The following is a 43985-nucleotide window of genomic DNA, read 5'->3' as shown; positions in this document are numbered from 1 at the left end:
CCCGCTGCGCGCGCGCTGCCAGCGCTGGCTGAACGGCCCCCGGCAAGCCGCCGATCGGCAAGCGGCCGATCGCCTGCTGGCGACCGCCCTGGCCGAGGCAGCGGCACTGGCCGACGCCCGCACCGCGCCCGGCACAGCTTGGCGGCCGGCTCCGGATGTCGGGCCGGCACCCGGCACGGACGGGGAAAGGCGATGGCTAACCGGCCTGGCGCCGGCCGGCCTGCTGGAAGGTGTGTGGCTGTCCCGCATCGCCTTGCCGGCCACCAGTCATCGCCCGCTGACGAATCGGCTGTTGCAGCTGTTCACGGAACTGGTCGGGCTGCAATCGCCCGCGGACGCCCCGCCCCTGCGCTATCGGGCCAGGCTGGTCATGGCGGGCATCACCCTGCCAGAGCTGCGCAGCCCGCTGTTCTTCGCCGACCCGGCGCTGCCCGAAGCCGGCGTGGCCCTGGCCGCGCTGCACCTGGCGCTGAGCCAATACCCGATGACGCGGGCGGCCGAAATCGCCGGCTATACCCTCGCCCACCTGGCGCGCGAACCCGCCAGCTGGGACGACCCGGCCGACAGCCGGTTGCGGCAGCGGCATCTGGCCGGCCTGCGGGCCGAGGTCGCCGCGGCGGACCTGGACCCGGCCCGGGTCGCCGCCGGCGCGGCGCTCTATGTCGCAGCGTTTTCCCGGCTGTATCAGGCACTGGCCGAGCCACGGGAAACGCCCGCGGCCGCTCCGTCCAGCCGCATGGCCGCCATCGTCACCGCCAAGCTGCCGCACGCCATCGGCTATCACGGCCGGGTCCGGCTGGCCGGCCGCAACTTGGACGACTGGCTGCGGTCCTGTCCGCAGGAGACGCCAGCGCTGCTCGCGGCCCTGCGCGAGTCGCCGCCGGGCCGTGGCACCTGTCCGGCCGGCAGCCGGCTGCTGCGGGCGACGGCGTTCGGCGGTCCCATGTTCGGCGTCTTCGATGCCGGGGAACAGGACGCCATCCGCGCCTGGCTGGCCGCGCCTACCTCAGGCGGTGAACCGCAACCCGCAGGGCCGGCATCCGTCGTCGACCCGGTCCTGCCCGCCGGCGAACCCGGGCCGGCGGCGCTCGCGTCACAGCCGCGCAAGGTCAGGGATATCGTCCGCCATCTGCTGCGCTGCGAGTCGGCCACCGAGGCGCAACCGGTGGCCGACGCCTGCGTGGCGCGCTGGCTGGGGTGGGCACGCCGGCTGGCCTATTTGCACCGCAAGGGCTGGCCGACAAGCTATGCAACCGGTGTTCTGGGCGATTTCATCGCGGCGCGGCACCGCGCCGAAGTCGGCCGCTATCGGCCGCTGGCCAGGGCGCCGGCGGTAGACCGCGCGTTCTGCCGCTGGACCCTGCTGCAACTGGCCCCGGCGATCCTAGTGGACGGCGCCTGGCTCGCGGGCAGCGCCGGGGCGGCCGAAACGCTCACTGCCAGCGACCGCCACCTGTTGCAGATACTGGTCGACGAACTGGGCGAGGGCCGGCCCGACTGGCATCACCCGAACGTCTACCGGCGGCTGCTGGAAAGCCAAGGGATCGCGCTGCCGGAACTGGCGGACCCCGCCTTCGTCGACCAGCCCGGCTGCATGAACGCGGCCTTCGACATCCCCGCCTGCCTGCTGGCGATGGGACTGGCCGGCGAACGGTTTCGGGCGGAGCGGCTGGGTCTCAACCTTGCCATCGAGCTGAGCGGTCTCGGCGCGGGCTACCTGCGGGCCGTGGATATCCTCCGCCGGCATGGCATGGACCCGACCATCGTCCGGCTGCACCTGTCCATCGACAATCCCGCCTCGGGACACACCGCGCGGGCGCGGCAGGCCATCGAGCTTTATCTGGAGGACCTGCGCCAGCACGAGGGCGACGCTGCGGTCGCGTCGGCCTGGGCGCGGATCGGCTGCGGCTACCGGATGTTCGCTGTCGCCAGTCTGCGCCTGTCGGCCGGCATCCTGCTGCGCTATGCCCTGCACCGGCTGGGCTGGCGGGTCGCCGAGCCGGGCGGCCGGGCACCCGGCGAGCCGGCTCAGGCCTCCAGTCCGGCGGTAGCGTCCGGGCGCTGGCGCCGGTAGATGGCCTCGTTGCGATGCCATTGCGAGCGCCCGTACCCATAGCCGACGAAGGTCCAGGTCAGCAGCGCGAGCAGCACGCGCAACAGCCAGTTGCCCTCCAGGCTGAAGGGCGTGCCGAAATGCGCGTACTGGAACACCGCCAGGGAAAACCAGAACATGAAGCCGCCCCAGCGCAGCACCCCATGCGACCAGATGAAGTGCCGCGTGCCGCCGCGCCGCAGGCGCGCCCAGCGGTCCAGCTGCTCGTCCGACCATGGGCCGCTCGCCGACGGCCTGCGCGCTCCCGAATGCATCGCCTGTCCTCCGTGTGTCCAGCGGGAAAGCTTACCGCGGTGCCGGCCGTGCCCGATCCGGGTGCGCCGGAACGAGGCCGCGCCGAATTCTACGCGCCGGGGGCGCGGGTGGCCTCGCCCCGGCCGATGCCGAAGTAGTCGAACCCCAGGCTTTTCAGGCGGGCGGGATCGTAGAGGTTGCGGCCGTCGAAGATGGCCGGGTGCGAGAGCGTCGACCTGATCATGTCGAAATCCGGACTGCGGAAGACATTCCACTCGGTCACGATGACCAGCGCGTCGGCCCCCTCCAGGGTGGCCTCGGGACTGTCGCACAGCACCAGGTCGGCACGCTCGCCGTACAGGCGCCGCGCCTCGTCCCGGGCGACGGGATCGAAGGCCCGCACACGGGCGCCGGCGGCCCACAGCCGTTCCATGAGGACGCGGCTGGACGCCTCGCGCATGTCGTCGGTATTGGGCTTGAAGGCCAGGCCCCAGAGGGCGAAGGTGCGGCCCTGCAGCCGGCCCTGGAAATAGGCCGCCAGCTTTTCGAACAGCCGCAGCTTCTGCCGCTCGTTGACGCCTTCCACCGCTTGCAGCAGCTGCGCCGAATAGTCCACCTCGCGGGCGGTGCGTTCCAGCGCCTTGACATCCTTGGGGAAACAGGAGCCGCCATAGCCGCAGCCCGGATAGATGAAGTGATAGCCGATGCGCGGGTCGGAGCCGATGCCGACGCGCACCTTCTCGATGTCCGCGCCGAGTCGCTCGGCCAGGTTGGCCAGCTCGTTCATGAAGCTGATCTTGGTCGCCAGCATGGCGTTGGCGGCGTACTTGGTCAGCTCGGCGGAGCGGATGTCCATGCATACCAGGCGGTCGTGGTTGCGGTTGAACGGCGCGTACAGCGCCCGCAGCAGTTCGGTGGTGCGCGGGTTGTCGGTGCCGACGACGATGCGGTCCGGCTTCATGAAATCCTCGATGGCGGCGCCTTCCTTGAGGAATTCGGGGTTGGAGACGACATCGAATTCGATCGCCGCCTGCCGCTCCGAGAGGACCGCGCGGATGGTGTCCCGCACCTTGTCGGCGGTACCGACCGGCACCGTCGACTTGTTGACCACGATGCGGTAATCGTGCAGGCGCTCGCCGATGGCGCGGGCGACGGCGGTGACATACTGGAGATCGGCCGAGCCATCCTCGTCGGGCGGCGTGCCGACGGCAATGAACTGGAACAGGCCGTGGGCCACGCCCAGGTCGACATCGGTGGTGAAACGCAGCCGCTGGGCCGCCCGGTTGCGGGCGATGATCGCGTCGAGTCCCGGCTCGTGGATGGGCACCTCGCCCTGGTTGAGCCGGTCGATCTTGCCTTGGTCGATGTCGACGCAGACGACCTCGTTGCCGACTTCGGCCAGGCAGGCGCCGGTGACCAGTCCGACATAGCCGGACCCGAAGATGGTGACTTTCATGACAGGTTTTCCCGAAGCAGTGATGGAAGGTCGCGGGGCTCAGCCATCCAGGCCGCGTTGCAGGTCGGCGCGGATATCGTCGATGTGTTCCAGCCCCACGGCGATGCGGATCAGGCCCTCGCGGATGCCGGCGGCCTCGCGCTCGTCCGCGGTCAGGCGCCCGTGCGTGGTGGTGGCCGGATGGGTGATGGTGGTCTTGACGTCGCCGAGATTGGCCGTGATGGACAGCAGCCGGGTGGCGTCGATGACTCGCCAGGCGGCCTCGCGCCCGCCGCGGACCTCGAAGCTGACAATCCCGCCGCCCGCCGTCTGCTGGCGCATGGCCAGCGCATGCTGGGGGTGGGACGGCAGGCCGGGATAGTTGACCCGCTCGACCACGGCCTGCCGCTCCAGCCAGGTGGCGAGAGCGAGGGCATTGTCGCTGTGGGCACGCATGCGCAGCCCCAGGGTTTCCAGCCCCTTGAGGAATACCCAGGCGTTGAAGGGGCTCATGGTCGGCCCGCCGGTGCGCAGGAAGGGATAGACATGCCTGTCGAGCAGTTCGCGCTCGCCGACGATGGCGCCGCCCACGCAACGGCCCTGCCCGTCCAGGTACTTGGTGGCGGAGTGGATGATGATGTCGGCGCCCAGCGCCAGCGGCTTCTGCAGGGCCGGCGTGCAGAAGCAGTTGTCGACCGCCAGCAGCGCGCCATGCCGGTGGGCCAGGTCCGCCAGCCGGGGGATGTCGGCGATCTCGGTCAGCGGGTTGGATGGCGTCTCGACGAACAGCAGCCGGGTCGCCGGGCGGATCGCGGCCGCCCAGGCGGCCGCGTCGGTCAGGTCGACAAAGGTCGTTTCCACGCCGAACTTGGCCAGGTAGTTCTGGAACAGCAGCACGGTATTGCCGAACACCCCGCGCGAGCACAGCACGTGATCGCCGGCCTTGAGCAGCCCGAACGCCAGGCTGGCGATGGCCGCCATGCCGGAGGCGACGGCGATGCAGCGCTCCCCACCCTCCAGCGCCGCCAGGCGCTCCTCGAAGGTGCGGACGGTGGGATTGGTGAAGCGCGAGTAGATGTTGCCGGGTACCTGGCCGGAGAAGCGGGCGGCCGCCTCGGCGGCGCTGCCGAAGACATAGCTGGAGGTCGTAAAGATCGGCTCGGCATGCTCGCCCTCGGGCGTGCGGTGCTGGCCGGCGCGAATGGCCTGTGTGTCCGGATGAAACCCGCTCCAGTCGATTTCGTCCATGATCCTGGTCTCCCTAGCCGACGTTGTAGAGGCCGATGGTCGAGGCCGAACCCTGCCGGTTGGCCTTGGCCTGGTCGTTGCGGTGATGGCTCAGCCGATCGAGGTAGGCCTGATTGACGTCGCCGGTAACGTACTCGCCGTTGAAGCAGGAGGTATCGAAGCGCCGTATCGCGGGATTGCCGCGCTGCACCGCGTCGATCAGATCCGGCAGGTCCTGGTAGATCAGCCAGTCGCAGCCCAGGGCATGCTCGATCTCGGCCTCGGTGCGGTCATGGGCGATCAGCTCCTCGGCGGCCGGCATGTCGATGCCGTAGACGTTGGGGTAGCGCACCGGCGGCGCGGCCGAGGCGAGATAGACCTTGTTGGCGCCGGCATCGCGGGCCATCTGGATGATCTGCTCGGACGTGGTGCCGCGCACGATGGAATCGTCCACCAGCAGCACGTTGCGGTCCTTGAATTCCATGCTGATGGCGTTGAGCTTCTGGCGCACCGACTTCTTGCGCAGCTGCTGGCCCGGCATGATGAAGGTCCGGCCGATGTAGCGGTTCTTGATGAAGCCCTCGCGGTACTTCACCTTCAGCTTGTTGGCCAGTTGCAGCGCCGCCGTGCGGCTGGTGTCGGGGATGGGGATGACCACGTCGATGTCGTGGTCGGGGCGCAGGCGGCGGATCTTGTCGGCCAGCTTGTCGCCCATGCGGCGCCGCGCCTTGTAGACCGAGATGTTGTCGATGATGGTATCGGGCCGGGCGAAATAGACGTACTCGAAGATGCAGGGCGACAGGCTGGTCTGCCGCGCGCACTGGCGGGCATGCAGGGTGCCGTCGCGCTCGATGAAGATGGCTTCGCCGGGCTCCAGGTCGCGCACGGTGGCGAAGCCCAGCACATCTAGGGCGACGCTTTCGGAAGCGAACATGTAGTCGGTCCCGCGATCGGTCTTGCGCTCGCCGTAGATCAGCGGGCGGATGCCGTGCGGGTCGCGGAAGGCCAGCACCCCGAATCCGGTGATCATGGCCACGACGGAATAGGCGCCGCGGCAGCGCGCGTGCACCCCGGCCACCGCGTGGAAGACATCCTCCGGGCCGATGCGCAGCTTGCCCAGCTCGTGCAGCTCGTGGGCAAACACGTTCAGCAGGACCTCGGAATCCGAATCGGTGTTGAGATGGCGCTGGTCCTGGACGAACAGCTCCTTCTTCAGGGTTTCGGCGTTGGTGAGATTGCCGTTGTGGGCCAGCGTGATGCCATAGGGCGAATTCACGTAGAACGGCTGCGCCTCGGCCGAGGTGGTGCAGCCGGCGGTCGGATAGCGCACATGGGCGATCCCCATGGTGCCACGCAGGTTGAGCATGTGACGGGTATGGAAAACATCGCGAACCAGCCCGCTGTCCTTGCGCAGGTGGAACCGGTCACCCTCGCAGGTGACGATCCCGGCCGCGTCCTGGCCGCGGTGCTGCAACACCGTGAGCGCTTCATAAAGTTCCTGGTTGACGTCCTCATGGGACACGATTCCGGCAATACCGCACATAGTCGTCTGTCTACTTGGTCGGGAAAACGAACTTGCTGTCGAGGCGCGAGACCAGTCCCGGCGGGAGCTGGGTATCCAGCCACAGCGCCAGCGACTGGAACAGGGGCATCAGCTGCGACTGGCGCCACCAGTTCTCGCAGGGCAAGGGAGAGGAGCGCGCCAGGAACACCAACACCGTGATCACCAGGGCGCCGCGCGCGAGACCGAACAAGAGCCCCGCCAGGCGATCGATGCCGGACAGGCCGGTGCTTTCCAGCATGCGCGTCAGCAGGAATCCCACCATGCCCGCCAGCAGCAGGGTAAGGATGAACAGGATGCCGAAAGCCGCCGCCGTTCTGGCCGTGGGCGAGGGCATGGCGGTGGTCAGCGTATCCGCCACCATACCGTTGAAACTGACGCCGACCCAGATGGCCAGCCCCCAGGAGGCCAGCGACAGCACCTCGCGCACCAGCCCGCGCACCATGCCCACCAGCCCGGAGAGACCGATGACGACAACGATGAAGACATCCAGCCAGTTGAACGGCATCACGCGCAGCCGCACCCGGCATCGGGGCAGGAACGGCGCTCACCCATCAGCGACTCTGCAGAATGACGCCCTGGACGCCGTCGTCGGTGGACAACTGCTTCTGGATCTGCTCGGCGCGGGCCCGATCCAGCCGGGGACCGACGGTTACCCGGTAGACCTTGCCGTTGGCGCCGTCGGCCGGATGGATATTCACCGGCAGATTGCGCTTGCGCAGCTTTTCCGCGAGCTTGCGGGCATTGGACTCGTCGGCGAACGTGCCGGCCTGCACCGTGTACTGGGCGGCCGCGGCAGGCGGCTTGGCGGCCGGGGGCTGGGCCGGCGCGCTGGCGGCCGCAGCCGGCTTCCTGGCAGTTTTCTGGCTGGCATCGGCAGCCGGCGGGGCGGTCGGTTTCCTGTCCGCGGCCGCGGCAGGCTTGCCGGTCTTGTCCGCGGTGGCAGGCTTGGCGGAAGTGGCCTTGCTGGGGACGGCAGCAGGCGGTTTTGCCGGCCTCGGCGCGGGGCTTGCCTCGGCCCTGGTCGCCGGCTGCCGGGGCAATGGGCTCCTGGCGGCGGGTGCCGGGGCGGCCCGGCTGGTCACGGGCGCGGCAGACCTCGGGGCGGCGGGCGGAACAGCGGCGGGCGGCGCAGCGATGCCGGCCTCGGCCTCCTCGTCGCCAGGCACAGCCAAGGCGTCCGCCTCGGCATCGGCGGCGGGCGGCGGGACGTCGGCGGGCTCGATTCTGGCCGGCTTCGGCGGCGCCTCCTCCAGCGGGACGATCTCATACTTGCGCTTGCGCGATGCCGGGGAAGATGTCGCGGTGGCCGCCGGCGCGCCGGCGTCGGCGGCCGGGGCGGTGGCGGCGGGACGATCGTCGCGGGGCAGTTCCAGCGGTCGCTCCTCCAGGGCCCTAGGCAGCGCGGCCGGGTCGGTGGGTGTCTTGTCCTCGAAGAAGTAGGGCACCACCAGCACCAGCAGCCCCATGATCAGGGCCGCGCCGATCAGGCGGCGCTTCAATTGTTCGTCCATAGGCATCAACCCCCTTGACCGGCAACCTGTGCCAGATAGTCAGAAACCAGAAAAAACGAACCGAAGACGAGCAACAGATCTCCCGGCACCGCCCGGGCCCTGGCCGTCAGACAGGCGACGGCGGCATCGGCAAAGCCGCTCTCGACCCGGTCGATGCCGGCATTATGGAGGATTTCCGTCAACTCTTCAGGCGTCGCGGCCCGCGACAGGCTCAGGGGAGCCAGATACCAGTGATCGATGAGCGGCTGTATCGGCGCCAGTATGCCGGGGATATCCTTGTCGCGCATGACCGAGAAGACGGCATGCACGCGCCGCCCCGGGAAGTGCCGGCGCAGATGCCCCGCCAGCACCCGCACCGACTGCGGATTGTGGGCGACATCCAGCAGGACCGGTATCTCGCCCGGGAAATACTGGAACCGGCCCGCCAGCCGGACCTCGCGCAGCCCCCGCTCGAGCGCGTCCCGCGACACCGGGAGCGCCGCATGGGCCTGGGCCAGGCACTGGAGCACCGCCGCCGCATTCAGGTACTGATGCTCGCCGGGTATGGCCGGCGGCGGCAAACCCTCGTGCCGGCCGCCATGGCCCCACCAGGACCAGCGGTCGCCCTCCAGCGCAAAGCCGAAATCGACACCCTGCCGGGCAAGCCTGGCGCCCTTCTCCTCGGCCACGGCCAGCACCGAGGCCGGCGCGTCGGGATCGCCGAGCACGGCGGGCCGCTGGCGGCGGAAGATGCCGGCCTTCTCGCGACCGATCGCCTCGCGGGTATCGCCCAGCCATTCCTGATGATCGATGTCGATGCTGGCGATCAGGGCAATCTGGGCGTCGACGATGTTGACCGCGTCGAGCCGTCCCCCCAGCCCCACTTCCAGAATCTGGATATCCAGCCCGGCCGAGCTGAAAATCTCCAGGGCCGCCAGGGTGCCGAACTCGAAGAAACTCAGGGAGGTGTCGCCCCGCGCTGCCTCGATCCGCTCGAAGGCCCGCATGATGCGGGCGTCGTCGACCGGCGCGCCATCGATGCAGATGCGCTCGTTGTAGCGCAGGATGTGCGGCGAGGTGTAGGTGCCCACCCGGTAGCCGGCGGCGCGCAGGATGCTGTCCAGCATCGCGACGCAGGAGCCCTTGCCGTTGGTGCCGCCGACGCTGATGGTGTACGGCAGGGATGGCGGCAGCCCCATGCCGGCCAGAACCCGGGAAACACGCCCCAGTCCGAGGTCAATGGCCTTGGGGTGCAGGCTCTCCTGCCAGGCCAGCCACTCGGCCAGCGTGCCGAAACGCATGGATCGCAGTCTGCGCCAGGGGGCTTTCAGAGGCTTTCGCCGGACCCCAGCATGAGATGCGGATCCGGTTCCGGGCTCCGGCGGGCATCGGGCAGCAGCATGTCGATCAGGCCGGCGATGCGCTCGCGCAGCTCCCGGCGATCCACGATCATGTCCAGCGCGCCGTGCTCCAGCAGGAATTCGCTGCGCTGGAAGCCTTCCGGCAGTTTTTCCCGCACCGTCTGCTCGATGACGCGGGGACCGGCGAAACCGATCAGCGCGCCGGGCTCGCCGATGTTGATGTCGCCCAGCATCGCCAGGCTGGCCGATACCCCGCCCATGGTCGGGTCGGTCATGACCGAGATGAAGGGAATGCCGGCCTTGGCCATCATCGCCAGGGCGGCACTGGTCTTGGCCATCTGGAACAGCGACAGCAGGGATTCCTGCATGCGGGCGCCGCCGCTGGCGGAGAACGCCACCAGGGGGGCGCGCTGGGCGATGCAGTGGTTGACGCCGCGCACGAAGCGCTCGCCGACCACGGAGCCCATGGACCCGCCCATGAACTCGAAGTTGAAGGCGGCAGCCACGAGCGGGCGGCCCAGCAGCTGGCCCGCCACGACGATGAGGGCATCCTTCTCGCCCGTGGCCTTCTGCGCCTGGCTCAGGCGATCCTTGTATTTCTTGCTGTCCTTGAACTTCAGCGCATCCACGGAAACCAGCGACTCCGCCAGTTCGATGCGGTTGCCCGGGTCAAGGAAGGCATGCAGGCGCTTGCGGGCGCTCAGGCGCATGTGGTGGCCGCACTTGGCGCAGACGGCAAGATTGCGCTCGACCTCCGAGCGATAGAGGATGGCGTTGCAGTGCGGACACTTGCTCCACAGCCCTTCGGGCACGGCGCCCTTGCTGGAGGCCTCGGTGCGGATCTTGGACGGGACTAGCTTGTGGAACCAGCTCAAGGTTTTCTCTCCGCGCTCAGACGCCCGCGGAGGCCGCGTCCAGGGCCTCGCGCATGGACCGTATCAATTCGACGATATCCGACAAAGCTCGCCCGGCATCCTCGCCCGCCGCCTCGATCCTGCCGACCAGGGCGCTGCCGACCACCACCGCATCGGCGAAACGGCCGATGGCGGCCGCCGTCCCGGCGTTCTTGACACCGAAGCCGACGCCCAGGGGCAGGTCCGTCAGGCCGCGAATCTGGGCCAGCTTGCGCTCGACATCGGCCAGATCCAGGTGCGCGGCCCCGGTCACGCCCTTGAGGGCGACGTAGTAGAGATAGCCGCGCCCCAGCTGCCCCATCTTGCGTATGCGCTGCTCGGTGCTGTTGGGCGCCAGGAGGAAGATCGGATCGATGCCCGCCCGCTCCAGCAGGACCAGCAGCTCGGACGACTCCTCGGGCGGCATGTCGACGGTGAGCACGCCGTCGACGCCGACCGCGCTGGCCTGCTCGGCGAACGCCGCATAGCCCATGGCCTCGACCGGGTTCAGGTAGCCCATCAGGACGACCGGCGTATCCTGGTCGCGCTGGCGGAACTCGCCGACGAGGGCCAGGGTCTTGCGCAGGCTCATGTGGTGCGCGAGGGCGCGCTCGCTGGCGCGCTGGATCACCGGGCCGTCGGCCATCGGATCGGAGAACGGCACGCCGATCTCGAGCACGTCGGCGCCGGCCTCGACCAGCGCGTGCAGGGCGGGAACGGTGAACGCCGGGGTCGGATCACCCGCGGTGATGAATGGAATCAGGGCCGTGCGGCGAGCCTGGCCGAGGGCCTGGAACTTGGCAGTCAATCGACTCACAGCGCGATGCCCTCCCGAGCGGCAATGGTGTTGATGTCCTTGTCCCCGCGACCGGACAGGTTGACCAGAATCTGCTGATCCTGGCTGAGGGTCGGCGCCAGCTTCATCGCGTAGGCCACGGCATGGCTGGACTCCAGCGCGGGAATGATGCCCTCCATGCGCGTCAGGGTATGGAAACCTTCCATCGCCTCGGTGTCGGTGATGCTGACGTAGGTGGCCCGGCCGCTGTCCTTCAGCCAGGCATGCTCGGGACCGACGCCGGGGTAGTCGAGACCGGCCGAGATCGAGTGGGTCTCGATGATCTCGCCGTCCTCATCCTCCATCAGGTAGGTGCGGTTGCCGTGCAGCACGCCCGGCCGGCCGGCGCTGAGAGGTGCGGAATGGCGGCCGGTCTCGATGCCGTCGCCGGCCGCCTCGACCCCGTACATGCGCACGCCGGCGTCACCGATGAAGGGATGGAACAGCCCGATGGCGTTGGAGCCGCCACCCACGCAGGCCACCAGCGCGTCCGGCAGGCGGCCGGTCTGCTGCAGCATCTGCTCCCGCGACTCGCGGCCGATGATGGCCTGGAAATCGCGCACCATGGCCGGATACGGATGCGGACCGGCCACCGTACCGATGATGTAGAAGGTGTTGTCGACATTGGTCACCCAGTCGCGCATGGCCTCGTTGAGAGCGTCCTTGAGCGTCCGGGAACCGGAGGACACGGGCACCACCTGCGCGCCGAGCAGCCGCATGCGGAGGACGTTGGGCGCCTGCCGCGCGACATCCACCTCCCCCATGTAGACGATGCACTCCAGGCCCAGCCGCGCCGCCACCGTCGCCGTGGCCACGCCATGCTGGCCGGCGCCCGTCTCGGCGATGATGCGGGTCTTGCCCATGCGCTTGGCCAGCAGGGCCTGGCCGATGGTGTTGTTGACCTTGTGGGCGCCGGTATGGTTGAGATCCTCCCGCTTGAGGAAAATCTGCCCGCCGCCGAGATGACGGCTAAGCCGCTCGGCGTGATAGACCGGCGAGGGCCGGCCGACATAGTGCTGGAGGTCGCGGTCCAGCTCGGCCAGGAATTCCGGGTCCTGCAGGTAGCGCTGGTAGGCCAGGCGCAGCTCCTCGATGGGCTCCATCAGGGTCTCGGCCACGAAGACGCCGCCATAGGGGCCGAAATGGCCACGCTCGTCCGGCAGGTTGTAGGGTTCAGTCGCTGAGTCGCTCATAGTCAAATCGCTGCACATGCTTGAGGAAAGCCGTCATCCTGTCGGCATCCTTGATGCCCTTGCCGGCCTCGACGCCGCTGGAGACATCCACCGCGTAGGGCCGCACCGACCGGAGCGCGGCGCCGATGTTGTCCGGCGTCAGTCCGCCCGCCAGGATCACCTGATGGGCCAGCTCCGCCGGCAGCCGGCGCCAGTCGAAGGTCGCCCCCGTGCCGCCGGCCGCATCGGCCTGCCAGGCATCGACCAGGAAGCCGCCGGCGCCCGCGTAGGGCGCCATGGCTGCGGCCAGGTCCAGGCCGGGCTTCATGCGCAGCGCCTTGATCCAGGGCCTGCCGAACGCCCGGCAATGCGCCGGGTCCTCGTCGCCATGGAACTGCAACACGTCGATGCGCACCTGCGCCAGCACCTCGCGCAGGCTGGCGGTGGACTCGTCCACGAACAGGCCGACGACGGTCACGAACGGTGGCAAGCCGGCAACGATGGCACGGGCCTGCTCGATGGTGACATGCCGGGGGCTGGGCGGATAGAAGACCAGGCCGATCGCGTCGACGCCCAGTTCGACCGCCTTGAGGGCGTCGCCGGGGCGCGTCAGGCCGCAAATTTTAACCCGAGTTCGATGGCAGGGATATGGAATTTTCACGGCACTCGGCAGGGCTGTAGCGCCGGGCATCGGCGGGCAGATGATCGAAGATGGGATGGCGCGGCAAGCCGAAAGCGGCGGGATAGTGGATGCCGGCGAAGTATAACCCGTCGGGCGGGGCCGTCACACCGCCGGCGGCGCGGTCGCGGGCCTCCAGCACCTGCCGGGCCCAGTCCGCCGGCTGCCGGCCGGTGCCGACATCGATCAGGACCCCGGCGATGTTGCGGACCATGTGATGCAGGAAGGCGTTGGCACAGATGTCGATGTGCATGCGATCGCCCTCACGCTCGACATGGATGAAGTGCAGATAGCGGTTGGGGCTGCGGGACTGGCAGCCCTGCGCCCGGAAGGAGGAGAAATCGTGCTCGCCGAGCAGATGCGCGGCCGCCTCCCGCATGGGCGCGACCGCCAGCGGCAGATGCACGGTCGTCAGCTGCCGCCGCCTCAGGGCGGAGGCCATGCCGCGGTTGAGAATCACGTAGCGGTAGTGACGGGCGATGGCGCTGGCGCGGGCATGGAAATCGTCCGGAACCGGCGTGGCCCAGAGCACGCGGACATCCGGCGGCAGCCGCGAGTTGCTGCCCATGACCCAGGAATAGGGCCTGCGCGCCGCCCCGGTATCGAAGTGCAGCACCTGCGCCGTGGCATGCACGCCGGCATCGGTGCGCCCGGCGCAGACGATCCGCACCGGCTCGTCGGCCACCCGGCCCAGGGCCTTTTCCAGCTCCTCCTGCACGGTCCGCCGGCCGGGCTGCCATTGCCAGCCGGCAAAGCCGGAACCGTCGTATTCCACGCCCATCGCGATACGCATCGAAACTCGCAAGCTCCCTCATCAAAGCCGGATCACGGTGTCGGCGGACTACTGCCCGTTCCCGGACAAGCGGACGGTTGCCGCCGTTGCGCCGGGCATCGCGAGACGCGGGCATTCCCCGGCGCGGCGGGGGCCGCCGCTGGCGAAGCCCGGGGGGTTACCGATACACTCCTGTGCATCCAAGCATACAACGCAATCACAAGGTGAAGGTTCATGGCTGTCACGGCAAAACTCGAACTGGACGGGCAAATCGTTGAATTGCCGGTCGTTATCGGCACGGAGCAGGAGAAGGGTGTGGACGTCACCCGGCTGCAGGCCGAGTCCGGCTACATCACCCTCGACCCCGGCTATGCCAACACCGGTGCCTGCAAATCCGCCATCACCTACATCGACGGCGATCAGGGCATCCTGCGCTACCGGGGCTACGACATCGCCGAGCTGTGCGAGAAATCCACCTTCATGGAGGTCAGCTACCTGCTGATCCACGGCGAGCTGCCGACCGCGGAGGAATTCACCCGGTTCAAGGACAAGATCCTGCTGCATTCCCTGATTCACGAGGACATGAAGAGCTTCTTCACCTCCTATCCGGGACATGCCCATCCCATGGCCATCCTGTCGTCGATGGTCTGCTCGCTGTCGGTGTATCACCCGGAGCTGCTCAAGCCCAACCCCACCGCCAAGGAGGCCAGCCAGACCATCACCCGCCTGCTGTCCAAGGTCCGGGTGCTGGCGGCCTTCGCCTACAAGCGCTCGGTGGGCGAGGCCTTCGCCTATACCCGCCCGGAGCTCGACTACGTCTCGAACTTCCTGCACATGATGTTCACCACCCCGATGCGTGACTACGTCGCCAGCGAGACCGTGCGCAAGGCGCTGGACGTGCTGTTCATCCTGCACGCCGACCACGAGCAGAACTGCTCGACCTCGACCGTGCGCATGGTCGGCTCGTCCAAGGCCAACCTGTTCGCCTCCATCTCGGCCGGCGTCTGCGCGCTGTGGGGACCGCTGCATGGCGGCGCCAACCAGTCGGTCATCGAGATGCTGGAGGACATCGCCCGGGACGGCTGCCACTACCGGAAATACATCGAGAAGGCCAAGGACCGGAACGACCCCTTCCGGCTCATGGGTTTCGGCCATCGCGTCTACAAGAGCTACGACCCGCGGGCGGCGATCCTGAAGAAATACTGCGACCAGATTCTCGACCAGCTCGGCATCAGCGACCCCATCTTCGACATCGCCAAGGGACTGGAGGAGGCGGCCCTGACCGACCCCTATTTCATCGAACGCAAGCTCTATCCCAACGTCGACTTCTATTCCGGGGTGCTGTACCGGGCGATGGGATTCCCGACCAACATGTTCACCGTCCTGTTCGCGCTCGGCCGGCTGCCCGGCTGGATCGCGCACTGGAAGGAAATGATCGAGGATCCCGGCACGCGCATCGCGAGACCCCGGCAGATCTACGTCGGCCCGTCCCTGCGCAGCTACCTGCCGCTGGGACAGCGCGTGCGCGCGGAAGGCTGAAGCATCCGCTCCGGCACCGTGCGCCCGTCCATCCCGCGCCGACCGACCGCACCGCCGCGACTGGCCACCGCCCTGCTTCTGCTGCTGGGCGGCGCCCCGACGGCCTGGGCCTGGCGCTGCAACGGCCGCCTGATCGAACCGGGACACAGCTTCTATGAGGTACGATCGCTCTGCGGCGATCCGGCGTCGGCGGAACACCAGACCGAATGGCGCCTGCAGACCGTCTACCAGCAGCAATGCCAGACCGTGATGGAACCCCGGCCCCTGCCGTCCAAGCCAGGCCCGGCATCAGCGGCGGGCAGCCCGTCCAGCGTGCCGAGAACCGTCTGCACGCCGGTGCCGATCAGCTACTCCGTGCCCGTGGACATCGAGGTCTGGTTCTACGACGATGTCAGCGTGCCCAAGGCGCTGCATTTCGAGGCCGGCCGGCTGGCCTGGATCGAAACCCTGTGGCACCTGCGCCACTGAACCGCCATACCTTTCCCCTGCTTGCCCGACACGCGCCATGTCGCTCATTTCGCTCAACAACATCCATCTCGGCTACGGTCACCCGCTGCTGGACGGCATCGGCTTCTCGCTGGAAAAGGGCGAACGGGTCGCCCTGGTCGGCCGTAACGGCACCGGCAAATCGACCCTGCTCAAGCTCATCGACCGGCAGATCGTCGCCGACGACGGCGATCTCGCCTATGCCGACGGCGCCCGGGTGGCCCGCCTTGACCAGGAAGTGCCGCTGGAAACGGCCGGCAGCGTCTTCGACGTAGTCGCGGCCGGCCTCGGCGCAATCGGCGATGCCATCCGCCGCTACCATCACCTGACCCATGAGCTGACCGGCCAGCCGAGCGCGGCCAACCTGCAGGAGCTGGAGGCATGCCAGCATGTGATCGAGGCGGCCGGCGCCTGGGACATGGAAAAGACCGTCGAGAACCTGCTCACCCGCCTGAGCCTGCCGATCGACGACGATGTCGCCGCCCTCTCGGGCGGACTCAAGCGGCGGGTGCTGCTGGCACGGGCGCTGGCCTCGCAGCCTGACGTCCTGCTGCTGGACGAGCCGACCAACCATCTCGACCTGGAGGCCATCCTCTGGCTGGAGGAATTCCTGCTCGGCTGGCCGGGTACCCTGGTGTTCATCACCCATGACCGCGTGTTCCTGCAGCGGCTGGCGACCCGCATCATCGAGCTGGATCGCGGCCGGCTCACCGATTTTCCCGGCGACTATCCGACCTACCTGCGGCGCAAGGCGGAGCTGCTGGAGGCCGAAGCCAGGGCCAACGCCGAATTCGACAAGAAGCTGGCCCAGGAAGAGGCCTGGATCCGTCAGGGCATCAAGGCCCGGCGCACCCGCGACATGGGCCGGGTCAAGCGGCTCAAGGAAATGCGCGAGGCCCGCAGCGAGCGCCGCGTCCGCGCCGGCCAGGTGAACCTGCAGATCCAGCAGGCCGAGCGCTCCGGCAAACTGGTGGTCGAAGCCGAGGGAGTTGGTTTCCGCTATGCGGACCGGCCCATCGTCGAGGGGCTGAACACCACCATCCTGCGCGGCGACAAGGTCGGCATCATCGGTCCCAACGGCTGCGGCAAGACCACGCTGCTGCGGCTGATGCTGGGCCAGTTGCAGCCCACCACCGGAACCATCAGGCTCGGCACCAACCTGCAGATCGCCTACTTCGACCAGTACCGCACGGCGCTGGACGAGGAGGCCTCGGTCATCGACAACGTCGCCGAGGGCAGCGACCGGGTCACGGTCAACGGGCGCAACACCCATGTCATCGGCTACCTGCAGGATTTCCTGTTCACGCCGGACCGCGCCCGCCAGCCGGTCAAGTCGCTCTCCGGCGGCGAGCGCAACCGGCTGCTGCTGGCGCGGCTGTTCACCCAGCCCGCCAACCTGCTGGTGCTGGACGAACCCACCAACGACCTCGACGCCGACACCCTGGATCTGCTGGAGGAACTGCTGATCGACTACAGCGGCACCGTGCTGGTGGTCAGCCATGACCGGGCATTCCTCAACAACCTGGTCACCAGCGTGCTGGCCTTCGAGGGCAACGGCGTCGTCAACGAATACGTCGGCGGCTATGACGACTGGGTCCGCCAGCGACCGGCGCTAGCCCAGCCCGCGCCATCCCCTGCCCCGGCGGCGGAACAGCCCCGCACCGCCGCACCGCCGCCATCCCCGGCCCCCGCCAGGCCGCGCCGGCTCAGCTACAAGGAGCAGAAGGAGCTGGCCGAGCTGCCCGCCACCATCGAACGTCTGGAAACCGAGATCGCCGCCATGAACCAGACCATGACCCAGGCCGGCTTCTACCAGCAGCCCCGGGAAGCCATCACCCAGGCCCAGGCCGCGGCGGCCGAGAGACAGGCCCGGCTGGAATCCGCCTACGCCCGCTGGGAAGCGCTCGAGGCCCTGCAGGAAGGCGGCGCCGGCTGAACCGGCCGCTTCCACCCCCATGTCCCCCACCCGAGCAACCGCCATGATCCGCACCACTCTTCTCGCCCTGGTCCTGTTCGCGGGATGCAGCCAGGACCAGCTGCTGCAGAACGCCTCGCCTGCCTATGCCGCCGGTTACCGGGATGGCTGCCAGAATGGCACGTCCACGGCCAGCAACAAGACCGGCGCGTTCGTTCGCGACGACCCGCGCTACCTGAACGACGGCGAATATGCCCAGGGCTGGCGCACGGGCAACCAGACCTGCGACGGCGAAGGCTTCCGGGCCAATCCCAACGACAGCATGCAGCCCATCGAGATCGACGGTCCCCAGGGCGTCTACGAGCGCTGAACATCCCCTAGGGGAAGAACATGAAGAACAGGTAGGCGGCGAAGATCATCAGGTGCACCACGCCCTGCAGCAGGTTGGCCCGGCCGCTGACGAAGGTGATGAAGGCGACGATCAGGGTGGCATACAGCAGGCTGACGTCCAGTTGATCGATGCCGAGCACCAGCGCATGGCCCAGCAGGGCGGCGGCGATCAGCACCGTCGGTATGGTCAGCGCGATGGTCGACAGCGCCGAACCCAGACAGATGTTGATGGCGCGCTGCACCCGGTTGCCGACCGCCGCGCGCAGGGCGCCCATGCCCTCCGGCGACAGCACCAGCGCCGTGACGATCAGCCCGCCCAGGCCGGCCGGCAGGCGCAGGCCCTCGATCACGTAGTCGAGTATCGCCGCCACCCGCTCCGACAGCAGCATGATCGGCAGCAGCGCGAACAACAGCCCCCCCAGCGAGGCCGCCAGGGATCCGGCTTCGCCCGCCTCGCCGTCCTGCCCGCCCGGCACGGACGCCAGCGCATGGCTGTCATGGACGACATGGGCGAAATGCGAGCGGTGGCGGCCGACCTGCAGGCGCAGGAACACGGCATAGACCAGCACGCAGAGGATGCCCATGAACGCCTCCTGCACCGGCGCCAGCGTCGGCCCGGGGGTCTGGCGGGTGAAGTTCGGCAGCACCAGGATCAGCAACGACAGCGGCGCGATGATGTGCAGGAAGGCGAGCGCCCCGCGCAGGTTGAAGGCCTGCTCGATATGCCGCCAGCCGCCGGCCGTCAGCGCCAGCCCCACCAGTCCGTTGAGCGCCACCATCAGGGTCGCGAACACCGTGTCGCGCAGCAGGGTTGGGTTCTGCTCCCCGGACAGCATCACGCTGAGCAGCAGCGTCGCCTCGATCGCCGTCGCCGACAGCGTCAGCACCAGGGTCCCGTAGGGTTCGCCCAGCCGTTCCGCCAGGGCGTCGGCATGTTCCACGACCGTGAACACGCAGCCGAGGATCAGCAGCAGGATCACCGCGCCCTCGATGGCGACGCACACGCCGGCCCCCGTGCCGGCGAAAAGCCCCGGCACGGCGGTCATCAGCAGCCAGGCCAGCCAGGCCAGCGTGGCAAACTTTTGCCGCCAGGGAAAAGCCAGACAGGGGATCAGCACGTTCACAGGCATTCGGACCAGGATGGCGGCGGGGGATGATTCATTTTAACCAGCCCTCGCGGAGCGCTCGCCGATACCGGCGAATCCCGGACCGGATCGGCAAGGTCCCCGACCTGCCCCATGGGTCAGCGCCATCGCGCGGACCCGGGAGGAGGCAGCAGAATTTCACCCGACCTGGGGCACCATTTGTCCCCGGAGCACACTAACCCGGTGTCACTTCGAGGAACACACTGCATGACGCCGACATCCACCCTGATTTCCCTGACCGAGCGCGGGCTCGTGCCTGACTGGGCCATCCGCCTGGGCATCCGTCGACTGCTGCGCTCGCGGCTGGCGGCATTGCCGCTGGACAACCCGGCCGCCGCCGACCGCTACGTGCAGGATTTCCTCCGCGACATGGCGGCGGCGCCGATCGCCCTGGTGCCCGACAAGGCCAACGAGCAGCACTACGAGGTGCCGGCCGCCTTTTTCGAGGCGGTGCTGGGCCGGCGACGGAAGTACAGCAGCTGCCTGTGGCCGGCGGGGGTGCGCACCCTGGACGAGGCAGAGGCGGCGGCCCTGCGCGAAACCGCCGAGCACGCGGATCTTCACGACGGCCAGGCCATCCTGGAACTGGGCTGTGGCTGGGGCTCGCTCAGCCTGTGGATGGCGGAGCAGTTCCCGCGCAGCCGGATCGTCGGCGTCTCCAACTCGCACAGCCAGCGCGAGAGCATCCTGGCCCGGGCGCAGGCGGCGGGACTGAGCAATCTGGAAATCGTCACCTGCGACATGAACCATTTCGACACCGAGCGGCGCTTCGACCGGGTGGTGTCGGTGGAAATGTTCGAGCACATGCGCAACTGGTCGCGGCTGTTCGGACGCATCGACGGCTGGCTGAAACCGGATGGCCGGTTCTTCATGCATGTGTTCTGCCACCGCGCCCTGCCCTATCGGTTCGAGGTCCAGGATGCGTCGGACTGGATGAGCCGCTACTTCTTCTCCGGCGGCATGATGCCCTCCTGGGATCTGGCCACGCAGCTCGACAGCCCCCTGCAGCTGGTACAGCGCTGGCAATGGAGCGGCCGCCACTACGAGCAGACCGCCAATGCCTGGCTGGCCAACATGGACCGCCACCGGCAAGCGCTGTGGCCCCTGCTGGAAAGCACCTACGGCCCCGGCCAGGCGCCGCTGTGGTGGGTGCGCTGGCGCATCTTCTTCATGGCCTGCGCGGAACTGTTCGGCTACCGCCAGGGTACGGAATGGCCGGTCGGCCACTATCTGTTCCGCCGCAGCGCCCAACCGGACTGAGGGAGGTTGCCGATGCCCGCCATGCACAGGATTCCGCCGCCGCTCAATTTCGGCCTCTATCAGCTGGCCTGGTTCGCCTGCGTGATGGGTGCCGGGGCCGGGCATTTCCTGGCGGGCGTGATCGCGGTGCTGGCGGTCTGCGGACTGCATCTTGCCGCCAGCCCGCATCCCGGCCGCGAGTTCGGGATCATCCTGGCGACCGGCTTCATCGGCGCCGCCTGGGAAACGCTGCTGGTCAAGGGCGGCTGGGTGCGCTACCACGGCAACGGGCTGGAACAGTTTCCCCCGGTCTGGATCGTGGCCCTGTGGCTGGCGTTCGCGACCACCTTCAACGCCTCCCTGCGCTGGCTGCAGGGCCGCCATCTGCTGGCCGCCGTGCTGGGCCTGCTTGGCGGGCCGCTGGCCTGGTACGCGGGCGAGCACCTGCAGGCGCTGGAGCTGCCGGATCGCAGCCTGTCGCTCGCCATCATCGGGCTGGGCTGGGCCCTGCTGATGCCGCTGCTGCTGCACATGGCAGAACGCCTGGGCAACGGCGCAAATCCTCCGGAGAAAGCTCATGTTTGACTGGAATCTGGCCGGCCAGGGCCTGTTGCTGATGCTGGCGCTGGCCACCCTGACCTGGCTGCTCAGCCTCCGCAAGCGCGATGTCAGCATCGTCGACAGCGTCTGGTCCTGGTTTTTCCTGGCCGCCCTGCTGCTGTGGTGGTGGACGCCCCTGCCTACCAATGGCCCCAGGGCCAGCCTGACGCTGCTGCTGGTCAGCCTCTGGGGCCTGCGCCTCAGCGGTTACCTGACCTGGCGCAACTGGGGCCAGCCGGAGGACCGCCGCTACCAGGCGATCCGCGCCCGCAACCAGCCGCATTACGCCGTCAAGAGCCTGGTGATCGTGTTCGCCCTGCAGGCCCTGCTGGCCTGGGTCATCGCCTGGCCGATCCTGCCGGCAATGAAATCGCCGGCCGCCCTGGGTGGACTCGACGCGCTGGGCGTTGCCCTGTTCCTTGCCGGCTGGTGTATCGAGAGCCTCGCCGATCTGCAGATGGCCCGCTTCCGGGCACGGCCGCGCGGCCATGACGCCGTTCTGGATAGCGGCCTCTGGCGCTATTCGCGGCATCCGAACTATTTCGGCGAGACGCTGCTGTGGTGGGGGTTCTATCTCGTCGCGGTCGCCGCCGGTGCGCCCCTGTGGATCGTCGTCTCGCCCCTGCTGATCACCTTCCTGCTGGTCAAGGTATCCGGCGTCCCCCTGCTGGAGGCCGATATCGCCGAACGGCGGCCGGCCTACCGGGACTACATCCGCAACACCAGCGCCTTCGTCCCGCGCCCACCCGGGAGAACGCCATCATGAACTGGCCGATTGCCACACTGGCCGCCGCGCTGCTGGGTCTCGCCGGCGCCGCCGGGGCCGTGCCCCAGACGGCGGAGCGCGACTGGAACTTCACCGTCTATCTGGACGATGACCGCGTCGGCCACCACCGTTTCAGTCTCGACGAGACGCCGGCCATGCGCGAGCTGCGCAGCGAGGCGCGCTTCTCGGTCAAGCTGCTCATGATCGAGGCCTACCGTTACCAGCATCAGGCCCGCGAAACCTGGCGGGGCGACTGTCTCGGCGCGATCGAGGCGCAGACCGACGACAACGGCGAGCGCACGACGCTGCGCGGCCAGTCGCAAGGCGACCGGTTCGAGCTGCGCAAGGACGACCAGGCGGAAAAGCTGCCGGCCTGCATCATGAGCTTCGCCTACTGGAACCCGCTGATGCTGCGGCAAAGCCACCTGCTCAACCCGCAGAACGGGGAGTTCACCCCGGTCCGGATCCAGCCGCGGGGCCGCGAGAGCGTGCCCGTGCGCGGACAGGCGGTGGCCGCGGACAAGTGGCATCTCGACGCCGGCAAATTCCAGATCGACCTCTGGTATGCCGACGGCGGCCGCTGGGTCGCGCTGGATTCGCGGCTCGACAACGGTCGCACCCTGCGCTACCGCATCGAATAGACCAGGACACACACCATGAAACGACACATCGGCGCGGGCCTTGTTGCCCTGTTCGGCCTCGGCGGGTGCTCCTCGCCGGCGCATCCCCCCATCACCCTGGCGTCCAAGGTGGATCTGCCGCGCTTCATGGGCGACTGGTACGTGATCGCCAACATTCCCACCTTCATCGAGAAAGGCGCGCACAATGCCGTGGAGTCCTACCGGCTGAATCCGGATGGCACCATCGCCACCACCTTCACCTACCGCCAGGACAGCTTCGACGGCCCGCTGAAACGCTACCAGCCCACCGGCTTCGTGCTGGACAGGAGCAGCAATGCCGTCTGGGGCATGCGCTTCGTCTGGCCCTTCAAGTCGGATTTCCGCATCGTCTACCTGGATCCCGGCTATACCCAGACCATCATCGGCCGCGAGGCGCGCGATTATGTCTGGATCATGGCCCGCACGCCGAGCATCCCCGAGGCCGACTACCGGAAATTGCTCGATCTGCTGGGTCGCGAAGGCTATAACATCGGCCAAATCCGCAAGGTTCCGCAGCAATGGTAACGCCCGACACGCCCCCGGCATCCCGCCCCCCCGCCCCCCTGGCCGCGCCTGCGCAAGGCTGGCGCATCACCCTGCGGCGGTGGATCGACAACGAAGCGGGAGCGCTGCCCGACGACGGCCAGAATGACCGCATCGACTGGCTGCGCACCGTGCCCTTCGCCGCCCTGCACCTGGCCTGCCTGGCCGTGTTCTGGGTCGGCGTCAGCCCGGTGGCGGTGGCGGTGGCGGCGGGCCTGTACGTGCTGCGCATGTTCGCCATCACGGGCTTCTACCACCGCTACTTCTCGCATCGGGCCTTCCGCACCTCGCGGCCGGTACAGTTCCTGTTCGCCCTGGTGGGTGCCGCGGCGGCGCAGCGCGGGCCGCTGTGGTGGGCGGCGCATCATCGCCACCATCATGTGCACTCCGACAAGCCCGGGGACGCGCACTCGCCCCGGCAGCGCGGCTTCCTGTGGAGCCATATGGGCTGGTTCCTGTGCCGGGTCAATTTCCGTACCCGCGCCGAACTGATCCGCGACTGGCTATCGTTCCCCGAGCTGCGCTTCCTCGACCGCTACGACAGCCTGGTGCCCATCCTCATGGCCCTGGCCCTGTTCGGTCTGGGCGAGCTGCTGGCCTGGCGGTGGCCCCACTGGGACACCAACGGCTGGCAGCTGCTGGTCTGGGGTTTCGTCGTCTCGACCATCCTGCTCTACCACGCCACCTTCACGGTCAACTCGCTGGCCCATGTCTGGGGCAGGCGCCGCTACGCCACCCGCGACGACAGCCGCAACAATGCCTTGCTGGCACTGCTTACACTGGGCGAAGGCTGGCACAACAACCATCACCACTATCCGGCCACGGTGCGCCAGGGCTTCTACTGGTGGGAGATCGACCCGACCTGGTACGCCCTGCGGCTGATGGCCAGCCTGGGCCTGGTCTGGGATCTCCAGCCCCTGCCCGCCCATGTTCGGGACGGCCGGCGCATCCGCACGGGGGCGGCATCATGAGACTCGCCATCGTCGGCACCGGCATCGCCGGCCTGACCGCCGCGCACAAACTGCACCCCCGTCACGAGATCACGGTGTTCGAGGCCAACGACCACGTCGGCGGCCACACCCACACCCATGACATCGAACTGGGCGGCCGGCACTGGGCCATCGACACCGGCTTCATCGTCTTCAACGACTGGACCTACCCCAACTTTATCGCCCTGATGGACGAGCTGGGCGTGGCCTCCCAGCCCAGCTCGATGAGTTTCAGCGTGCGCTGCGAAAAGACCGGACTGGAATACAACGGCACCACGCTGAACACGCTGTTCGCCCAGCGCCGCAACCTGTTCTCGCCAAGCTTCCACGGCATGATCCGGGACATCCTGCGCTTCAACCGCGAGGCGCGCGGGTTCCTGGAGACCGGCGATGACGACACCCGGCTGGGCGACTATCTGAGCGCCAACGGCTACCGGCGCGAGTTCCGCGAGCATTACATCATCCCCATGGGCGCCGCGATCTGGTCGGCCGCGCCCGGCGACATGCTCAACTTCCCGGCCCGCTACTTCATCCGTTTCTTCCACAATCACGGCATGCTGAGTGTCGACCGGCGACCACAGTGGCGGGTGATCCGGGGCGGCTCGCGCAGCTATGTCGATCCGCTGACCGCGCCGTTCCGCGAGCGCATCCACCGGGCCATGCCGGTGGCCCGCATCGCCCGCGATGCCGACGGCGTGACGCTGCGCACCGCCACCGGCGCCGAGGCGCGCTTCGACGCCGTGGTCCTGGCCTGCCACAGCGACCAGGCCCTGGCTCTGCTGGAGCGCCCGACCGCGGTGGAACGGGAACTGCTCGGCGCCATCCCCTACCAGGAGAACGAAGCCATCCTGCACACCGACGCCTCGGTGCTGCCGCGGGCCAAACTGGCCTGGGCCGCCTGGAACTACCACATCCCGCGCGCGGCACGGGATCGCGTCGCTGTCACCTACAACATGAACATCCTGCAGGGGCTGGACGCGCCCGAGACCTTCTGCGTCAGTCTCAACGACGGCGAGCGCATCGACCCCGCCCGCATCCTCCGGCGCCTGACCTACCATCACCCGGCCTACACGCCGGCCGGCGTCGCCGCCCAGGCGCGCCACGGCGAGATCAGCGGCGTCAACCGCACCTACTACGCCGGCGCCTACTGGGGCTTCGGCTTCCACGAGGACGGGGTGAAGAGCGGGTTGCGCGTCGCCGCCCAGGTCGATGGCAACCGCTGATGCGCCACGGGAAAGGCCTGCCCCTCACGGTTCTCCCCCTCCCAGGGGGATGGCCGCATGACATCGCCGGCCCGGCAGCCCTGAGCCATGCATAGCGCCCTCTACACCGGCTGGGTCCGCCATCGCCGCTTTCTGCCGCGACCCCACCAATTCCGCTACCGGCTGTTCATGCCATACCTGGACCTGGCCGAACTGGACACGGTGTTCCAGGACCGCTGGCTGTGGTCGGTCGGCCGGCCCAACCTCGCCTGGTTCCGCCGCGCCGATTACCTGGGCGACCCGGCCATCCCGCTGGACACCGCCGTGCGCGACCGGGTGGAGCAGGAAACCGGCCGCCGCCCGGCCGGGCCGATCCGCCTGCTGACCCACCTCCGCTACTTCGGCTACGTGTTCAACCCGGTCAGCTTCTATTACTGCTTCGACGCGGCCGACACCCGGGTGGAAACCCTGCTCGCCGAGATCACCAACACCCCCTGGAACGAGCGCCGCGCCTATGTGCTGACGCCCGAACGGGACGAGCCCCGGGGCCGGCATCACCGCTGGCGCTTCGCCAAGGATTTCCACGTCTCGCCGTTCATGCCCATGGACATCGACTACGACTGGCGCTTCGGCGAACCGGGCGACAAGCTGAATGTCCACATGCGGCTGGACCGGCATGGCACCAAGCTGTTCGACGCCACCCTGGACCTGCAACGGCGCGAGCTTTCCGGCGCCGAACTGGCCGGGGCGCTGATCCGCCATCCGCTGATGACGGCGCAGGTCGTCGCCGGCATCTACTGGCAGGCGGCCCGGCTCCAATGGAAACGCATCCCTGTTTACGATCACCCTGGCGAATCCTCGCCCGGTCAACCCGGAGTCAACCGATGAAGCCTTCGATCGCGCTCGCGACCCCCGCCATTCCCACCCGCTCGGCCGGCGTCCTCAACCGCTGGGCGGCCCGGCTGCTGCATCGCCAGCTGGCCCGGCTCGAAGCCGGCGAAATCGTTCTCGCCGACCACGGCGAATCCCTGCGCTTCGGCCGCGTCACCGAGGCGTTTCCCGTCCCGGTGCGCATCGACATCCGTCACCCCGCGTTCTACGGCAACACCGTCTTCGGCGGCAGCGTCGGCGCGGCGGAGGGCTACATGGCCGATGCCTGGCGCTGCTCCGACCTGGTCGGCCTGGTACGGATCATGGTGCGCAACCGCCACGTGCTGGACGGGCTGGACGGCGGCCTGTCGCTGGTGGCGGCACCGCTGCGCAAGCTGCTGCACGCCTGGAACCGCAACACCGAGGCCGGCAGCCAGCGCAACATCGCCGCCCACTACGACCTCGGCAACGCGTTTTTCAAGCTGTTCCTCGACGACACGCTGATGTACTCCTGCGCGCTGTTCGAGCGGTCCGACATGACCCTGCAGGAAGCCCAGGTCGCTAAGCTGGATCGCATCTGCCAGCGGCTGGATCTGAAACCCTCCGACCGGGTGATCGAGATCGGCACCGGCTGGGGCGGCTTCGCCCTGCACGCCGCCAGCCGCTACGGCTGCCATGTCACCACCACCACCATCTCCGAGAACCAGCACCGGCTCGCCGCCGAGCGCATCCGCGCGGCCGGGCTGGAGGACCGCATCACCCTGCTCAGGCAGGACTACCGCCAGCTGCGCGGCCAGTACGACAAGCTGGTCTCCATCGAGATGATCGAGGCGGTCGGCCACCACTACTACCCGACCTTCTTCCGCCAGTGCGCGGCGCTGCTGAAGCCCGAGGGGCTGATGCTGGTGCAGGCCATCACCATCAACGACCGGCACTACCGCCGGGCGCGCGACGAGGTCGACTTCATCAAGCGCTACATCTTCCCCGGCTCCTGCATCCCGGCCATCACCGCCCTGGTCGGTGCCGCCACCCGCGCCTCCGACCTGCAACTCATCCAGCTCGACGACATCGGCCCGCATTACGCCACCACCCTGCGCCGCTGGCGGGAAGCCTTCCTGGCCCGACTCGACGCCGTGCGCGCCCAGGGCCATTCCGAGGCCTTCATCCGGCTCTGGGAGTTCTATCTCGCCTACTGCGAGGGCGGCTACCTCGAGCGCGCCCTGGGCGATGTGCACCTGCTGATGGCCAGGCCGCTGTATCGCGGCTGACCCCGTCGCCTCCGGCTTGCTGGCGGATTCGGCAACGGGCGGCACGGGCAGGAAACCGGGGCAACGCCCGGCACCCCGCACCAGTGCGGCCTGGGAGGGTTCCCCATCCCTGTGGGGGAAGCCGTCAAGCGTGCTCACCTCGGCGTCCGCCGCCACCTGCCCACCCTCTTCGCCAGGACCGACACCCATCGCCGGGTGCAACGGGTCAAGCTGCCGCTGTCCCTGGCCAGCCGGCCCGGAAACAGGCCGGCCGATGCCTGAATCTGAAGAGGGACTGGCCGGCCGGGAAAATCAGAGCCACCCCCGGCGGCGGAACAGCGTCAGCATGCCGGCGGCGATCAGCAGGCAGATCACCCAGAACACCGGATAGCTCCATTCCCAGGCGTTCTCCGGGATCGGCATGTTCATGCCGTAGACCCCGGCAATGAAGGTCAGCGGGATGAAGATGGTGCTGATGATGGTCAGCACCTTGACCACCTCGTTCATGTGGTTGGAGACCACCGACATGTAGGTTTCCGTCAGTGCCGTCGCGATCTCGTGGTAGGTCTCGTTGAGATCGAGGATCTGCACGCAATGGTCATAGACATCGCGGAAATAGGTCAGGGTGTTGTCCGACAGGCATTCGTGGCGCTCGCGCTGCAACTGGGCGATCAGCTCGCGCATCGGCCAGATGGAGCGCCGCAGCAGGAGCAGGCCGCGCTTCACGGCATGCGCCTTCTGCAGCATGAACTGGCGCGGCTCGTCGAGCAGTTCCTCCTCGATCGCCTCGATGCAGGCGGAGTAGTGCTCCAGCACCGGAAAATAGCTGTCGACGATGGCGTCCAGCAGCGCATAGCAGAGGAAGCTGGCGTCGTTGGCGCGCAGCCGCGAACCGGCGTATTCCAGCCGCCGGTAGATCGGCTCGAAGACGCCGTTGGCGTGCTCCTGGAAGGTCAGCAGGGTGCTGCGGCCGAGAAACAGGTTGACCTGATCCGTGCGCAGCGCGCCGTCCTGGAGATCGGCCAGCCGCGCGACGATGAACAGGCGCCCGGGCGCCTCGGCCGAGGCCGGGTAATCCTCCACCTTGGGCCGCTGGCTGCCGGTGAGAATGTCCTCCACCGCCAGGGGGTGCAGGCTGTATTTCTGCGCGAACAGGGCCAGGACATCCTCGCAATTGCCGCCGGCGACGTTGATCCAGCGAACCTTGGACCAGTCCGGCCGATGCGTCCCGACGAAGCCCGGCAGGTCATCGATGTCGCGGCGTTCGGCCCGCTGCTCGCAGAAATCGACGCAGGTGATGCGCGGCGACCCGGCCGGTACCGGTGCGCCGACCACGGATTCGGGCGCCGCCGGCACCTCGGGAAGTCCCAGCCCCAGTGCCGGCGTGCCCGCGCCGCCACAGGCCTTGCCGAACCAGCGTCCCTGCCGCGCGCTGGCGCGGTCCGTCTTCTGTTGCCGAATCTTCATGCCCTTGCCTCTCTCCCAAGCTGCCGGTTGCGCCTCGCGGCCATCATAGGGGATCGGCGGCGCCGGGATCAGCAAGGCGCCCGGCATCGGTGCGACTTGACAGTCAATCAATCGATTGAGACATTATGATCAATCGTTTGATTGAAACCTGACCCCTCCCCCATCATGCCACCACACGACACCCCGGCCGGCCCCAGCGCCCGCAGCCGGCTGGTCCAGGCAGCCCTGCGGCTGTTCGCCGAAAAAGGCTACGAAGCCGCCGGCACCCGCGAAATCGCCGAGGCCGCGGGCGCCAACATCTCCGCCATCCGCTACTACTTCGGCGACAAGGCCGGTCTCTACCGGGCCGCCTTCACGGAGCCGATGGCCGATCTCCCCGCCCGCCTGAACCGCGAGCGCTATGCCGAGTTGCCGCTGGCGGCGGCGCTGGGACAGCTGTTCCGGGATTTCCTCGAACCGCTCAAGCGCGGCGAGGATTTCCGCCTGGTGATGAAGCTGCACATCCGCGAAATGATCGAGCCGACCGGCGCCTGGCGCCACGAGATCGATGCCGAGATCAAGCCCCACCACGACGCCCTGGCGATGCTGCTGCGCCGGCACCTGGGCACGGCCTGCCCGGACACCGACATCCATCGCCTGGCCTTCGCCATCATGGGCATGGCCGTGCATTTCTATGCCGGCCAGGAGATCGTCGCCGCCATCCAGCCCGAGATCCTCATGGACCCGGCCGCCATCGACATCCTGGCCGAGCGGCTGTCGGGCTACGCGCTGTCCATGATCACAGGCGAAGCCCGGCGTCTGGCCGCCCAGCAGCAGCATGCCGGCGGCTGAGCCCGGGCGGCGGGCCGCCCTCCTCCTCGGCATGGCGCTGCTGGGCGGCTGCGGCGGCGGGCTGATCACCACGGTCGGCCCCGATTACGGGGAACCGGCGGTGCCCGCCGCACCCCGCTGGCAGGCGCCGCAGCCGGACGTTCCGCGCGCCCACGGCGGCGACCCGGCCAGCCTCAAGCGCTGGTGGGATCGCTTCGACGATCGCGTGCTGGCGCGGTTCCTGGCCGCGGCCCAGCGGGAGAGCGCCTCGGTCGCGGAGGCCCGTTCGCGCATCGACGAAGCCCGCGCCGGCATGGTCGGCGCCATCGCCGCCGGGCTGCCGAACCTCAATTCGCAGACCGATTTCGTCCGCCAGGAAGGCAGCTTCGGCGGGCCGGTGTTCGAGTGGACCCGCTATCAGACCGGCTTGCAGTCCAGCTGGGAAATCGATCTCTTCGGCGGCATCGCCCGGCAGCGCGAGGCCGCCCTCAGCCAGCTCGACGCCCGCACCGATGCCTGGCACGATGCCCGGGTCGCCGTGGCGGTCGAGGTCGCCAACGCCTATCTCGGCTATCGCCACTGCCAGGCGCTGGTGAACATCGCCGCGGCCGACGCCGCCTCGCGCAGGGCCTCGGCCCGTCTGGTCGAAGTGGCTGGACAGGTCGGGCTGCGCGCGCCCGCCGACGTGGCGCTGTCGCAGGCCAGCGCCGCCGATGGCCAGGAACTGCTGGCGCGCCAGCACGGCGTCTGCGAGCGCGCCGTCAAGAGCCTGGTCGCCCTGACCGGCCTCGGCGAGGCGGAGGTCCGCCACCGGCTCACCGCCCAGCCCGGGCAGCTCGCCCGCCTGCCGGAACCGCCGCCGTTCCGCCTGGGCGGGATACCGGCCCGGGCGCTGATGCAGCGGCCCGATGTCGCCGCCGCCGAGCGCCAGGTGGCCGAGGCCAGCGCCAGCATCGGCGTGGAAGAGGCCAAGCGCTACCCACGGCTCAGCCTGTCCGGCAACGTCACGCCGACGCTGCAGAGCATCAACGGCGCCGCCCTCTACCTGGCGCACACTTGGCAGATCGGCCCGACCCTGACGCTGCCGATCTTCGACGCCGGCAAGCGTGCCGCCGATGTCGAGGCCGCCCGGGCGCGCTACGAGGCGTCGGCCTCGAAATTCCGGGCCACCGTCCGGACCGCGGTCAAGGAGGTCGAGGACGCCCTGGTGCGCCTGCACAACGCCGAGGAACGCCTGCCGGAAGCCCGCGCCGCCGTGCGGGGCTACCGCGACAACTTCCGCGCCACCGACCAGCTGTACCGGATCGGTCTTGGCAACCTGATCGATGTCGAGGCCTCGCGGCGGCAGGCGCTCAATGCCGAGCGCACCGTCGCCGATCTGGAACAGGAGCGGGTATCCGCCTGGATCGCGCTCTACCGGGCGGCCGGTGGCGGCTGGGAGGACAGCGACAACCACGCCCTGGCCGGCGCACCCGGTGCCGGTGAAGCCGCCCGGCCGGCTGCCGGGACGACGGAGAACCCCTCATGAAACCGCCATCCTCGCGGGCGCTGACCGCCCTCCTGCTCGCAGCGCTCGCAGCCGGACTCGGGCTCGCCGCCCTGTCGCCGCATGCCGAGCCGCCGCCCGAGCCGGCCGCGCCCCAGCCGGCGCTGAATGTCGAGCTGATCCGGCCGGAACTGCGCGAGCTGCCGCTGATGCTCAGCGCCAATGGCTCCATCGCCGCCTGGCAGGAAGCCATCATCGGCGCCGAGGTCGGCGGCCTGCGGCTGACCGAGATCCACGCCCAGGTCGGCGACCAGGTGCGCAAGGGCCAGGTGCTGGCGGTGTTCGACCGCGAGCGCGTGGCCGTCGACGTGGCGCAGAGCCAGGCGGCGCTGGCCGAGGCGGAAGCCAACCTGCACGAGGCCCGCCTGAACGCCCAGCGGGTGCGCCAGGTGATCGAGGACGGCGCCCTCAGCGCGCAGCAGGTCGGCCAGTACCTGACCGGCGAGAAGACGGCGGAAGCGCGCATGAAACTGGCGCGGGCGCAGCTGGATCAGCAGCTGCTGCGGCTCGGCCATACCCGGGTGGTGGCCAACGACGACGGTGTCGTTTCCAGCCGCAGCGCGACGCTCGGCGCCGTGACCGGCGAGGGCCAGGAACTGTTCCGGCTGGTCCGGCAGAACCGGCTGGAGTGGCGGGCCGAGGTGACCGCGGCCGAGCTGCCCTGGCTGAAACCGGGATTGCCGGCGCGGGTGGAGGTACCGGACATCGGCCAGGTCACGGGCCGGATCCGCGCCATCGGACCGACGCTGGACCCGCAGAGCCGCAACGCCCTGGTCTACGTCGACCTGCCCGAGGCCAGCGCGGCCGGCTTCAAGCCCGGCATGTTCGCCCATGGCGAATTCCGCCATGGCGCGCAGACCGCCTTGACCGTGCCCCGCGCGGCGCTGTCCCTGCGCGAGGGCTTCAGTTACGTCTTCCGGCTCGGCGAGGCGCCGCGGAACGGACTGGCGCGGGTGACGCAGGTCAAGGTGACGCTCGGCCGCAGCGCCGGCGACCGCATCGAGATCCTCGGCGGGTTGACGCCCGACGACCGGCTGGTGGCCAGCGGCGCCGCCTTCCTCAGCGACGGCGACACCGTGCGGGTGGTGCCATGAACATTTCCGCGGCCTGCATCCGCACGCCGCTGCCGGCGGTGATGCTGTTCCTGCTGCTGACCGTCGGCGGGCTGATGGGCTTTGCGGCCATGAAGGTCCAGAACTTCCCCGATCTGGACCTGCCGACCGTCACCATCAGCGCCAGCCTGCCCGGCGCCGCGCCGCCGCAGCTGGAAGCCGAGGTCGCCCGCAAGCTGGAGAACGCCATCGCCACGCTGCAGGGGCTCAAGCACATCACCACCCAGATTCAGGACGGCAACGTCACCCTGACGCTGGAATTCCGCCTGGAGAAGCCGGTCGAGGAAGCCTTGGACGATGCCCGCTCGGCGGTTTCCAAGGTCCGCGCCGACCTGCCCAGCGATCTCCGCGATCCGGTGGTCAGCAAGCTGGACCTGATCAAGTCACCGATCCTGGCCTACACCCTGGCTTCGGCGCAGCGCGACGACGAGGCCCTGTCCTGGTTCGTCGACGACACGCTGTCCAAGCGCTTGCTGGCCATACCCGGCGTCGGCGCGGTGACCCGGGTCGGCGGCGTCAACCGCGAGATCGCCATCGCCCTCGACCCGATCAAGCTCCAGGCCCTGGGCACCACGGCCGCCGAGGTCTCCCGCCAGTTGCGCGACGTCCAGCGCGAGAGCGCCGGCGGCCGCACCCAGCTCGGCAGCGGCGAACAGCCGGTGCGCACCCTGGCCACGGTGGCCTCGGCGGAGGCGTTGCGCACCCTGGAGCTGTCGCTGTCCGGCGGCCGGCGCATCCGCCTGGAGCAGCTCGCCGAGGTCAGCGACACGGTGGCCGAGCCGCGCGCCGAGGCGCGCCTCGACGGCCGGCCGGTGGTCGGCTTCGAGATCAGCCGCAGCCGCGGCGCCAGCGAGCTGGAGGTCGGTGCCGAGGTGCGCCGGGTGCTGGCCGAGTTGCAACGGGCCACGCCCGACCTGGTGTTCACCGAGGCGTTCAACTTCGTCAAGCCGGTCGAGGAGGAATTCCAGGCCTCCATGGCGCTGCTCTACGAGGGCGCGGCGCTGGCGGTGCTGGTGGTGTGGCTGTTCCTGCGGGACTGGCGGGCAACCTTCATCGCCGCCGTGGCGCTGCCGCTGTCGGCCATCCCGACCTTCATCGGCATGCATGCCTTCGGCTTCTCGCTCAACGTGGTGTCGCTGCTGGCCCTGTCGCTGGTGGTCGGCATCCTGGTCGACGACGCCATCGTCGAGGTCGAGAACATCGTCCGCCATCTGCACATGGGTAAGACGCCCTATCAGGCGGCGATGGAGGCGGCCGACGAGATCGGCCTGGCGGTAATCGCCACCACCTTCGCCCTGATCGCGGTGTTCCTGCCCACCGCCTTCATGAGCGGGGTGGTCGGCCGCTTCTTCAAGCAGTTCGGCTGGACCGCCGCGCTGGCGGTGTTCGCCTCGCTGGTGGTGGCCCGCATGCTGACGCCGATGATGTCGGCCTACCTGCTCAAGGACATCGCCCATGGCGACGACGCGCGCAGCGGCTGGCTGATGCGCGGCTATCTGCGACTGGCGACCTGGTGCCTGCGGCACCGTTTCGTCACCCTGGCCGGCGCCGCCGGGTTCTTCATCGGCTCGCTGCTGCTGATCCCGCTGCTGCCGACCGGCTTCATCCCGGCCGACGACAATCCCCAGACCCAGGTGTTCGTGGAACTGCCACCGGGTTCGACGCTGGCGCAGACCTCGGCGGCGGCCGAAGCGGCCCGGCAGCAGGTGGCCCGCGTGCCCTACGTCAGGACCGTCTACACCACCATCGGTGGCGGCACCGCCGGCAGCGACCCGATGGCAACCCAGACCGGCGGCGAGGTGCGCAAGGCCACCCTGACGGTCACCCTGGCGGACCGCAGGGACCGGCCGGTGCGCAAGCAGGTCATCGAGAACCGGATCCGCGCGGCCCTGGAAACCCTGCCCGGCGTGCGCACCAAGGTCGGCCTGGGCGGCTCCGGGGAAAAATACGTGCTGGTGCTGAGCGGGGACGATCCCGCGGCGCTGAACCGCGCCGCCGTCAACGTCGAACGCGATCTCAGGACGCTGCCCGGCCTCGGCAACATCGCCTCCACCGCCGCCCTGGTGCGACCGGAAATCGCCGTGCGCCCGGATTTCGCCCGCGCCGCCGACCTTGGCGTCACCTCCGCCGCCATCGCCGAAACCCTGCGCATCGCCACCGTCGGCGATTACGACTGGCTGCTGCCCAAGCTCAACCTGTCGCAGCGGCAGGTGCCGGTGATGGTGCGGCTGAACGCCAGCGGCCGCGCCGACCTGCACCTGCTGGAGCGGCTGGCCGTGCCCTCGACCAAGGCCGGCGCCGGCTCGGTGATGCTGGGCCAGGTGGCGCAGCTGGAGCTGACCAGCGGCCCCGCCGTCATCAACCGCTACGACCGCGCCCGCAACATCAATCTGGAGATCGAGCTGTCCGGCCTGCCGCTGGGCGAGGTGACCGAACGGGTCGGCCAGCTGCCGAGCCTGCGGAACCTGCCGGCCGGCGTGCGCCAGGTCAATGTCGGCGACGCCGAGATGATGGCCGAGCTGTTCGGCAGCTTCGGCCTCGCCATGCTGACCGGCGTGCTGTGCATCTTCGTGGTGCTGGTGCTGCTGTTCAAGGATTTCCTGCAGCCGGTCACCATCCTCGCCGCCCTGCCGCTGGCCTTCGGCGGCGGCTTCGTGGCCCTGCTGCTGGCCGACAAGGCGCTGTCGATGCCATCCCTGATCGGCCTGGTGATGCTGATGGGCATCGCCACCAAGAATTCCATCCTGCTGGTCGAGTACGCCATCGTCGCCCGCCGCGAGCTGGGCCTGGGCCGCTTCGAAGCCCTGCTCGACGCCTGCCACAAGCGCGCCCGCCCGGTGGTCATGACCACCATCGCCATGGGTGCCGGCATGCTGCCCGTGGCCCTGGGTTTCGGCGCCGCCGACGCCTCCTTCCGCAGCCCCATGGCCTATGCCGTCATCGGCGGCCTGGTGACCTCGACGATCCTCAGCCTGCTGGTGATCCCGCCGGTCTATACGGTGCTGGACGACATCAAGCAGCTGATCCTCGGCTGGCTGCCGTCGCGGTCTGCCGGCCGCGCGCCCCCCGGCACCCCCTAGCGGCACCCTGGCGGCGGCGCCGGCGAAACCCTCACCGTCATTCCGAGAGGAGCCCTCCATGACCACCGGATATACCCTCGTCACCGGCGCTAGCCGCGGTATCGGCGCCGCCTTCGCCCGCCGCCTCGCCGCCGCGGGCCAACCCGTGATCCTGACCGCGCGCGATTCCGCCCGCCTGCAGGCCCTGCAGGCGGAACTGCGGGATCGGCACGCGGTGCCGGTGGAAACCGTGGCGCTGGATCTTGCCGCGGCAGGCGCGGCGGAGGCGCTTTGCCGGCATTGCGAGGCGGCGGGCTGGGTGGTCGAGATGCTGGTCAACAACGCCGGCTTCGGTCGCGTCGGCGCCTTCGAAGCGCAGCCGCTGGCCGATTACGAGGCCATGCTGAGGGTCAACGTCGCCGGCCCCATGGCGCTCTGCCGCCACGTCCTGCCGGCGATGAAGGCACGTGGCCGGGGCGCCATCGTCAACGTCGCCTCGCTCGCCGCCTTCCAGCCGACACCCTACCTGGCCGTTTACGGCGCCACCAAGGCGTTCCTGCTGGCCTTCTCGCAAGCCCTGGCGGCCGAGTGCGCCGGTACCGGCGTGCGCGTGCTGGCGCTGTGCCCGGGACCGACCCGCACCGAGTTCTTCGCGGTGGCCGGATTCGGTGCCGGCCGGGCGCCGGACATGCCGCTCATGCAGACACCCGAGGCCGTGGTCGAGGCGGCCCTGAACGCCCTGCAGGCGGGACGCTTCGAAGCCATCCCCGGCTGGCGGAACCGCCTGCTCGCCGGGGTATCCCGCCACCTGCCCCGGCGCTGGCTGCTGCCGCTGTCGGCCCGCGCCATGCGGACATGGTGCGAGGACGGCTGAGCGGCCACAGCGGGTCCGCCGCATCCGGTAAACTGCGCGCCTTTTGCATTCGATCGAGGGCGCGATGCTGACCGACCTGTTCCCTGAGGGCATGACCCATTACCTCGCCGGCGGCCTGATGATCGGCGCGGCGGTTGGACTCCTGTTTCTCCTGACCGGCCTGATCGGCGGCATGAGCACCGTGTTCACCTCGACCTGGTCGTTCGTCAGCCAGGCGCCCTTCTTTCATCTGCCGCGCTTTCTGGGCAGTCGCGGCTGGCGACTGGTCTACGCCGCCGGCCTGGTTCTCGGCGGCCTGACCTACCTGCTGGCCGGCGGCGAGCCGTTCCAGACCCAGGTGCCGGCCTGGCGGCTGCTGATCGGCGGTTTCTTCATCGGCTTCGGCGCCCGCCTCGGCAACGGCTGCACGGCCGGCCACGGCATCTGCGGACTGGCCTCCCTGCAAGCGCCGGCGCTGCTGGCCGTCGCCACCTTCCTGGCAACGGCGATCGGCGTCGCCCATCTGCTGCGCGCGCTGGGGGTGGCCTGATGCGCGCCCTGTCCGCGATTGCCGTCCTCGGCTGCGGCGCCCTGTTCGGCCTGGGGCTGTCGGTGGCGACGATGGTGAAACCGGAAGTCGTGCTGGATTTCCTGCTGTTCCGCGACCTCGGCCTGCTCCTGGTGCTGGGCGGCGCGGTCATGGTCGCACTGCTGGCCTACCAGCTGGGTCCGCGCCTGCTGCGGCGGCCCTTGCTGGAGCCGCACTTTCACCGGCATGCCTCGGCCCTGAACGGGCGGACGCTGCTGGGTGCCGCCCTGTTCGGCGTCGGCTGGGGCATGACCGGCGTCTGTCCGGGTCCCGCCATCGCCGGCCTCGGCGTCGGCAACTGGCCGCTGCTGTTCGCCCTGGCCGGCATCGCCGCCGGGGCCTATGTCCAGGGGCGCTGGTTCCCTCCGCGCCGCGAGGGAGAAGATTGACAAGCCACCGGATGCCCCGGCATCCACCCGCACCGGGGTCCTCACATGCATCGGGACCGATCACCACCCGGGACGCCGCCAGTCGTCCCCCGAGGCCCGGCCATTCCGGAACCTTGGGAAACGCATGGCGGCTTGGGACAGGCGGGGTCAAGCATGCGGTTGCAAGATCATTTTCAGACCTATAGCCTCCACCCGCGGCAACCGATAACGCCTTTAATGCCACAGCCGGAATCCAGCCTGCAGGGAGATGACCGCGATGCAAGAACAACCAATAACCGGATGGTTAAGGACGGGACTTTTCCTGATGGCCGCCGCTTCGCCATGGTCCGGTGGCATTCCTCAAGCCGTTGCCGACGCCTCGCCAAAACCTCCGAGCTGCAGTTCGGCGACCGGTGGCAGCAGTGATTCCCTCATGGCCTCCACCAACGGACTTTACGAATGCGCCTATACGGCAGGGCTCGACAACAGGAAGATCGGAGCCTTCGAAACCCAGACGTGGACCAGCAGCACTGCACCGGGCTACCAAAAGCAGTACACCTGCAAGGGCCAATCCGGGGGCGTCAGCATCGACCACATGTACGAGGCGACGGATTTTGGCTCTTCCATAACCTATTGGGCGCAGAATACGGAGGATGGCAGCCGGCACTGGGGCGCGGGGGTGCTGTGGCAGACACAGGAGAATGGCGGGGTTGCCGACGACCAGTATCTCCATAACTGCAACGGCAACCATGGCGATATCAGGACCAACAAGGTGTACATCACCACCACGAAAATCACAGGCTATCCAGGCAAGGTTGACCTCGGGACGCCGGCGATGGTGAGCGTGTCCGTTGCCGCGCCCTATGGCAACAGTCCCGCTCAGGGCACCGTGTACCTTTACCAGCAAAAAGACGCCTCCAGCACGAAGGCCGCCAATCCGTATGCTGACTGGATCATTGGCAAGGGGATACTGGACGGCAACGGCAATACCACGATCCTGACCACCTTTGCCGGCCAGGACCCAGACGAAAACCCGCTCTTCCCGACGCCCGGGACGGTGCTGATCTATGCCGCCATGCCGACAAATCCGGATGTACAGGCTGATCCGGCACCCACGCCCCCCACGACCGGCTGGGTGGGCTCCCAGAGCGATTCCCATCAGGTCAAGCTCACCCAGAAATACACCGCCACAGGGGGCCAGACGCACACGGCCCCTGTTTCAGTGCCGCAAACCGATGCGACGCCCAGCCTTTCCGGCCCGGCGGTCAACCAGGCCGGGGCGGAGATGACGCCGCAAGGCCCAGGTATCGTTGTGCAAAATGTCGTCGGCGATGGGCGCACCCCCCTGTATGCGCTTTGTCCCAGGGGCATGAAACCCGTCAACGCCGAAGCCTGGGGAGAACCCCGGGATGTCAGCGCAAATGATGTGGAACCCATCAAGGTCAAGGGACTGTTCGGTGGCCAGGTCCGCCTGCCAAGGGAGCGCGCCAACACCCGGGTTCAGCTTCAGGTGATCTGTCGCGAGGCAAAAGCGGGTGTGGCCCAGATGGGTAGCCTCCAATATGGAACACCCCGGGCAGACCAGCTGAGCAGCCTGCAGGAGGGCAGCGTCCTGTTCGGTGGCCTCGAGAACGATACGATCAACCTGGAAAACCCGAAATCGGTCGGATTCGGCGGTCCCGGCAATGACAGATTCTTGCTTTCCGCCAACCAGACCGCGGCCAATGGCGGACTGGGCAATGACCGAATCGAAGTGGAAGGAGGGGTTGAAACCTTGCTCATCGGTGGACCCGGCAAGGACACGCTGATCGGCGGCAGCGGGCTGACCCGCATCAACGCGCTGGATGGCAGACCGGGCGACAAGATTGTATGCAAGGCACCTGAAAATCTTGTGATGGCCGATGAGGGTGACATCATCACCGGCCCCTGCACCCGGGTTTACCCGGACAACACGCAGTATTGATGCGCGGGCGATAAAACCCGGGTTCCTTTCCGGCGCGCACCCGGGCAGATCACAGCCAGCCCGTCGCTGGACCCGCCCGCAGGGCGGTTCAAACGCCATGCCGCCAACAGGCGGCATGGCCGCGACATCTGGCGCGGGAAAACGCCAGAATCTCCCGGCCCATCCCTTGACGCGACCGGCCATCCATGCGGCTTTCCGCCGGCAACCGCCGGGAAGCCGATCAGCGATGGCCCTCCCGGCAACGCCTCGGCGCCAGCCGGATTCCACAAAGGTCGCCATCACCATCCGCTGCCACGCGCGGCGGAGTTACGGGATACTGAGCCGTTCACGACACGCACTCTCTAACCGTCAACCTGCGCCTGCTCAGGCAAATTCATCAGGGAACAATCCATGAACCCCATTGAACAGCCGTTCTTCAACGATCTCGAAAAGAAACTCTGGACCGCCGCCGACAAGCTGCGCTCCAACCTGGATGCCGCCGTGTACAAGCACGTCGTGCTGGGCCTGATTTTTCTGAAATACGTCTCCGATGCTTTCGAGGAGCGTCAGAAGGAGTTGAACGCCCAGTTCCGCGACCCGGATCACGACTACTACATGGCCCCGGAGGACTATGCCGACGACTACGAGGGCCATATCGCCGCCGAACTGGAGGTCCGCGACTACTACACCGAGAAAAACGTGTTCTGGGTGCCGCTGGAAGCGCGCTGGCAAACCCTGCGTGATTGCGCCCAATTGCCGCCCAAAGCCCCGCTGCCCTGGAACAAACCCGGGAAGGACGAGCCGGAAGAAATGCGCAGCGTCGGCTGGCTGATCGACAACGCCATGGAGGCCATCGAGCGCGAGAACGAGAAAAAACTCAAGAACGTTTTAAATAAGGACTTCGCCCGCACCCAGATCGACTCGCACAAGCTGGCCGACCTGATCGCCCACTTCTCCGACACCGACTTCAACCGCAAGGAATACAACGGCCAGCCGCTCAATCTCAAAAGCAAGGACATCCTCGGCCACGTCTACGAATATTTCCTTGGGCAGTTCGCGTTGGCCGAAGGCAAGAAGGGCGGCCAGTACTACACGCCCAAAAGCATCGTCACGTTGACCGTGGAAATGCTGCAGCCCTTCAAGGGCCGGGTGTACGACCCGGCCATGGGTTCGGGCGGCTTTTTTGTGCAGAGCGAAGAGTTCATCGAACAGCACGGTGGCAAGGTCGCCAATGGCAAAACCGGGCAGATCAGCGTTTACGGCCAGGAAAGCAACCCCACCACCTGGCGCCTCGCCGCGATGAACATGGCTATCCGCGGCATCGACTTCAACTTTGGTGGCGCACCGGGCGACACGCTGCTGAACGACCTGCACCCCGACCTACGCGCCGACTTCGTCATGGCCAACCCGCCCTTCAACATGAAGGAATGGTGGAACGAGAAGCTCGCCAGCGACCCGCGCTGGATGGCTGGCACGCCACCGCAGGGCAACGCCAACTTCGCCTGGTTGCAGCACATGCTTTACCACCTGGCCCCGGCGGGCAGCATGGCGCTGCTGCTGGCCAACGGCTCGATGAGCAGCAACACCAATAACGAAGGCGAAATCCGCAAGCAGCTGATCGAACGCGACTTCGTGGAATGCATGGTCGCCCTGCCCGGCCAGCTCTTCACCAACACCCAAATCCCGGCCTGCATCTGGTTCCTGACGAAAGACAAGGCCAACGGCTTCAACCTCGACAAGAAAAAGCGCGATCGGCGCGGCCAGTTCCTGTTCATCGACGCCCGCCAACTTGGTTACATGAAAGACCGCGTGCTGCGCGATTTCCGTCCCGAAGACATCCAGAAAATCGCCGACACCTTCCATGCTTGGCAACACTCTTCCCCCTCTCCCCTCGCGGGAGAGGGCCGGGGTGAGGGGGCCTATCAAGACATCCCCGGTTTCTGCTACTCCGCTTCGCTCGACGACATTCGCAAGCACGAGCATGTGCTGACGCCGGGGCGCTATGTGGGCGCTGAGGCGCAGGAAGAAGACGGGGAAGTTTTCGCCGACAAAATGGCGCGGCTGACGGCGCAGTTGGCGGAGCAGTTTGGGGAAAGTGCCAGGCTGGAGGGGGAGATCAGAAAGAATCTGGCAGGGTTGGGGTACACCCTATGAGCGACGAACGCATGGTCATTATGGATATCGCCCTGTGCGAAGAAAGCCTACGAGGCCTGATCCATACCCTGCGCGGGGAGAAAGTCATGCTGGATCGGGATTTGGCCGCGCTTTATCAGGTAGAAACACGCGCACTCAAACAGGCGGTCAAGCGCAATATCCGACGCTTCCCCGATGATTTCATGTTCGTGCTTGAGGAACACGAGGTGGACATGCTGGTATCACAATCTGTGATACCCACCAAGGGCGTGCTCGGCGGTGCCATGCCATTCGCCTTTACAGAACAAGGTGTTGCAGCACTTTCCTCGGTACTGACCAGCGAGCGAGCCATCGAAGTCAATATCGCCATCATGCGCGCCTTTGTCTCCATGCGCCGCCTGCTGGCCGCCAGCACGCCCCTGCTGGATCGCCTCGAAACGCTTGAAAAGCGTCAGATCGCCCATGAAATCCACGCCGATCAGCGTTTTGAACAGTTGTTTAGCGCCCTGGAAACCGCAAACCTCCAACCGGTACAGGGCGTTTTCTTCGATGGGCAGGTATTCGATGCCTATGTCTTCATCAATGACCTGCTGCGCAGCGCCCAGCGTTCGATCATGCTTATCGACAACTTCATCGACGACAGTGTATTGCTCCAGCTTGCCAAGCGCCCGCAAGGCGTCAGCGCCACCCTGTTAACCAAGAGCATCAGCCCGCAACTGGAGCAGGATTTGAAAAAGCACAACCGCCAATACCCGCCCATCCGGGTTGAGGCTTTTCCGCATAGCCATGACCGCTTCCTGATCCTCGACGATGAAACGGTCTACCACATTGGCGCATCCCTGAAAGACCTGGGCAAGAAGTGTTTCGCCTTCTCGCGCATGGACACGGCATCGCTGAGCATCATGGAGCGGGTGCGGGAGGTGCTGAAATGACCGCGCAGTTTGCCGCAAGCGCCAAGCTGGAGGGGGAGATCAAGAAGAACTTGGCGGGGCTGGGTTATGAGTGCTGATTGGTCAGAAGTTACGCTCGGCTCGGTAACCACCTGGCTGTCAGGCGGGACGCCGAATAAGGGAACTCCGTCGTTCTGGAATGGCGACATCCCATGGATTAGCGCCAACTCAATGTACGGTACGCGCTTTTATGACTCGGATCTAAAGATCACAGAAAGCGGCCTAAGCGCTGGCTCCCGTTTAGCCCCGACCAACAGCATCTTGCTTCTAGTTCGTGGGGGTGCATTACACAATCGACTTCCGGTCGGCATGGCTTGCCGCGACTTAGCGTTCAATCAAGATGTCAAGGCATTGATTCCAGACTCAAACAGGCTGGATCCATGGTTCCTGCTTTACTGGCTTGTCGGTAATGAAAGATTCCTTCTAGATGAGGTAGTCGAAGAGACGGGAATTGGCGCAGGAAAGCTAGACACAAAGCGCATGCAGGCTTTGCAGATGAAGCTCCCGCCATTTGCATCGCAAAAAAGAATCGCCCAAGTTGCGCGGTCGATAGACGACAAAATCGACCTCAACCGCCGCATCAACCAAACCCTCGAAGCCATGGCGCAAGCCATTTTCAAATCGTGGTTTGTCGATTTCGACCCGGTCAAAGCCAAGATCGCCGCCAAACAAGAAGGCCGCGACCCGCTGCGCGCCGCCATGAGCGCCATCAGCGGCAAGCCCGACGCCGACCTCGACGCCCTGCCGCCCGAGCAATACGAACAACTCGCCGCCACCGCCGCGCTGTTTCCGGATGAGATGGAGGAGTCGGAGTTGGGGGAGATTCCGAAGGGGTGGATAGTTTCCGATATGCGCACACTTGCTGAAGTCATATCCAAGGGAACGACACCGAACAAGTCAGATATTGCGAATGCCAAAGACGTACCAATAGTTCCTTTCGTCAAGGTTAAAGATATTTCTGAGGACGGCGAAATCGCTCGGGGTAATTTGGAGCTCATCGCCAGATCAATTCACGAAAGTTTACTTAAACGATCAATTCTTAAAACTGATGACCTTCTGTTTTCTATCGCGGGCACCATTGGGCGAACGGCTTTCGTAGATAACGACTTGAATGAATCGAACGTAAATCAGGCAATCGCGTTTATTCGCCTTAAAGACAAGCTAGATCATTTCGCGTTGTGCTGGTTGACGTTACGCAGTATTGAAACGAAAAACTTTATCGCGTCCAAAGTGGTGCAAGCAGTGCAGGCAAACGCAAGTTTGGCAAACGTCGGAGATATACCTATAAGGTTGCCTGGAAATGATGTGCTGAAGAAATGGAATGATGTCGTCAGCCCACTGATTCTCGAATACCGTGCCCGCCTGGGTGAAAACCGAGCTTTGGCCACGCTACGCGACACGCTACTCCCAAAACTCATGTCTGGCGAGCTGTCGGTAACAGCCCTTGCTGAGTCCGCCGGGGGGGTATGATGGACATCAAGAAACTTCGCGAAAACAAACTGATAGTGGATAAGGTCGAAGAGGCCTTGCAGGCCGCGTATTCGTCCAATGGGGATTTCAATGAAGTATTGGATGAATCAGAGCCCCTTTCATTCAAGGGGTTGAAAGACCCCGATCATGAATACGCTTACACAGTTAGTGAAGTGTTGTACTGGGCTGATCGTGACGCCTATCTCGACGAACTCGACCATTGGGAGGGGCGGCGTCAAGCGAATCAGCACGAGGCAGCTACTGAGTTTATCAAGCAGTCGGATCAGGCCGCGGTGTTTCTGGATCTCGTGGATGCCATTC

General features: G+C 67.4%; 40 protein-coding genes. 26 read left to right on the top strand and 14 right to left on the bottom strand.

What is annotated here, in order from left to right:
- Positions 1–2074 (top strand): iron-containing redox enzyme family protein (locus tag ACYQ1H_RS09375; protein WP_460027783.1); only part of this gene is annotated, 2074 nt, incomplete at its 5' end.
- Here the strand turns inward: ACYQ1H_RS09375 and ACYQ1H_RS09370 are convergent.
- The 12 genes from ACYQ1H_RS09370 to truA form a co-directional block, all read right to left on the bottom strand.
- Positions 2029–2367, bottom strand: a complete 339-nt coding sequence (locus tag ACYQ1H_RS09370; protein WP_460027782.1) for a hypothetical protein — start codon at positions 2365–2367, stop codon at positions 2029–2031. The two genes, ACYQ1H_RS09375 and ACYQ1H_RS09370, sit on opposite strands and share 46 nt — an antisense overlap.
- A gap of 89 nt (positions 2368–2456) precedes the next feature.
- Entirely contained in the window at positions 2457–3803 is a 1347-nt protein-coding gene (locus tag ACYQ1H_RS09365; RefSeq protein ID WP_460027781.1) for a UDP-glucose dehydrogenase family protein, read from the bottom strand.
- Positions 3804–3842: 39 nt separating this feature from the next.
- Positions 3843–5030: an O-succinylhomoserine sulfhydrylase gene (locus ACYQ1H_RS09360; RefSeq protein ID WP_460027780.1), complete on the bottom strand. Its 1188-nt coding sequence runs from the start codon at positions 5028–5030 to the stop codon at positions 3843–3845.
- A 13-nt stretch (positions 5031–5043) separates the two neighbouring features.
- A complete protein-coding gene (gene purF / locus ACYQ1H_RS09355) occupies positions 5044–6552 on the bottom strand; it encodes an amidophosphoribosyltransferase (protein WP_460027779.1) in 1509 nt (502 codons plus the stop codon).
- Between the two features lie 10 nt (positions 6553–6562).
- A complete protein-coding gene (locus ACYQ1H_RS09350; RefSeq protein WP_460027784.1) occupies positions 6563–7078 on the bottom strand; it encodes a CvpA family protein in 516 nt (171 codons plus the stop codon).
- Positions 7079–7124: 46 nt separating this feature from the next.
- The gene (locus ACYQ1H_RS09345) at positions 7125–8084 is read right to left on the bottom strand and encodes an SPOR domain-containing protein (RefSeq protein ID WP_460027778.1); all 960 of its coding nucleotides are present in this window, start codon (positions 8082–8084) and stop codon (positions 7125–7127) included.
- 5 nt (positions 8085–8089) lie between these two features.
- Positions 8090–9364: a bifunctional tetrahydrofolate synthase/dihydrofolate synthase gene (gene folC / locus ACYQ1H_RS09340; protein ID WP_460027777.1), complete on the bottom strand. Its 1275-nt coding sequence runs from the start codon at positions 9362–9364 to the stop codon at positions 8090–8092.
- A gap of 26 nt (positions 9365–9390) precedes the next feature.
- Positions 9391–10299, bottom strand: coding sequence for an acetyl-CoA carboxylase, carboxyltransferase subunit beta (gene accD, locus ACYQ1H_RS09335; protein ID WP_460027776.1), 909 nt, complete (start codon positions 10297–10299; stop codon positions 9391–9393).
- Between the two features lie 16 nt (positions 10300–10315).
- A complete protein-coding gene (trpA, locus tag ACYQ1H_RS09330; protein ID WP_460027775.1) occupies positions 10316–11134 on the bottom strand; it encodes a tryptophan synthase subunit alpha in 819 nt (272 codons plus the stop codon).
- A complete protein-coding gene (gene trpB, locus ACYQ1H_RS09325) occupies positions 11131–12345 on the bottom strand; it encodes a tryptophan synthase subunit beta (RefSeq protein ID WP_460027774.1) in 1215 nt (404 codons plus the stop codon). The genes trpA and trpB overlap by 4 nt, the downstream gene beginning before the upstream one ends.
- Positions 12326–12985, bottom strand: a complete 660-nt coding sequence (locus ACYQ1H_RS09320) for a phosphoribosylanthranilate isomerase (RefSeq protein ID WP_460027773.1) — start codon at positions 12983–12985, stop codon at positions 12326–12328. The genes trpB and ACYQ1H_RS09320 overlap by 20 nt, the downstream gene beginning before the upstream one ends.
- Positions 12948–13796 carry a tRNA pseudouridine(38-40) synthase TruA gene (gene truA, locus ACYQ1H_RS09315; protein WP_460027772.1) on the bottom strand — a complete coding sequence of 283 codons (849 nt, stop codon included), beginning with the start codon at positions 13794–13796 and terminating at the stop codon, positions 12948–12950. The genes ACYQ1H_RS09320 and truA overlap by 38 nt, the downstream gene beginning before the upstream one ends.
- Positions 13797–14009: 213 nt before the next feature.
- Between truA and ACYQ1H_RS09310 the strand changes: the two genes are divergently transcribed.
- The 4 genes from ACYQ1H_RS09310 to ACYQ1H_RS09295 are packed head-to-tail and all read left to right on the top strand — an operon-like array spanning position 14010 to position 18085.
- Positions 14010–15314, top strand: coding sequence for a citrate synthase (locus ACYQ1H_RS09310; RefSeq protein ID WP_460027771.1), 1305 nt, complete (start codon positions 14010–14012; stop codon positions 15312–15314).
- Between the two features lie 18 nt (positions 15315–15332).
- Entirely contained in the window at positions 15333–15782 is a 450-nt protein-coding gene (locus ACYQ1H_RS09305) for a DUF2845 domain-containing protein (RefSeq protein WP_460027770.1), read from the top strand.
- Positions 15783–15819: 37 nt separating this feature from the next.
- Positions 15820–17736 (top strand): ATP-binding cassette domain-containing protein, encoded by a 1917-nt coding sequence (locus ACYQ1H_RS09300; RefSeq protein WP_460027769.1) that lies wholly within the window; start codon positions 15820–15822, stop codon positions 17734–17736.
- A gap of 43 nt (positions 17737–17779) precedes the next feature.
- A complete protein-coding gene (locus tag ACYQ1H_RS09295; RefSeq protein ID WP_460027768.1) occupies positions 17780–18085 on the top strand; it encodes a hypothetical protein in 306 nt (101 codons plus the stop codon).
- A 7-nt stretch (positions 18086–18092) separates the two neighbouring features.
- Here the strand turns inward: ACYQ1H_RS09295 and ACYQ1H_RS09290 are convergent, their stop codons facing one another.
- Complete coding sequence (locus tag ACYQ1H_RS09290) at positions 18093–19223, bottom strand: calcium:cation antiporter (RefSeq protein ID WP_460027767.1); 1131 nt, start codon at positions 19221–19223, stop codon at positions 18093–18095.
- Between the two features lie 234 nt (positions 19224–19457).
- Between ACYQ1H_RS09290 and ACYQ1H_RS09285 the strand changes: the two genes are divergently transcribed.
- The 9 genes from ACYQ1H_RS09285 (at position 19458) to ACYQ1H_RS09245 (ending at position 27386) form a co-directional block, all read left to right on the top strand.
- A complete protein-coding gene (locus ACYQ1H_RS09285) occupies positions 19458–20510 on the top strand; it encodes an SAM-dependent methyltransferase (RefSeq protein ID WP_460027766.1) in 1053 nt (350 codons plus the stop codon).
- 12 nt (positions 20511–20522) lie between these two features.
- Positions 20523–21074, top strand: a complete 552-nt coding sequence (locus ACYQ1H_RS09280; RefSeq protein WP_460027765.1) for a DUF2878 domain-containing protein — start codon at positions 20523–20525, stop codon at positions 21072–21074.
- Positions 21067–21855: a DUF1295 domain-containing protein gene (locus ACYQ1H_RS09275; RefSeq protein WP_460027764.1), complete on the top strand. Its 789-nt coding sequence runs from the start codon at positions 21067–21069 to the stop codon at positions 21853–21855. Before ACYQ1H_RS09280 ends, ACYQ1H_RS09275 begins: the two co-directional genes overlap by 8 nt.
- Positions 21852–22496, top strand: coding sequence for a DUF6134 family protein (locus ACYQ1H_RS09270; protein ID WP_460027763.1), 645 nt, complete (start codon positions 21852–21854; stop codon positions 22494–22496). The genes ACYQ1H_RS09275 and ACYQ1H_RS09270 overlap by 4 nt, the downstream gene beginning before the upstream one ends.
- A gap of 15 nt (positions 22497–22511) precedes the next feature.
- The gene (locus ACYQ1H_RS09265) at positions 22512–23039 is read left to right on the top strand and encodes a lipocalin family protein (RefSeq protein WP_460027762.1); all 528 of its coding nucleotides are present in this window, start codon (positions 22512–22514) and stop codon (positions 23037–23039) included.
- Positions 23033–24028 (top strand): acyl-CoA desaturase, encoded by a 996-nt coding sequence (locus ACYQ1H_RS09260; protein ID WP_460027761.1) that lies wholly within the window; start codon positions 23033–23035, stop codon positions 24026–24028. The genes ACYQ1H_RS09265 and ACYQ1H_RS09260 overlap by 7 nt, the downstream gene beginning before the upstream one ends.
- Complete coding sequence (locus ACYQ1H_RS09255; RefSeq protein ID WP_460027760.1) at positions 24025–25269, top strand: NAD(P)/FAD-dependent oxidoreductase; 1245 nt, start codon at positions 24025–24027, stop codon at positions 25267–25269. Before ACYQ1H_RS09260 ends, ACYQ1H_RS09255 begins: the two co-directional genes overlap by 4 nt.
- A gap of 87 nt (positions 25270–25356) precedes the next feature.
- Positions 25357–26136, top strand: a complete 780-nt coding sequence (locus ACYQ1H_RS09250; RefSeq protein WP_460027759.1) for a DUF1365 domain-containing protein — start codon at positions 25357–25359, stop codon at positions 26134–26136.
- A complete protein-coding gene (locus ACYQ1H_RS09245) occupies positions 26133–27386 on the top strand; it encodes a class I SAM-dependent methyltransferase (protein ID WP_460027758.1) in 1254 nt (417 codons plus the stop codon). The genes ACYQ1H_RS09250 and ACYQ1H_RS09245 overlap by 4 nt, the downstream gene beginning before the upstream one ends.
- Before the next feature lie 291 nt (positions 27387–27677).
- Here the strand turns inward: ACYQ1H_RS09245 and corA are convergent, their stop codons facing one another.
- A complete protein-coding gene (gene corA, locus ACYQ1H_RS09240) occupies positions 27678–28919 on the bottom strand; it encodes a magnesium/cobalt transporter CorA (protein WP_460027757.1) in 1242 nt (413 codons plus the stop codon).
- Positions 28920–28997: 78 nt separating this feature from the next.
- On the opposite strand from corA, the gene ACYQ1H_RS09235 reads away from it, so the two are divergent.
- The 12 genes from ACYQ1H_RS09235 to ACYQ1H_RS09180 all read left to right on the top strand — a co-directional run.
- A complete protein-coding gene (locus ACYQ1H_RS09235) occupies positions 28998–29663 on the top strand; it encodes a CerR family C-terminal domain-containing protein (RefSeq protein ID WP_460027756.1) in 666 nt (221 codons plus the stop codon).
- Positions 29650–31170: an efflux transporter outer membrane subunit gene (locus ACYQ1H_RS09230; RefSeq protein WP_460027755.1), complete on the top strand. Its 1521-nt coding sequence runs from the start codon at positions 29650–29652 to the stop codon at positions 31168–31170. Before ACYQ1H_RS09235 ends, ACYQ1H_RS09230 begins: the two co-directional genes overlap by 14 nt.
- Complete coding sequence (locus ACYQ1H_RS09225) at positions 31167–32282, top strand: efflux RND transporter periplasmic adaptor subunit (RefSeq protein WP_460027754.1); 1116 nt, start codon at positions 31167–31169, stop codon at positions 32280–32282. Before ACYQ1H_RS09230 ends, ACYQ1H_RS09225 begins: the two co-directional genes overlap by 4 nt.
- Entirely contained in the window at positions 32279–35380 is a 3102-nt protein-coding gene (locus tag ACYQ1H_RS09220; protein ID WP_460027753.1) for an efflux RND transporter permease subunit, read from the top strand. The genes ACYQ1H_RS09225 and ACYQ1H_RS09220 overlap by 4 nt, the downstream gene beginning before the upstream one ends.
- 58 nt (positions 35381–35438) lie before the next feature.
- Positions 35439–36233 (top strand): SDR family NAD(P)-dependent oxidoreductase, encoded by a 795-nt coding sequence (locus tag ACYQ1H_RS09215; protein WP_460027752.1) that lies wholly within the window; start codon positions 35439–35441, stop codon positions 36231–36233.
- 64 nt (positions 36234–36297) lie between these two features.
- Positions 36298–36762 carry a YeeE/YedE family protein gene (locus ACYQ1H_RS09210; protein WP_460027751.1) on the top strand — a complete coding sequence of 155 codons (465 nt, stop codon included), beginning with the start codon at positions 36298–36300 and terminating at the stop codon, positions 36760–36762.
- A complete protein-coding gene (locus tag ACYQ1H_RS09205; RefSeq protein ID WP_460027750.1) occupies positions 36762–37190 on the top strand; it encodes a DUF6691 family protein in 429 nt (142 codons plus the stop codon). The genes ACYQ1H_RS09210 and ACYQ1H_RS09205 overlap by 1 nt, the downstream gene beginning before the upstream one ends.
- Positions 37191–37446: 256 nt before the next feature.
- Positions 37447–39132 (top strand): calcium-binding protein, encoded by a 1686-nt coding sequence (locus ACYQ1H_RS09200; RefSeq protein ID WP_460027749.1) that lies wholly within the window; start codon positions 37447–37449, stop codon positions 39130–39132.
- Between the two features lie 390 nt (positions 39133–39522).
- Complete coding sequence (locus tag ACYQ1H_RS09195) at positions 39523–41265, top strand: class I SAM-dependent DNA methyltransferase (RefSeq protein WP_460027748.1); 1743 nt, start codon at positions 39523–39525, stop codon at positions 41263–41265.
- On the top strand, positions 41262–42176 hold the full coding sequence (locus ACYQ1H_RS09190; RefSeq protein ID WP_460027747.1) for an ORF6N domain-containing protein: 915 nt from the start codon (positions 41262–41264) through the stop codon (positions 42174–42176). The genes ACYQ1H_RS09195 and ACYQ1H_RS09190 overlap by 4 nt, the downstream gene beginning before the upstream one ends.
- Positions 42177–42242: 66 nt before the next feature.
- The gene (locus ACYQ1H_RS09185; protein ID WP_460027746.1) at positions 42243–43664 is read left to right on the top strand and encodes a restriction endonuclease subunit S; all 1422 of its coding nucleotides are present in this window, start codon (positions 42243–42245) and stop codon (positions 43662–43664) included.
- Positions 43661–43985, top strand: a 325-nt coding sequence (locus ACYQ1H_RS09180; protein ID WP_460027745.1) for a hypothetical protein, incomplete at its 3' end; no start/stop codon positions are given. The genes ACYQ1H_RS09185 and ACYQ1H_RS09180, both read left to right, overlap by 4 nt.

The sequence above is a fragment of the Methyloparacoccus murrellii genome (assembly GCF_054657115.1).
This window is presented reverse-complemented; position numbering and strand designations above follow the sequence as displayed.

Bases quoted from the DNA above. Each gene is read 5' to 3' on its own strand.
- ACYQ1H_RS09225 (WP_460027754.1), top strand. From the start codon at position 31,167: ATGAAACCGCCATCCTCGCGGGCGCTGACCGCCCTCCTGCTCGCAGCG.
- folC (WP_460027777.1), bottom strand. From the start codon at position 9,364: ATGCGTTTCGGCACGCTGGCCGAGTGGCTGGCCTGGCAGGAGAGCCTG.
- ACYQ1H_RS09350 (WP_460027784.1), bottom strand. From the start codon at position 7,078: ATGCCGTTCAACTGGCTGGATGTCTTCATCGTTGTCGTCATCGGTCTC.
- ACYQ1H_RS09295 (WP_460027768.1), top strand. From the start codon at position 17,780: ATGATCCGCACCACTCTTCTCGCCCTGGTCCTGTTCGCGGGATGCAGC.
- ACYQ1H_RS09370 (WP_460027782.1), bottom strand. From the start codon at position 2,367: ATGCATTCGGGAGCGCGCAGGCCGTCGGCGAGCGGCCCATGGTCGGAC.
- ACYQ1H_RS09245 (WP_460027758.1), top strand. From the start codon at position 26,133: ATGAAGCCTTCGATCGCGCTCGCGACCCCCGCCATTCCCACCCGCTCG.
- ACYQ1H_RS09360 (WP_460027780.1), bottom strand. From the start codon at position 5,030: ATGGACGAAATCGACTGGAGCGGGTTTCATCCGGACACACAGGCCATT.
- ACYQ1H_RS09265 (WP_460027762.1), top strand. From the start codon at position 22,512: ATGAAACGACACATCGGCGCGGGCCTTGTTGCCCTGTTCGGCCTCGGC.
- ACYQ1H_RS09230 (WP_460027755.1), top strand. From the start codon at position 29,650: ATGCCGGCGGCTGAGCCCGGGCGGCGGGCCGCCCTCCTCCTCGGCATG.
- ACYQ1H_RS09210 (WP_460027751.1), top strand. From the start codon at position 36,298: ATGCTGACCGACCTGTTCCCTGAGGGCATGACCCATTACCTCGCCGGC.
- ACYQ1H_RS09310 (WP_460027771.1), top strand. From the start codon at position 14,010: ATGGCTGTCACGGCAAAACTCGAACTGGACGGGCAAATCGTTGAATTG.
- ACYQ1H_RS09200 (WP_460027749.1), top strand. From the start codon at position 37,447: ATGCAAGAACAACCAATAACCGGATGGTTAAGGACGGGACTTTTCCTG.
- corA (WP_460027757.1), bottom strand. From the start codon at position 28,919: ATGCCGGGCGCCTTGCTGATCCCGGCGCCGCCGATCCCCTATGATGGC.
- ACYQ1H_RS09185 (WP_460027746.1), top strand. From the start codon at position 42,243: ATGAGTGCTGATTGGTCAGAAGTTACGCTCGGCTCGGTAACCACCTGG.
- ACYQ1H_RS09285 (WP_460027766.1), top strand. From the start codon at position 19,458: ATGACGCCGACATCCACCCTGATTTCCCTGACCGAGCGCGGGCTCGTG.
- ACYQ1H_RS09260 (WP_460027761.1), top strand. From the start codon at position 23,033: ATGGTAACGCCCGACACGCCCCCGGCATCCCGCCCCCCCGCCCCCCTG.
- ACYQ1H_RS09255 (WP_460027760.1), top strand. From the start codon at position 24,025: ATGAGACTCGCCATCGTCGGCACCGGCATCGCCGGCCTGACCGCCGCG.
- ACYQ1H_RS09190 (WP_460027747.1), top strand. From the start codon at position 41,262: ATGAGCGACGAACGCATGGTCATTATGGATATCGCCCTGTGCGAAGAA.
- ACYQ1H_RS09220 (WP_460027753.1), top strand. From the start codon at position 32,279: ATGAACATTTCCGCGGCCTGCATCCGCACGCCGCTGCCGGCGGTGATG.
- ACYQ1H_RS09195 (WP_460027748.1), top strand. From the start codon at position 39,523: ATGAACCCCATTGAACAGCCGTTCTTCAACGATCTCGAAAAGAAACTC.
- ACYQ1H_RS09205 (WP_460027750.1), top strand. From the start codon at position 36,762: ATGCGCGCCCTGTCCGCGATTGCCGTCCTCGGCTGCGGCGCCCTGTTC.
- ACYQ1H_RS09300 (WP_460027769.1), top strand. From the start codon at position 15,820: ATGTCGCTCATTTCGCTCAACAACATCCATCTCGGCTACGGTCACCCG.
- ACYQ1H_RS09275 (WP_460027764.1), top strand. From the start codon at position 21,067: ATGTTTGACTGGAATCTGGCCGGCCAGGGCCTGTTGCTGATGCTGGCG.
- truA (WP_460027772.1), bottom strand. From the start codon at position 13,796: ATGCGTATCGCGATGGGCGTGGAATACGACGGTTCCGGCTTTGCCGGC.
- ACYQ1H_RS09235 (WP_460027756.1), top strand. From the start codon at position 28,998: ATGCCACCACACGACACCCCGGCCGGCCCCAGCGCCCGCAGCCGGCTG.
- purF (WP_460027779.1), bottom strand. From the start codon at position 6,552: ATGTGCGGTATTGCCGGAATCGTGTCCCATGAGGACGTCAACCAGGAA.
- trpB (WP_460027774.1), bottom strand. From the start codon at position 12,345: ATGAGCGACTCAGCGACTGAACCCTACAACCTGCCGGACGAGCGTGGC.
- ACYQ1H_RS09215 (WP_460027752.1), top strand. From the start codon at position 35,439: ATGACCACCGGATATACCCTCGTCACCGGCGCTAGCCGCGGTATCGGC.
- ACYQ1H_RS09280 (WP_460027765.1), top strand. From the start codon at position 20,523: ATGCCCGCCATGCACAGGATTCCGCCGCCGCTCAATTTCGGCCTCTAT.
- ACYQ1H_RS09270 (WP_460027763.1), top strand. From the start codon at position 21,852: ATGAACTGGCCGATTGCCACACTGGCCGCCGCGCTGCTGGGTCTCGCC.
- ACYQ1H_RS09250 (WP_460027759.1), top strand. From the start codon at position 25,357: ATGCATAGCGCCCTCTACACCGGCTGGGTCCGCCATCGCCGCTTTCTG.
- ACYQ1H_RS09345 (WP_460027778.1), bottom strand. From the start codon at position 8,084: ATGGACGAACAATTGAAGCGCCGCCTGATCGGCGCGGCCCTGATCATG.
- ACYQ1H_RS09365 (WP_460027781.1), bottom strand. From the start codon at position 3,803: ATGAAAGTCACCATCTTCGGGTCCGGCTATGTCGGACTGGTCACCGGC.